This is a genomic window from Halopseudomonas sp. 4NH20-0008, from assembly GCF_057548395.1.
The window spans coordinates 1-57,671 of record NZ_BAAJMD010000017.1 but is presented as its reverse complement, the minus strand read 5'-3'; the positions used below and the strand labels follow the sequence as shown (position 1 = coordinate 57,671).

Annotated in this window: 36 protein-coding genes; 23 read left to right on the top strand and 13 right to left on the bottom strand. The window is 57.3% G+C overall.

Features of this window, described 5'->3' with window-relative positions; all coding sequences use genetic code 11:
* Positions 1-76 precede the first annotated feature (76 nt).
* The 8 genes from AC27HQ_RS15155 to selB all read left to right on the top strand — a co-directional run bounded on the left by AC27HQ_RS15155 (position 77) and on the right by selB (position 10,890).
* On the top strand, positions 77-1,642 hold the full coding sequence (locus tag AC27HQ_RS15155; RefSeq protein WP_487157040.1) for a class I adenylate-forming enzyme family protein: 1,566 nt from the start codon (positions 77-79) through the stop codon (positions 1,640-1,642).
* A 220-nt stretch (positions 1,643-1,862) separates the two neighbouring features.
* Positions 1,863-2,378 (top strand): 3-hydroxyacyl-[acyl-carrier-protein] dehydratase FabA, encoded by a 516-nt coding sequence (gene fabA / locus AC27HQ_RS15150; RefSeq protein ID WP_487157039.1) that lies wholly within the window; start codon positions 1,863-1,865, stop codon positions 2,376-2,378.
* An 11-nt stretch (positions 2,379-2,389) separates the two neighbouring features.
* The gene (gene fabB / locus AC27HQ_RS15145) at positions 2,390-3,607 is read left to right on the top strand and encodes a beta-ketoacyl-ACP synthase I (RefSeq protein WP_487157038.1); all 1,218 of its coding nucleotides are present in this window, start codon (positions 2,390-2,392) and stop codon (positions 3,605-3,607) included.
* Positions 3,608-3,829: 222 nt separating this feature from the next.
* A complete protein-coding gene (locus AC27HQ_RS15140; protein WP_487157037.1) occupies positions 3,830-5,290 on the top strand; it encodes a methyl-accepting chemotaxis protein in 1,461 nt (486 codons plus the stop codon).
* A 93-nt stretch (positions 5,291-5,383) separates the two neighbouring features.
* Complete coding sequence (locus AC27HQ_RS15135; RefSeq protein WP_487157036.1) at positions 5,384-6,820, top strand: hypothetical protein; 1,437 nt, start codon at positions 5,384-5,386, stop codon at positions 6,818-6,820.
* Positions 6,817-7,347, top strand: coding sequence for a UGSC family (seleno)protein (locus tag AC27HQ_RS15130; RefSeq protein WP_487157035.1), 531 nt, complete (start codon positions 6,817-6,819; stop codon positions 7,345-7,347). The genes AC27HQ_RS15135 and AC27HQ_RS15130 overlap by 4 nt, the downstream gene beginning before the upstream one ends.
* Before the next feature lie 226 nt (positions 7,348-7,573).
* Positions 7,574-8,980, top strand: coding sequence for an L-seryl-tRNA(Sec) selenium transferase (selA, locus tag AC27HQ_RS15125; protein ID WP_487157056.1), 1,407 nt, complete (start codon positions 7,574-7,576; stop codon positions 8,978-8,980).
* Positions 8,977-10,890 (top strand): selenocysteine-specific translation elongation factor, encoded by a 1,914-nt coding sequence (gene selB, locus AC27HQ_RS15120; RefSeq protein WP_487157034.1) that lies wholly within the window; start codon positions 8,977-8,979, stop codon positions 10,888-10,890. Before selA ends, selB begins: the two co-directional genes overlap by 4 nt.
* Here selB and AC27HQ_RS15115 read toward each other — a convergent pair.
* Entirely contained in the window at positions 10,817-11,995 is a 1,179-nt protein-coding gene (locus tag AC27HQ_RS15115) for a multidrug effflux MFS transporter (RefSeq protein ID WP_487157033.1), read from the bottom strand. The genes selB and AC27HQ_RS15115 overlap by 74 nt on opposite strands.
* Before the next feature lie 192 nt (positions 11,996-12,187).
* Positions 12,188-13,621 carry a sodium-dependent transporter gene (locus AC27HQ_RS15110; protein ID WP_487157032.1) on the bottom strand — a complete coding sequence of 478 codons (1,434 nt, stop codon included), beginning with the start codon at positions 13,619-13,621 and terminating at the stop codon, positions 12,188-12,190.
* An 86-nt stretch (positions 13,622-13,707) separates the two neighbouring features.
* Between AC27HQ_RS15110 and AC27HQ_RS15105 the strand changes: the two genes are divergently transcribed.
* Complete coding sequence (locus AC27HQ_RS15105) at positions 13,708-15,477, top strand: ABC transporter transmembrane domain-containing protein (RefSeq protein WP_487157030.1); 1,770 nt, start codon at positions 13,708-13,710, stop codon at positions 15,475-15,477.
* A 5-nt stretch (positions 15,478-15,482) separates the two neighbouring features.
* Here AC27HQ_RS15105 and AC27HQ_RS15100 read toward each other — a convergent pair whose 3' ends face one another.
* From AC27HQ_RS15100 to ovoA, 3 genes are all read right to left on the bottom strand, one after another.
* A complete protein-coding gene (locus AC27HQ_RS15100; RefSeq protein ID WP_487157029.1) occupies positions 15,483-18,143 on the bottom strand; it encodes a hemopexin repeat-containing protein in 2,661 nt (886 codons plus the stop codon).
* A gap of 283 nt (positions 18,144-18,426) precedes the next feature.
* Complete coding sequence (locus AC27HQ_RS15095) at positions 18,427-19,602, bottom strand: MalY/PatB family protein (RefSeq protein ID WP_487157028.1); 1,176 nt, start codon at positions 19,600-19,602, stop codon at positions 18,427-18,429.
* A gap of 2 nt (positions 19,603-19,604) precedes the next feature.
* Positions 19,605-21,740, bottom strand: a complete 2,136-nt coding sequence (gene ovoA / locus AC27HQ_RS15090) for a 5-histidylcysteine sulfoxide synthase (protein WP_487157027.1) — start codon at positions 21,738-21,740, stop codon at positions 19,605-19,607.
* Positions 21,741-21,942: 202 nt separating this feature from the next.
* Here ovoA and AC27HQ_RS15085 point away from each other — a divergent pair, with 202 nt between their 5' ends.
* Together AC27HQ_RS15085 and AC27HQ_RS15080 are read left to right on the top strand one after the other, a co-directional pair.
* The gene (locus tag AC27HQ_RS15085; RefSeq protein ID WP_487157026.1) at positions 21,943-22,974 is read left to right on the top strand and encodes a hypothetical protein; all 1,032 of its coding nucleotides are present in this window, start codon (positions 21,943-21,945) and stop codon (positions 22,972-22,974) included.
* Positions 22,946-23,443, top strand: coding sequence for a nucleoside deaminase (locus tag AC27HQ_RS15080; RefSeq protein ID WP_487157024.1), 498 nt, complete (start codon positions 22,946-22,948; stop codon positions 23,441-23,443). Before AC27HQ_RS15085 ends, AC27HQ_RS15080 begins: the two co-directional genes overlap by 29 nt.
* 52 nt (positions 23,444-23,495) lie before the next feature.
* Here the strand turns inward: AC27HQ_RS15080 and AC27HQ_RS15075 are convergent, their stop codons facing one another.
* Positions 23,496-23,834 (bottom strand): hypothetical protein, encoded by a 339-nt coding sequence (locus AC27HQ_RS15075; RefSeq protein ID WP_487157023.1) that lies wholly within the window; start codon positions 23,832-23,834, stop codon positions 23,496-23,498.
* Between the two features lie 351 nt (positions 23,835-24,185).
* On the opposite strand from AC27HQ_RS15075, the gene AC27HQ_RS15070 reads away from it, so the two are divergent.
* Positions 24,186-24,677 carry an RcnB family protein gene (locus tag AC27HQ_RS15070; protein ID WP_487157022.1) on the top strand — a complete coding sequence of 164 codons (492 nt, stop codon included), beginning with the start codon at positions 24,186-24,188 and terminating at the stop codon, positions 24,675-24,677.
* An 85-nt stretch (positions 24,678-24,762) separates the two neighbouring features.
* On the opposite strand, the gene AC27HQ_RS15065 is transcribed toward AC27HQ_RS15070, so the two are convergent.
* From AC27HQ_RS15065 to AC27HQ_RS15055, 3 genes are all read right to left on the bottom strand, one after another.
* The gene (locus AC27HQ_RS15065; RefSeq protein ID WP_487157021.1) at positions 24,763-25,089 is read right to left on the bottom strand and encodes a glutaredoxin family protein; all 327 of its coding nucleotides are present in this window, start codon (positions 25,087-25,089) and stop codon (positions 24,763-24,765) included.
* 58 nt (positions 25,090-25,147) lie between these two features.
* Positions 25,148-25,996, bottom strand: coding sequence for an NYN domain-containing protein (locus tag AC27HQ_RS15060; protein ID WP_487157020.1), 849 nt, complete (start codon positions 25,994-25,996; stop codon positions 25,148-25,150).
* Positions 25,997-26,062: 66 nt separating this feature from the next.
* Positions 26,063-26,797, bottom strand: a complete 735-nt coding sequence (locus tag AC27HQ_RS15055; protein WP_487157018.1) for a DsbA family protein — start codon at positions 26,795-26,797, stop codon at positions 26,063-26,065.
* A gap of 244 nt (positions 26,798-27,041) precedes the next feature.
* Between AC27HQ_RS15055 and AC27HQ_RS15050 the strand changes: the two genes are divergently transcribed.
* The 10 genes from AC27HQ_RS15050 (at position 27,042) to AC27HQ_RS15005 (ending at position 36,145) form a co-directional block, all read left to right on the top strand.
* On the top strand, positions 27,042-27,572 hold the full coding sequence (locus AC27HQ_RS15050; RefSeq protein ID WP_487157017.1) for a DUF4124 domain-containing protein: 531 nt from the start codon (positions 27,042-27,044) through the stop codon (positions 27,570-27,572).
* Positions 27,573-27,683: 111 nt separating this feature from the next.
* Complete coding sequence (locus AC27HQ_RS15045; RefSeq protein ID WP_487157016.1) at positions 27,684-28,421, top strand: substrate-binding periplasmic protein; 738 nt, start codon at positions 27,684-27,686, stop codon at positions 28,419-28,421.
* A gap of 212 nt (positions 28,422-28,633) precedes the next feature.
* Positions 28,634-29,611: an NAD(P)H-dependent flavin oxidoreductase gene (locus AC27HQ_RS15040; RefSeq protein WP_487157015.1), complete on the top strand. Its 978-nt coding sequence runs from the start codon at positions 28,634-28,636 to the stop codon at positions 29,609-29,611.
* Between the two features lie 24 nt (positions 29,612-29,635).
* The gene (locus AC27HQ_RS15035) at positions 29,636-30,556 is read left to right on the top strand and encodes a hypothetical protein (protein ID WP_487157014.1); all 921 of its coding nucleotides are present in this window, start codon (positions 29,636-29,638) and stop codon (positions 30,554-30,556) included.
* A gap of 288 nt (positions 30,557-30,844) precedes the next feature.
* On the top strand, positions 30,845-31,258 hold the full coding sequence (locus tag AC27HQ_RS15030) for an HPF/RaiA family ribosome-associated protein (RefSeq protein WP_487157013.1): 414 nt from the start codon (positions 30,845-30,847) through the stop codon (positions 31,256-31,258).
* A 102-nt stretch (positions 31,259-31,360) separates the two neighbouring features.
* Positions 31,361-32,611 carry a DEAD/DEAH box helicase gene (locus tag AC27HQ_RS15025; protein WP_487157055.1) on the top strand — a complete coding sequence of 417 codons (1,251 nt, stop codon included), beginning with the start codon at positions 31,361-31,363 and terminating at the stop codon, positions 32,609-32,611.
* Positions 32,612-32,659: 48 nt separating this feature from the next.
* Positions 32,660-33,817: an AI-2E family transporter gene (locus tag AC27HQ_RS15020; protein ID WP_487157012.1), complete on the top strand. Its 1,158-nt coding sequence runs from the start codon at positions 32,660-32,662 to the stop codon at positions 33,815-33,817.
* Positions 33,801-34,610: a pseudouridine synthase gene (locus AC27HQ_RS15015; RefSeq protein WP_487157011.1), complete on the top strand. Its 810-nt coding sequence runs from the start codon at positions 33,801-33,803 to the stop codon at positions 34,608-34,610. Before AC27HQ_RS15020 ends, AC27HQ_RS15015 begins: the two co-directional genes overlap by 17 nt.
* A 163-nt stretch (positions 34,611-34,773) precedes the next feature.
* Entirely contained in the window at positions 34,774-35,619 is an 846-nt protein-coding gene (locus tag AC27HQ_RS15010; RefSeq protein ID WP_487157010.1) for a hypothetical protein, read from the top strand.
* A gap of 151 nt (positions 35,620-35,770) precedes the next feature.
* Positions 35,771-36,145 (top strand): hypothetical protein, encoded by a 375-nt coding sequence (locus tag AC27HQ_RS15005; RefSeq protein ID WP_487157009.1) that lies wholly within the window; start codon positions 35,771-35,773, stop codon positions 36,143-36,145.
* Positions 36,146-36,321: 176 nt separating this feature from the next.
* On the opposite strand, the gene AC27HQ_RS15000 is transcribed toward AC27HQ_RS15005, so the two are convergent.
* The 4 genes from AC27HQ_RS15000 to AC27HQ_RS14985 form a co-directional block, all read right to left on the bottom strand.
* A complete protein-coding gene (locus tag AC27HQ_RS15000) occupies positions 36,322-36,747 on the bottom strand; it encodes a hypothetical protein (RefSeq protein WP_487157008.1) in 426 nt (141 codons plus the stop codon).
* A gap of 374 nt (positions 36,748-37,121) precedes the next feature.
* On the bottom strand, positions 37,122-37,859 hold the full coding sequence (locus AC27HQ_RS14995; protein ID WP_487157007.1) for a SapC family protein: 738 nt from the start codon (positions 37,857-37,859) through the stop codon (positions 37,122-37,124).
* A 30-nt stretch (positions 37,860-37,889) separates the two neighbouring features.
* Positions 37,890-39,554 (bottom strand): ShlB/FhaC/HecB family hemolysin secretion/activation protein, encoded by a 1,665-nt coding sequence (locus AC27HQ_RS14990; protein WP_487157006.1) that lies wholly within the window; start codon positions 39,552-39,554, stop codon positions 37,890-37,892.
* Positions 39,535-56,340 carry a leukotoxin LktA family filamentous adhesin gene (locus AC27HQ_RS14985; protein ID WP_487157005.1) on the bottom strand — a complete coding sequence of 5,602 codons (16,806 nt, stop codon included), beginning with the start codon at positions 56,338-56,340 and terminating at the stop codon, positions 39,535-39,537. The genes AC27HQ_RS14990 and AC27HQ_RS14985 overlap by 20 nt, the downstream gene beginning before the upstream one ends.
* Positions 56,341-56,586: 246 nt before the next feature.
* Here AC27HQ_RS14985 and AC27HQ_RS14980 point away from each other — a divergent pair, with 246 nt between their 5' ends.
* Positions 56,587-57,471: a LytTR family transcriptional regulator DNA-binding domain-containing protein gene (locus AC27HQ_RS14980; protein WP_487157004.1), complete on the top strand. Its 885-nt coding sequence runs from the start codon at positions 56,587-56,589 to the stop codon at positions 57,469-57,471.
* Positions 57,472-57,671: the final 200 nt, after the last annotated feature.

Sequence of the window (57,671 nt, the reverse complement as noted above, 5' to 3'; positions counted from 1 at the left end):
TGTGCAAGCGGCACGCCGCAGCGGATACTAGACGCTCAATAACCTTTTCGCCTACAGCACAGGGTCCAGACCTGATATGAGCGCCGATTTCACGCCTATTACCCTTGATACACCTTTCAGTCTGCTGCCAGAGTTGGTCGCGCGGCATGCCATTGAACGTGCCGAGCACCCTGCACTGGTTCAAGATGGCATTCAGATCACCTATGCAGAACTAAACCAGCAGGTTGATCGGGTTGCCGCCGCGCTGCAGCGCGACGGACTCAAGCCCGGGGACAGCATTGCCATCTGCGGCAGTAACAGCATTACCTATGCCATCCTCTATCTAGGGGCACTGCGAGCTGCGGTCGTTGTGGCCCCTCTGGCACCCTCCTCCACCGCCGACAGCCTGATGGTCATGATCAGGGATGCCGGGGCAAAACGGGTATTTGTAGATCAACCGGTTTATCAGGCCCTTGCTGCAGTGGCAAGCCAGGCCGGCCTATCCCTGCTGAGCATGGACGACAGCCGCCCAGAAGCCGGTTTCAGCCAATGGTTGAGCGACCAGCAACCCCGTGCAGTCAGCATCAGCGCCGAAATGCCGTTCAACATCATCTATTCCTCAGGCACCACCGGCGAGCCGAAGGGGATTGTGCAATCGCACGGCATGCGCTGGTCGCATATTCAGCGGGGTATCGTTTTCGGATATGGCCCCGAGTGTGTAACCCTTATCTCGACACCCCTGTATTCGAATACCACCCTGGTGTCCTTCCTGCCCACCATCGGCCTGGGTGGCACGGTCGTGTTGATGGCGAAATTTGATGCAGCCAAGTACCTGCAACTGGCTCAGGCGCTCAAGGTTACCCATACCATGCTGGTGCCGGTGCAGTACCAACGCATCATGGCCCGCGACGATTTCGATCAGTACGACCTGTCGAAATTCAAAATGAAGTTCAGCACGAGTGCACCTTTCCATGCCGAACTCAAGGCTGACATTCTGGCGCGCTGGCCAGGTGGCTTGATCGAGTTTTACGGCATGACCGAAGGCGGCGGCTCTTGCATGCTGGCCGCGCACCAGTTCCCGGACAAACTGGCTACCGTCGGCAAGCCATTGGAAAATCACGACATGCGCGTGATTGACGAGGACGGCCTGGAGTTGCCCTACGGCGAAATCGGTGAAGTTGTTGGTCACTCCCCCGCCATGATGACCGGCTATCTGAACAAACCGGAAAAAACCGCTGAAGCCGAATGGTATGACAGCACCGGCAAACGTTTCATTCGTACCGGGGATGTCGGCCGTTTCGATGCTGAGGGTTTCCTCACCCTGATGGACAGACGCAAGGACATGATCATCAGTGGCGGCTTCAATATTTATCCCAGTGACCTGGAACTGGAGTTGCGCAAGCATCCTGACCTGCTCGAAGTGACCGTAATTGGCGTGCAATCACGCAGCTGGGGTGAAACGCCGGTGGGCTATGCCGTTCTTAAACCCGGTAGCTCTCCCTCTGCCGATGACATCTGCCAATGGTTCAACGGTCGCGTAGGCAAGACCCAACGCCTGAATCGCCTGGTTCTGGTCAATGAGCTGCCGCGCAGCGCCATTGGCAAGGTTCTCAAGCGCGAGTTGCGTGATCAATTCCAGGCTGAATTTGGCGAACTGGATTGATTCAGGGCAATGCTTGCATAGTTTCAAGCCTGCTACTGGCACAGAAACTTTGTTCTTGAGCCGCATCGCAGGTATCCTCGACGCCTGATCAGCCGATGTCCGGGCCAGTGTGACTTTCACATTGGCTCGGCAGTCTGAGCTTACGCTGGCGGAAATAATCCAACCCCCCGCCAAGCCGAAACAATAGCGCCCCACCGAACGGGGAAGAGCAGGAGTCTCTATGTCAAATCAGAATGCGTACACCCGGGAAGAGCTGCTGAAGTGTAGCCGCGGCGAGATGTTCGGACCCGGAAACGCACAATTACCCGCCCCCAACATGCTGATGATCGACCGTATCGTCCATATCAGCGATACCGGTGGCAAGTTCGGCAAGGGCGAAATCGTTGCCGAACTGGATATCAACCCTGACCTGTGGTTTTTTGCCTGTCACTTCGAGGGCGACCCGGTCATGCCCGGCTGCCTGGGGCTTGATGCCATGTGGCAACTGGTTGGGTTTCACCTTGGCTGGCTGGGCTACGAAGGCCGCGGTCGCGCCCTCGGCTCCGGTGAGGTCAAGTTCTTTGGCCAGGTCCTGCCGACCGCCAAAAAGGTGACCTACACCATCCATATCAAACGCACCATCAATCGCTCACTGACCCTTGGCATTGCCGATGGCAGCATGGCCGTGGATGGTCGCGAAATCTACACCGCCGAAGGGCTGCGTGTGGGCTTGTTCACTTCTACTGACAGCTTCTGAGGATTATCGCCATGCGTCGCGTCGTGATTACCGGCATGGGCATCGTATCGTGCCTGGGCCAGGACCTGGAAACCGTTGCCGCCAGTCTCAAGGCAGGCAAATCCGGTATTCGCTTTAAACCCGATTATGCTGAGATGGGCTTGCGCAGCCAGGTTGCTGGCAGCGTGGAGATTGACCTTGAAGCGGCTATCGACCGCAAGATCAAGCGTTTCATGGGCGATGCTGCGGCCTTTGCTTACCTATCCATGGAGCAGGCCATTGCCAATGCCGGCCTGACCGAGGAACAGGTCAGCAACGTACGTACCGGCCTGGTCGCTGGCAGCGGTGGCGCCTCAACCCTGAACCAGATGGAAGCCGTTGATATTCTGCGCGAAAAAGGTGTCAAGAAGATCGGGCCATACCGCGTACCTCGGACCATGGGCAGCACTGTTTCTGCTTGTCTTGCTACCCCGTTCAAAATCAAAGGTGTGAATTACTCGATCTCCTCGGCCTGCGCCACCAGCGCCCACTGTATCGGCCATGCCGCTGAACTGATCCAGCTCGGCAAACAGGACATCGTATTTGCCGGTGGTGGTGAAGAGGAGCACTGGTCACAGTCCATGCTGTTCGACGCTATGGGCGCCTTGTCCACTCAGTACAACGACACCCCGGAAAAGGCCTCGCGCGCCTATGACGCCAAGCGTGACGGTTTCGTCATTGCCGGTGGTGGTGGCATGGTCGTGGTTGAAGAGCTCGAACATGCTCTGGCGCGCGGTGCAACCATTTATGCCGAGCTGGTCGGTTATGGTGCTACCTCCGATGGCTATGACATGGTCGCCCCCAGTGGCGAAGGCGCTGTGCGTTGCATGCAGCAAGCGCTTGCCACGGTTGACGGCACCATTGAATACCTGAATACCCATGGCACCTCCACTCCGGTCGGTGATGTCGCCGAGCTCAAGGCCATTCGCGAGGTCTTTGGTGACAAGGCTCCGAAAATCAGCTCGACCAAGAGTCTATCCGGTCATTCCTTGGGCGCCGCAGGCGTGCAGGAAGCCATCTACTGCCTGCTGATGATGCGTGATAAGTTCCTCGCTGCATCAGCCAACATCGATGAGCTGGATGAGAACGTCGGCAACTTGCCGATTCTTCGCGAGCGTCTTGACCAGGCTGTAGATCTGATGATGTCCAACAGCTTCGGCTTTGGGGGCACCAATGCAACACTGATCCTCAAGCGCTGGAATGGCGTCTGACAGAACATTGCTGCATTGTCCCAAACGGGCGGCCTTGAGCCGCCCGTTTGCATTTCAGAACAGATAAAAACGCCCTGCCCCAGCACAAGTCAGCCGGTTGCGCACCGATACTGACCATATTCCATGGCAGACGAACACAAAGCCGCAGGCTACAGAACAGTGTAGCCATGGCACCTTACTTGCTAGGGCAAAAGAGCCAACCACCTGATTCAGGAGCTGCCCTTGAGCCTCTTCGACCTTATCCGCAGCAAGTCAACCCAGGATGACCAGCTTGATCGACTCTTCAATCAGCTTGATCTGAGCATCACAACGGCACAACAACCTACTTTGATCGGGCGCATCGGTCAGTTTGCCGGGCGCCTGCACAACCGCATCAGCACCAGCCTGAATGCCGCCGTCGGCATTGCTGCCCATGCCCCGCAACTGGCCAGCATTGCCCGACGTAACGAGCAGCAAGGTGAACAGTTGGCGCAATCCTCGGAAATGATCGCCAGCGCCGTGGAAGAAATCAGTGCCAGTCTAGAGGCCGAACTGGTTCCCGGGGCTGCCTGTGTTGCCGAACTGGCCAGCGATGTCAGTCAACAGCTGCGCGCCTGCGAAGCCGACAGCCAACTGGTACTGAGTCAGGTGGATACCATTCGCTCCACCGAGCAGCAATTGGCCGAGGAAATACAGACCCTGGCGCGGCAGATTGACGAAGTCAATCAGGTGATCGGCATGATCGCCAACATCTCCCAACAGACCAATCTGCTGGCCCTGAATGCGGCCATTGAAGCCGCCCGTGCCGGTGAACAGGGCCGAGGCTTTGCTGTGGTGGCCGAGGAAGTCAGACGCCTGGCCGGCCATACTACCCAGGCCACCGAACAGGTCAGTCAGATCATTGAAGGCTTTCGCAGCGGTATGGGCCGCCTCAATCTTGCAGGAGACAGCATGCATAAGGCTGTAGCTCAGGGCCGCGAGGGCATTCAGCGCATGGATATGAGTCTGACCCAGGCCAGCAGCGCCATGTTGCAACTGGATCAGCGCGTGGCCGGTATGGCCAGCGGCACCGAACAGATTGGTGCAGCCGTGCGTTCGGTCAGTCAGGACGTCCAGCAGGTCGCTGATGTAGCCACCGAACTCAAGGACAGCGCTACCCGGGTGCGCCAGCACAGTGATGCGGTACGCGAGGCCAGCGATCAACTGCTCGAAGGTCTGGGGCAGTTCCAGCTCGGCATCCACCAGCAGATGCGTGATCGGGTCATCAGCATGGTCTCTGAGCCGGGACTGGTTCGCAGCCTGGGTGAAGCAGAACAGCTGATGCAGCAATGGGTTCGTCAGGATAGCCGCTTTGAACTGCTGTATCTGGTCAACGCCGAGGGTATTCAAGTCAGCGAAAATATCCCCGCGCCAGACCTCGCTAGCGCCTCGGCTAACAGCGTGCGAGGCAGTAACTGGTCCGGGCGCGCCTGGTTTCGCTCGGCCCGTGACCAACTCAGCGCGCAGATCAGTCCGGTGTATCGCTCATCGGCGACTGACGCCTTTTGCTTTACTCTCTCCGCGCCGGTATTCAACAGTCAGGGGCAGTTGACCCATGTGCTCGGTGCGGACGTTCGACTGTCGGCCCTGTTGGGGCAAACAAGCGCGCCCGAGCAACACCTCGCACAACAACGCCAACAACAATGGCAAGCAGCCATCGCCTGAGAAGGACAGTGTCTCGATTTGCGACAACGGGCAGGCCTTATCAAACCGACTGATAATGCTTGCCTCCTGACCTGAAGCTGCTACAAATCAAGTATGCAAATACTTCCTGATGGCTTGATTGTAATCCTCAAGCGCGCCTGCCCGACCTGCGCCCTGATCGAACCTGTGCTGGCCCAACTGGCGCGCGGCCCATTGCCCTTGACCGTTGTGGTGCAGGACACCGCCGACTTTGATGTGGGCAAGGGCAGACAAATTGCCGACGACACCCTTGAGTGGTCCTGGCAGCTTGATTGCGAGATTGTGCCGACCCTGATCCGCCGTGAACAGGGCCAGGAGCAGTCACGCACCTACGGCTGGTTCCGGGAAGACTGGGAACAGATCAGCGGCCTGTCACGCCTTGGCCCCGATTTACCCGCCTCGCGCCCCGGCTGCGGTTCCAAGACTCAGGACCCGGGCATGGCCGAGAAACTTGCGATACGCTTCGGGGCCGTGACCTTTCAATCCCGCGAAGTGGAAATCGGCGATAGCGAAGACCCTATCGAGGCCTGCCACGAGCGTGGTTGGAGTGACGGCCTGCCGGTGGTACCGCCCACGCCCGAACGGGTATATCGCATGCTCCTGGGTACCCGTCGCAAGGCCGATGAAGTACTGGGCCTGATGCCACCCGATCTGGTGCCCTGCACCGTCGAGAAGGTCGCCATCAATGCCGTCATGGCCGGCTGCAAGCCCGAATACATGCCGGTGGTACTTGCTGCTGTGGAGGCAGCCCTGGTCGACGAGTTCGGCATGCACGGCATTCTCTGTACAACCATGTTTGCTGGCCCTCTGGTGCTGGTCAATGGGCCGGTGGCCAAGCGCATCGGCATGAACGCCGGCGTCAACTGCCTGGGCCAGGGCAACCGCGCCAATGCCAGCATCGGCCGCGCCCTGCAGCTGGTCGTGCGCAACGTAGGTGGTGGGCGCCCCGGCGAGATAGATCGAGCTACCATGGGCACCCCCGGCAAATTTACATTCTGCTTTGCCGAGGCCGAGGACAGCGAATGGAATTCCCTGGCCGTGGAACGCGGGTTCAGCCCGGACCAGTCGGTGGTTACCCTGTTTGCTGCTGAAGGCGTACAGGCCATTGTCGATCAGAAGTCCCGCACCCCCGAATCCCTGGCACGCAGTTTTGCCCTGTCGCTGCGTGCCGTCGATCACTACAAGCTGGTCATGCACGGTGATGCCATTCTGGTGGTATCACCCGAGCATTGTCGGGTCTTCACAGATGCCGGCTGGAGCAAGGCCCGCCTGCACCAGGAACTGGCTCGCCTGCTGACCTTGCCAGGCAAGGAGCTGGTCATGGGTGCGCAAGATATTACCGAAGGCATGCCGGAGCAGTTTGCCGGCGCAGATCTACCCAAGTTTCGACCTGGTGGATTACTGATCGTCAGGGCCGGTGGCCCGGCTGGTCTGTTTTCCGCTGTTATTGCTGGTTGGGCCGCTTCCGGCCCGACGGGCTCCACCCCGGTTAGCAAGGAGGTAACGGCATGACATCGCCAACCATTCTGCTCGACCCGACCGCTGAGCGCACGGCTACCAGCCGCGCATTGACGGCCAGACCTGCGTCACTCGAAGGCCTGACTGTCGGTTTGCTGGACATTTCCAAGTCACGCGGCAACGTATTGCTGGATCGTCTGGACGAACTGCTCAGCGAGCGCGGTATCGAGGTAAAACGCTATCGCAAACCTACCTTTGCACGCATCGCCCCCACCGATCTGAAACAACAGATCGCCAGTGAGGTAGACGTGCTGGTGGAAGGCTTGGCCGACTGAGGCTCCTGTACCTCGTGCTGTATGCATGATATAGGCGACCTCGAAGGCCGACAGATTCCCGGTGTAGGTATTGCTTCCAGCGAATTCGTTGAGGCGGCAGCGTTGCAGTCCAAGGCATTGGGCATGGACCCGAAGATGGTGTTTGTACCCCACCCGATTCAGGACCGTACCGATGACGAACTGCGTACACTCGCCGATAACGCCTTCGACAGCATAGTGAAGGCACTAACGCTGCAGGACTCGTGATAATGGCGGGCCTTGCGGCCCGTGCATAAGAGTTGATTGGCAAGATGGGGGTTCTGGGCAAATGGGGCACCCCGGTACAAGACACGCGGCAAGTACGTCCTTGTAGCTCAGCAATGCCATCCCTGGCATTGATGGTCTTGTACCGGGGTGCCCCATCCGCCCATTTCAGCTTTGGCGTCCATCAACTCTTATGCTTCGCATTACTTCTCGAGGCTAGTGTTCCGTGCTGAATACCGACCTGACCACATCCAGCGATGTGCGCCGCACCCTGCCCTCCATTGACCACATACTCAACTGGCCCCTCATACGCCAACTGACCGAAGACTTCGGCCGCGAGCTGACCAAACAGAGCATCAACGGTGAGCTGCAGCGGCTCAGAGCGGCCTGCCAGCCCTGTGAGCCAGATCAGCTTGTTGAAAGGGTGCAGCAGCAACTGCAGCAACTACTGGCCCCGTCCCTGCGCAAGGTGTTCAACCTGACCGGTACCGTACTGCACACCAACCTTGGCCGCGCGCCGCTGCCGGAAGAGGCCATAGTGGCAATGTGTGACGTCGCACGTGGCGCCAGCAACCTGGAATTCGATCTGGCTACGGGCAAACGCGGTGACCGTGACAGCCATGTCGAAGCCTGGCTGTGCCGACTGACCGGCGCCGAAGCGGCCACCGTGGTCAACAACAATGCCGCAGCCGTCCTGCTGACACTGAACACCCTGGCAAAGGGTAAAGAGGTGCTGGTTTCACGCGGCGAGCTGGTGGAGATCGGCGGCGCCTTCCGTGTGCCGGATATCATGCGTCGCGCCCAGGCCAAACTGGTCGAAGTCGGCACGACCAACCGCACCCACCGGCGTGACTATGTCGACGCCATCAACCCGAAGACGGGCCTGCTGATGACGGTTCACGCCAGCAATTACACCATTCAGGGGTTCACCGCCAGCGTACCGGAGCAACAGATAGCGCAGGCCGCCCACGACCAGGGCCTGCCCTACGCGATAGATCTGGGCAGCGGCAGTCTGATCGATATGCGCCAGTGGGGTTTGCCCTACGAGCCTACACCGATGGACAGCATTGCCAGTGGCGCGGACCTGGTCACCTTCAGCGGCGACAAGCTATTGGGTGGCCCGCAAGCCGGGATCATTGTCGGCAAGCGGAGCCTGATCGACAAGCTGAAGACCAATCCGCTCAAGCGCGCACTACGCTGCGACAAGGTCACCCTCGCGGCTCTGGAGGCAGTACTCACGCTTTACGCGCAGCCGGAAAAACTCGCCGAACGCCTGCCCAGCCTGCGCTGGTTAAGCCGCACGCAGGAGGAGATTCGGCAGCAGGCTGAACGCTTGCTTTCGGCATTTCAGTCCTGGACGGGCGAGCAGACGGCGGTCACGATAATGAATGTCATGGGCCAGATTGGCAGCGGCTCGCTACCCATAGAGCGCTTGCCCAGCTGCGCCATCGCCCTGCGCCCCGCCTCAAGCAAGCGCGGCAGCAATAGGCAACTGCAGGCTCTGCAGGCTGCGCTCAGGACCCTGCCGGTGCCGATCATCGGCCGCATCCACGACGGCCAGCTACTGCTCGATATACGCTGTTTGGACGAAGAAGCGCAATTGCTCAGCCAACTGCAGGCGCAGCCCTACCGATGATTATCGCCACCGCCGGGCATGTGGACCACGGCAAGACCGCATTGATACGCGCGCTCACCGGTCAGGAAACCGATCGCAGTGCCGAAGAACAGGCGCGCGGCATGAGCATCAATCTGGGTTTTGCCTACCTCGACACGCCCTGCGGCAGCGCATTGGACTTTGTCGATGTGCCCGGCCATGAGAAGTTTATGCGCACCTTGCTGGCGGGTATGGGCTGTGTAGAGGCAGCGTTGTTGCTGGTTGCGGCAGACGACGGCCTGATGCCGCAGACCCTTGAACACATCGAACTACTGAGTCTGCTGTGCTTGCATCCGATCACTCTGGTGCTGACCAAGACTGACCGGGTTGATCAAGCACGAGTGGCACAGGTGCAGGAGGATGCCTGCGCGGCCTTGCAGCAGGCAGGAATACAAGCGGCTGCCTGCTTCAACGTGAATAATCTGGATGGCCAGGGCGTACCGGCCCTGCGTGCGTATTTGCTTGAACTGGCCAGAAATCAGCCACTGGTCGACGCTTCAGGTTCACCCCGATTTCATATCGATCGTCACTTCAGTCGCGCCGGCACCGGGCAGATTGTCACAGGTACCCTGGTATCGGGGCAGATTTCTCCGGGTGACCAGCTTTGCCTATCGGTGAATGGCAGCCTGGTGCGCGTCCGTGCGCTGCATATCCACGGTCAAGCGGTCGAACGCGCCCTTGCCGGTCAGCGTTGCGCGTTGCAGATTGCCACACAGGCGCCGGCACAAGCACTGCAACGTGGCAGCCAGTTGCTGATCGCTGAAACCCGCATGCCTTCCCGCCGCTTTGATAGCCTTCTTCATTTACACCGGCCCATGCCCACACGGGGCAGCCTGCAACTGCATCTGGCCAACAGCACAGTCAATGCACGCTGTGTGGTACTAGGAGAGCGTGATTCCAGCCCCTATTGGCAGTGGATCACTGACGAGCCGCTGTGCCTGCGTCAAGGCGACAGATTCATTATCCGCGATCCGGCGTCCAGACACTTTATCGGCAGCGGACGGATAGTCGATCCCTTTGCCCCGGAGCGTGGCCGTCAGCGTTCTGAACGCCTGAACTGCCTCAAGGCAATGGACCAGACGTCTCCCGAAGCAGCCCTGCGTGCATTACTGCACTGCCTTGCACAGGGCGTAGATCTGCAGCGCTTCGCCCTGACCTGGCAGCTCCAGGCCGACCAACTTGAGGCGCTGATCACGCAGGTGGCGCATGAGGGCTCGCTGTTCCGTCGCGGTCAGTGGTTGACTCTCCATGCTCGGCTGCAAGATCAGATTCACACCCTGCTCGCGTTACTGCAGGACTATCATCAGCGTTATCCGGAGCGCTTGGGACCGGGCAAAGTCGAGCTGGCTGGCGAACTCGGGTTACCCCTGCACAGTCCTTTTCTGCATTGGACATTGCGCCTTGCGCAGGATCAGAAACAGCTGCAACAGTCCGGCCCTACCCTGTTTCTGAGCAGCCACCAACCCAAGGCTGATCCACAACTGCACAGTCTGTTAAGCGATCTGCTGCCGCTGTTTACGGCCTGCAGCCCGCGTCCGCCCGATATGGGTGAGTTGATGGCCAGGCTGCAGATCGAGCGTGAGGTCTTGCTCACGCACATGCAACAACTCTGCCGCCAGGGTTCTGTGGTCTTTATCGGGCGCAACCGCTACCTGTTGCCCGAAGCCACGCAACAGCTTTACGGGGTTCTGCGGCAATGCGCAGAACAGGATACCCAAGGGCATATTCAGACACCGCTGTTTCGGGACCGCTCGGGCATTGGTCGCAACCACAGTGTTGCCGTACTGGAATACTTCGACCGCGAGGGTGTAACGCGCTTCAGACAGGGTGTGCGGCGGCTCGTCGAGCCATGGCCGCCATCAACACACACAGTAGACCACAGCCAAACATGACCAGCGCCAAGGGCATGGCACTGCCGTCATGCAACACACCGACCAGAGCGGTGGTGCCACCGGCAATCACGAACTGCATGGTTCCCATCAATGCCGAGGCTACTCCGGCCTGATGTCCCTGCCCGGCCAAGGCGCAGGCTGAGGAATTAGGCAGCACCAAGGCCACGACCGAGACACAGCCAAACAGTGGAATCATGATCACCCAGAGTGACTCAGGCTCCGCCAGCGCCGCCAACAGCAACAGCAGTGTGCAAAACAGATAGAACAGGCTGGTGCCCTTGAGCAGTGCCATGGGCGGGCGGCGGCGCAGCAAACGGCTGTTGAACTGGGCAAAAAGCACAAATCCGGCGGCGTTGGCCCCGAAGAACCAGCCAAAATGCGCCGGCGACACGCCGTACAGCTCAATGATGATAAACGGCGATCCCGCAATATAGGCAAACATACCGGCCATGGCCACGCCACCGGTCAGCGCATGGGCCATAAAAACCGGTTCACGTAACAAACCGGCATAGCGCGAAAAGGCCCCCAACAGCCTCGGTCGTGGTTCCTGTTGAACCAGGGTTTCTGGCAAACCAAAGAACACGGCGAGTCCCATCAAACTGGCAAACACCGCCAACAGGATGAACATCACCGACCAATGCCCAACACTCAGCAGCCAACCACCAATCAGCGGCGCAAGAATCGGAGCCAGACCCATGACTAACATCAATTGGGAAAACGCTTTGGCAGCCTGAATCGGCGTACACAGATCCCGCACCACCGCCCGGTTAACCACCATACCGGCACAGCCACCCAGGGCCTGGGCAAAACGCGCCAGCAGTAACCATTCAAGGCTGGGAGCCAGGGCGCAGCCGAGCGAAGCCAGGGCAAACAGACTGATACCAAAGAGCAACGGCTTACGCCGTCCGTAACGGTCCGCAACCGGACCATAGAACACCTGACCCAGCGCCAGACCAATAAAGTAGGCCGTCAGGCTCAACTGAACTGCCTTGCTGTCGGTAGCAAAGTCAGCGGCAATACTTGGGAAGGCAGGCAAGTACAGATCGATCGCCAACGGACCAAAGGCACTCAAACCACCGAGAATGAGCAGCAACTTCAAAGGCATGGTGTTTCAATCTCGTATGCGGCGCGGACCGGAGAAATAAGGGCTGTCTAGTGTGCCAGAGTCACCAGCAAAACCGCAGGCAACACTGTGTTTCGCCAAATGACTCATCACGACTCGATTGCAACACATGGCTAAAAAGCACAATAAAAAAACGGGCCGCAGCCCGTTTTTTACATGCGTCCTAAAGCAGGTTCAGCGCCGGACCAGAAAGGTTCTACCAGCACTGAAGGCACCAATCATCAGTAACGCAAGCACCGCTGGCACCACGTTGCCTTCGATCTGCGGAATGGTCCGCAGGAACACAAAGGCCACCGCCGTTGGCGCAACAAAGCGCACCAGAAATTGCCACAGTTGAAACCAGGTCTCATTGGTCGCCATTTCCCGCAGTACTTCTTCACGGCTCAATGCCCAACCAGCAAAGAGTGCAATCAGCAGACCACCCAAAGGCATAAGGATATTGGTAATGAGCTCCAGCACATCAAAGGGTGAGCGGCCAAAGAGTCCATGGGTGAAGGAGTCTTCTGACCAGACATTGAAGCTGAACACCGTGAGCAAACCGAGCAGCCAGCAACCGGCCACCATGGTTGCAACGGCTGCCGGGCGACTAAAGCCATAACGCTCGACCAGGAAGGCAGCAACGGGCTCGACCAGCGAAATCGCCGAAGTCAGTGCCGCACCAATAACCAGAATAAAGAACGCGCCACCCAAGATGGCCCCGCCTGGCAACTCGGCGAAAGCAATCGGCAGACTGACGAACATAAGACCCGGCCCCTGTGCGGCTTCCAGCCCACTGCCAAAGACCAGCGAAAAGATAGCCACACCCGCCATCAGTGCGATCAGCGTATCAACAAAGGCAATCCAGATCGCCGTACGGGTAAGTGACACTTCATCAGACATGTAGGCGCCATAGGCCATGATAGCGCCCATACCAAGGCTCAAGGTAAAGAACGATTGCCCCATCGCCTGCAGCCAGCCTTCCAGGCTCAAGTCAGCCAGATTGAACGTAAACAGGAAGCGCAGCGCAGCGCTAGCATCCCCGACCATGACACCGTAGATCAGCACCACCAGCAGGATCAGAAACAGCGCAGGCATCATGAAACGCAAACCACCTTCAATGCCCTTGTGAATACCCATAGCCACGATCAAGCCGGATACGCCGATAAACAGCGTGTGATAAAGCAGCAGTTTATCGGGCGACGCCAGCAAGGTGTTGAACGCCTCACCAATCACCTCGGCGTTGGCGCCGGCCAACTCGCCACTGAACATGATCCATGTGTAATGAATGGCCCAGCCGGCAATAACCGAATAAAAGCTCAGAATAATGAAAGCAGCCGCCGCACCCATCCAGCCGATGGTTTGCCAGCCACGACTGGTGCCGTGACTCTCTGTCAGGTATTTGATACCCAATATCGGACTTCTGCGGCTGGCGCGGCCCAGCAAGGTTTCCGCTATCAGTATCGGGATACCGACCATTGCAATGGTCAGGGCATAGACCAGAATGAACGCACCACCACCGTTTTCACCAGTCAGGTATGGGAAGCGCCACAGGTTGCCAAGTCCAACTGCCGAACCAACCGCTGCCAGCAAGAAAGTGCCCTTGTGCGTCCAGATATTTCGTGAGCTCATCTGAGGGGTTTCCAGGAATCAATTAATCGGGAAAAGATCAAAAATAAGCGTAGCATAAAGTCCCTTGAATCACGACGAGAAAGCCCATGAACGCTGGCTCAGCCACGCACAAGAAAGCCTTGCAATTGACACTGCATTACCTGCGCCCCTATCGCGCCAGGGTCCTTGGCGCCATGCTGGCACTGGTTTTTACAGCGGCCATAACCCTGTCTATGGGGCAAGGGCTGCGCCTGCTTATCGACCTGGGATTCAGTACCGGATCACAGACCTTGCTGAACCAGTCGGTGGCACTTTTTGCCGTGCTGGTACTGGCGCTAGCCGCAGGAACCTTTGCACGCTTTTATCTGGTGTCGTGGATTGGTGAGCGGGTGATAGCCGATATGCGTTGCGAGGTGTTCGATCACTTGATCGAGCTGCATCCTGGCTTCTACGAGTCCAATCGCGGGCTGGAGATACAATCGCGACTGACCGCTGATACCACCGTGTTGCAATCGGTCATTGGCTCTTCTGTGTCGATCGCCCTGCGCAACCTGCTGATGCTGATCGGCGGCATCATTCTGTTGTTCATTACCAACCCCAAGCTGACCAGTATCGTCATGCTAGCTATCCCCCTGGTCGTCGCGCCCATTATCTTTTTTGGTCGCAAGGTCCGCAGCCTGTCGCGCAAGAGTCAGGATCGGGTAGCCGATGTCGGTAGCTACGTCGGCGAGATTCTGGGGCAGATCAAGACCGTCCAGGCTTACAACCACCAGAACCAAGACAAGCGCCGTTTTGCTGGCGTGGTTGAAGAGGCGTTTGATGTGGCGCGCATGCGCATTCGCCAACGGGCCTGGCTGACCTTCGCCGTTATTCTGCTGGTGCTGGGCGCGATTGGCGTAATGCTCTGGGTCGGCGGCATGGATGTGATTGCCGGGCGCATCAGCCCAGGAGAGCTCGCCGCCTTTGTATTCTACAGCCTGATCGTTGGCGTTTCGGCCGGGGCCTTGAGTGAGGTCATAGGCGAGTTGCAGCGTGCCGCAGGCGCGGGCGCGCGGATCATGGAGCTACTGCGTAGCGAACAGCAAATTGCCTCACCCAGCGAAGGCTTATGTCATTTACCTGAGGAGATAACCGGCGATATTCGTTTTGACGCCGTGAGCTTTAGCTATCCATCACGACCCGAAGTGAAGGCACTGGACCAACTAAGCCTTGAAGTGCATAACGGTGAAACCCTGGCACTGGTGGGTCCATCAGGCGCGGGTAAGTCAACGCTGTTGGACCTGGTCCTGCGCTTCTTTGATCCAACCGAAGGCCGAATACTGTTAAACGGATGCGATATCCGACAGCTCGACCCGAAGGATCTTCGCCGCGGTTTTGCCCTCGTCTCTCAAAACCCTGCTTTATTTTACGGCAGTGTCGCCGACAATATTCGTTATGGACGCCCCGATGCCACGCTCGAGCAAGTCGTTGCAGCAGCCAGAGCGGCTCATGCCGAGGAGTTCATTATGAGGATGCCACAGGGTTACGACACAGCCCTGGGCGATGCCGGACTGGGGCTGTCCGGTGGACAGAAACAGCGGCTCGCGATAGCCCGAGCGCTGCTGACTGATGCACCGATTCTGCTACTCGACGAGGCCACCAGCGCCCTGGATGCGCAAAGTGAACACCTGATCCAACAGGCCCTGCCAACATTGACCGGGGGGCGCACTACCTTGGTCATCGCCCATCGACTGGCCACTGTGCTCCAAGCAGACCGCATCGCAGTGATTGATCAAGGCAAATTGTTGGCGATCGGCACACACAGCGAACTGATAGAAAGCAACTCGCTGTATGCCCGGCTGGCCGAATTGCAGTTCGGCCTTGGAAGGAATAGTTGATCTGTCTAGAGATGCCAGTCAGCTGGGGGCTTGGCAGGTAGCATCGGTATCAGGAACATGCCGTAGACTGGCCTTGGAGCAGTCCCAGCAAGCGTGCTCTGGGTGAGCTCGTAGCCATAGATTTTCGTGCTACGACGCGAACCGGTATCTATCCAGGTTTCTTCCTTGCGCCTGGCGCGGATTACCAGGCTATCAAGTCCAGGGTGATTGGCGTCATAAATAGTCAGGGACGCCATCTCATTATCTGTCCCCGCTACGGTCTGGTATCCCGTTACCAGCACCTGATGATTATCATGGATCTTTCCACCCCGCGCCCGGGTCGCATAACACAGCCCGAGCTGAGCGAAGCCGTAATGATCCACCATTGCCTTGATTGCTGGCCACTCCCTGAAACTGGTTTGCTCTCGCCAACTAGCCGTGCGGTTTCGGCCCTTCTCCCAAGACCACATGGCTATAAAGTTCGCTACTGTGGGCGCGATTGGCTGAACTTGGGTATAAGCTGCAGAGAAGGGATCGTTATCTGCCAGACTCAAAAAACTCGACAGTTGTACATTCAGTAAATCGAGCGTCGTAGGAGCTCCCTTTGCACCGGCAGTGAACGAGGCCTTTTGACGCTCAATAATGTAGTTGAGCATCACCCCACCTGTGGGCGGAGCCGCAACAAAATCCGGCACAGGCATGCCATGGTGAAAATAGTCGGCCGCTGCCTGAGCCATCCCGCCACATAGCGACCACTCACTCGAAGCGCCCACTTTCAGGAGCTCGCTTTGGGCATTGAATTCCAACAGGCTCATGAATACACCGGGGAACATGCGATTAACAAACCGGAAGCCATGCAAGCTCGGCAAAAAGTCAGGCCGTGCAGTCAGCCCTGACACGCCCCCGGTACGAATATCAGCCTCGCCTGCAACAATTAGCTGATCAACTTTCCTGCTGGTAGCAGACAGGTTGAAGCGGTGACTTTCCTGCTCGCCGATAAAGTTCTGAAATGATGAGCTTTGGCGCGAATCAACACGATTCACACCCAGGTTACTACCCAAGTAAACCCAGGCTGGAGGGAAGCCGAAACTGAGCTCGGCAATCTGTGGCCGGATAGACATATCTCGACCCTCATAATCAAAACACAAGCATTGCTCGTAGCCATTGCCCGTCTGATAATAAATAGCACCATGGATTTGAGAGAACTCGAAGCGAATAGCGCCATGCTGTGTCAGCGCGTTATCCGGCATGGCCAGTTCACGATGCGGAAAAAAAGTGTCGCGTTGCCCTTTATCTGTCAGCCGCCAGAGGTGAATCTGCTTTTTGTCAGACCAGACAACAGCGACATACACCCGGCCAAGCACGTCCTTGCCCAGCACCACCTTGCGACCCGACTGCGCAGTAATATCAATCAGCGTATCGTTCCCGATAAAGCCTGCATTTACCGGCCAATCACCCAGGTCATATTGTGCGCCATCTTCATAGCAGGTTATAAACTCGTCGACCGCTCCAGTCAGGCCCTTATTGCGCAATCCCGCAACGAAAACGCGATTGAGGGGGGTTACCTTGATATCGGTTAAGGTCTCGTTACCCTCAATAGTGGTCGGCCAAAAAGACCTGAGTACCTTTCCTGCGCTTTTCATTCGGACATGCATATGAGAAAAGACACCGTGCGCAGTACCACGGCGAATATCATGTTCGATATTTATCCCTACCACCGGGTCGTCATCCAAACCACAGTCTATCGCCACCGGAAAAGCACGGCGCAACGGAGCGCGTGACTCAATCGGGGCCACAGTCACGTCAGCGATGCCCTGAGCACCGAAAGCGAAATCCCGTTGCCCGCTCGGCAACAGGCGCACTACCTGACAGTGCAGGGGGCGGCCCGCATCAATCAATAACAAAATCCGGTCTTTACTATCCTGACAGATATCCCTTACCACACCCGCTACGAAAGGTAGATAGGTCCTGCCCGCTCCACTCCAATCAAGGTTTGCACTTGGCCTTTCCAAACCCCAGGTGCGATCAAGGCCCATGGCACCAATACGCAGAACAAAGGGCATTTTGGTCTGACGTGGAATATCCAGATGGGTCAGCAAGCCCGGCCACATTGGTCGAGTGGCCTGCGGGTAGCCCGAATCAACACTGCTGCTGTTCAGATCGAATCGGTAGTATTGCGAACCCTTGAAAAAGTAAGCCTTGTGCGCACGATCAGCAAATCCAAGAATGACCGCATCAATATTGTCCGGTATACCCGGCCAGTGGTCGCGAATTTTCTTTGGGTAGGCTGGGTCTGCGCCATTGATAAAATCGTAGCGGATGTATTCATCCCCAGAGAAAAAATACATCTTTCGGTTATTACTGGTAAATGCAGCATCAATCTGAGTAAAAGTCATACCGCGCCAGTGATCACGAGTAGAAGCAGGGTAACCCTGATCTACGCGCGATTGCTTCAGGTCAAAACGGTAATACTGCTGACCAAAAAAGAAATATAACTTGTCCTGCCTGTCGCCCTGCCCCTGAACCACAGCAGAAGGATGCGCGGGCACACCGACAAAGGCGCTCATCACGGATTTTGCTGAACCGACTACCGCTCCTTTAATAAAATCGTAGTGATAAACGTCACCGCGCTTGAAGAACAGCACAACATTCTGACTCTGGTACAACGATATTGCGGGCTTGATCATAAGATGTCTCCAACAGACTGATTATCCTGAATATTCCGTTTCAGATAAGTCATGCCAGATACAACGGTCAGTACGACTAAGAGCTGACACATCTGTCATTTTCCGGAACAGTGAACGTGCTCCGGTGCTGCCTTTAAAACAACTGGATGCGGTCAACCCTTGATGTGATTCGAGATTGGGGGGGGGTATCGGACATCCATGCCGATAGATAGCCCTGATGAGTCAGGGCTTGACGATAATTTGAATAATGCACTGCGTAGAAAAAACCGCCAATGGGTAAGGATCAGTTTTTTACAGTTAAAGCCTCTACCGCTTGGCGCAACTTGCCCATCGCGTCGGCAAGCACCGCGCGTTGGGTCGCAATATTCAGGCGCATATAACCGCTACCCTGTTGGCCAAAGCTGACGCCTGGGTTGAGCCCAAGACCCGCCTCGCGGACAAAAAAGCGCTTAAGCTCGACATCCGACATCCCCAGCCCACGACAATCCAACCACAACAGGTAGGTACCCTCGGGCTCGGTGCAGCGTATTTGTGGCAGATGCTCAGCGAGATACCCCCGCACAAAGCGGATATTCTCAATCAGGTAGCCCAGTAAAGCATCCAGCCAGGCCTCACCGTGTCGGTAAGCAGCCTCAAAGGCGACGATGCTGAAAGGGTTGGCCTGTTCCATATGCAGACGATCAAAAACGGCGCGCAGGCTGCTGCGCAGTTGCGGATCGGGGATGACCATCGCCGATAGACCCAGCCCCGGGATATTGAAGGTCTTGCTTGGCGCCACCGCCGTGATGATGCGGTCACCCGGTTCAGCCAGACGCGCCAGCATAGTATGGCGTTGTCCGGGGTAGAGCAGATCGCAGTGAATGTCATCCGACAGCACCAGCAAGTCATGTTTACGCACGACCGCCAATAATGCCCTCAGCTCATCTTCCTGCCAGACCCTGCCCACCGGGTTGTGCGGGCTACACAGCATCAGCATGCGCGCACCCTGCGCAGCGCAGCTATCCAACTGTTCGAGGTCCATGCTGTAACGACCGTTGTCACAGCGCAACGGATTGACCAAGACCTTGCGCCCGGTCTTTTCAACTGAACTGAAGAACGGCGGGTAGACCGGCGGCTGGATGATAACGCCCTCACCTTCCGCGGCAAACGCCAGCGCCGCAGCATGCATTGAGGGCACCACGCCCGGCGCCATGACGATCCAGTCACGCTCGATCTGCCAGTCATGACGCCGGGCAAACCAGTCGATCATCGATTGATACAATGACTCGGGAAACAGGCTGTAGCCCAACACCGGGTGGGCCGCCCGGGCGAGCAATGCCTCTGTTACCGCAGGCGGAGTAGCAAAGTCCATATCCGCAACCCAAAGCGGGATAACATCATCTCGCCCAAACACCGCCTGACGGGCATCGAACTTGACCGACTGGGTTGCAGAACGGTCAAGCGGTTGGTCAAAATCCATTATCAATCACGCTTTTCCCATACAGTGACTTCCGACAGGCTGTGCTGGAATTTGTGTTGCGTTTCTCGTATCACAAATTCAACTTTCTGCGGCTCAGTCGCCAGGGTGAAATGCTGCTCCATTAGGGCTTTCAGCCCTTCCAGGGTAGTCAGGTTTTCACCGTCCTTCTTGAAGCCGCCTATCCATTGTTCACGCGGCGTATGCTCTTCAAGCCAGGTGTAGGGCGAGGCCAGGACCAGCGTACCCCCTGACGCAAGGCGTTCATGCACCGCGGCCAGAAAGGCGCTTGGATTGTACAAGCGGTCAATCAAATTGACCGCCAGAATCAGGTCGTAGCCGCTGAACTGCGGCTTGAGATTACAGGCATCACCCTGATAAAAGGCTACCTTGCCGGCGGTCTGCTCAAGATCAAGATCGGCCAATGTAGCCGTCTTGTAGGAAACCAGCTCGCCTTCCTCGGTCAGGGTATAACGCAGGACGCTCTGCTCCGCCATCTCGACACCCTGTCCGATAAAGCGGGCTGAGAAATCAATACCGGTGACCTGGTCAAAATGCCTGGCCAGTTCGAAGGTGGAGCGTCCCGATGCGCAGCCCAGATCCAGCGCAGTGCGCGCAGGCTTGTCACCACGCACTCGAATGGCCAGATCAGCCAGCGCCTTGGGGAAGTTGGCTACATTGAAATAACTGTCGCCATAATGAAATTCGGCGTACTCGGACAACTGCCTGTCCGTTTCGTAATAGGCATTGGGCGCCTGAACCTGCTGAGTGGATGACACGTAACGGAACCCCGCATGTTGAAAGAAATGCCGACGAAAGGCGTAACGGGCGCTACGCAATGTTTCATTGCCGCAGGACGCCCATGACCCACCCTTGATCAGATTGTGCTGGCCATCAAAGGTCGGCGTGGTGAAGTCATCATACAGTGGGTGAACCTCAAAGCCGTCAAAGGGATAGATCGGCGTCTCGGTCCATTGCCAGACATTACCCACCACGTCGAAAAAATCGCCGTGACGAAAACGGGTGACAGAGCAGGATGAGGCAAAATGATCCAGGTGCAGATTGGCATTGGCAGTCTCGTCAGCCAGCTCTTCGAGCCCGGCCAGATCATAGAGTCGATACCACTCATCCTCACTCGGCAGACGAATAGGCTCTCCGGTTTCGCGTGCTTTCCAGCGGCAGAAGGCGCGCGCCTCCAGGCAGTTGACTTCAACCGGCCAGTCCCAGGGCATGGGTACCACCTCGGTCATCAGCCGCAAATGCCAGCTGGTATCCTTGACCCAGAAGGTCGGATATTCAGCCTGGGTAAAGGCTCGCCACTTCAGCCCCTCTTCGCACCACAAACTGGCCTCTCGATAGCCACCGGCCTCCACAAACGCCAGGAATTCAGCATTGCTGACAAGATATCGACTAGCCTTGAAGGCCTCCAATTCAGCAATGTGCAAGCCATATTCGTTATCCCAACCATAACGCTCAGCCTGATGAGGCTTGCCCAACTGTACCTGCCCGGCGGGGACAGCCACCAGCTCATTGACAGGTGCCTTGCCATGCTGGCGGCAAGGCTGCCAATCACGATGCGGTTGCACGTAGGCCAGTTTGTGCTGACGAATCAACACCGTACTGGTCTCCAGGTGAATCAGCTCATGCTCAATGCCCATGATGATCGGCCACCAGGCGCTGGCCCAGTCAATCGGCAAGCTCAAAGGAAGAGTGTCGATCAGATTCAGTACGGCCGCCCTGACGCTGGCGCGGTAATCACGCACCTCTGCCACAGTGGGCCAATCGTAGTTGGCCTCATCCAGATCGTCCCAGCTCATTTCGTCAACACCCACCGCAAAGATCGACTCAAGCCGGGGATCGATGCGCGCTGGCAGCAACTTGGCAAGCACCAGCTTATTGGCAAAGAAGGTGGCAGTATGACCAAAGTAGAAAATAAGCGGGTGACGCAGGGAAATGGGCTTCTGATAGAAGGCCTCATCGCAGCTCAGGGTGTCGAACAAACCGGTATAACGGTCAAACACCTGGACAAAGTAGTCTGCGAGCTCGGCTCGCTTCAACTCGGGATGCTTGCCTGTCAGTAAAGGCGTTCTATGGCTGCTGGTACGGCGTTGCAACGGATGTGGTTTTTGCAGTGCTGTCATTGTTCTGTTTCCCAGGCGGTTATCCGCAAATGCAGGTCAAATTGAATTATGGACAGTGCACAACAATCTTGCCCTTTTTTAATCGTGAATAATCATGTCTGCATCACTTTCATGCACGTATTCAGCTGTGCATTGACCTGCAGCAGGCTCAAGTTTCAGAGAACAGCTATAGTCAGAATAGGTAACAAACAAAAGGCATTCAATGCGCACAGCCCCCCTCCTTGTCATGCTGTTGATCTTCGCCGGCAGCCTGATGGCAGACGATTCGGACCTGCCCGACTGGACAGTGGAACGCATCGGTCCCATGCACGAGGGGGTGTCGCGCTGGGTGGACTCAAGCTCGCGCAATCTGGATGGTTTTTTTGGCAGTGATGATGAAAGTCGTGCAGTAAGAAATAAATCCTACCTGCGCATCGGCACCGATTTTGAATGGGAAGAATCAGAAGGCTTCAATACCGACCCAAGCATTCGCTTCAAGCTCGATCTGCCAACAACCAAGGAGCGCTTGCGGCTGATCATTGAAAGCGAACCTGAGGAGTCACGCGGTACGCTCAGCGAACAGGGGTCAAACCGCTTGCGCAATGATCAGACCAGCACCGATAGCACCGTCATCGGCTTGAGCCGTCTCAGTGACAAGGACAAGACCCGTCATTGGGATACCCGGGTGGGCGCCGGGGTCAAGTTCCGGCTACCACTGGACCCTTACCTGCGCCTGAGCACCGAGCGCCTGTGGAATCTGGGTCAGGGCCCCTGGCAACTCGAGTCCTACAATCGCTTGTCCTGGTTTAACAGTGATGGCTACTCAGCTCGCAGCCGCTGGGATATTGGCAAGACATTGGATGACACTCGCCACTTGCGCTTTCTGACCAATATTCAATGGCAGGAAGATGAAGACACGCTGGAGTTCTCGGAGTCAGCTGAAATCAACCAACGCCTTAGCCGGCGCAGTGCGATGCGCTACGCGGCCGTTATGGTCGGCAACAGCGCCTCGAACCCACGCATCAATGATTACTTCCTTCTGACTCAATACCGGCGCAATCTGCACAAAGACATTTTGTTCGCAGACATCATCCCGGAGTTGCACTTTCCCCGCGAGGCCAATTTTGCGCCGCGCTGGGCGCTGAGTCTGCGACTGGAGATGTATTTCAGTGGCAATGTCATAGACCAGCAGCGTGAACAACACGACAACGAGGAGTTGCAACAGCGTGAATCAGCCCCCACCCAGCGACGCTGATAAAGCGTACCTGCTTGAAGCCGTTCAACTCGCCCTTGAGTCAGTCGAGATCGGCGGCGGCCCCTTCGGTGCCTTGGTGGTTCAGGACGACGAGGTAATTGCCAGAGCGGCAAATCGCGTCACGTTGAATTGCGACCCGACCGCCCATGCCGAAGTTGAAGCTATACGCCAGGCTGCCTTGTTGCAGGCTAGCCCGCATATACCCGGCAGTACTCTGTATGCCAGTTGCGAACCTTGCCCCATGTGCCTGGCCGCCGCGCAATGGGCGCACATTCCTCGTATTATCTACGCCGCCTCGCAACTGACGGCCGATCGCGCGGGCTTTTCAGATGGCGCCATGGCTGAACAGCTCTATGGGCAGGCAAAACCGGTCTGGGCGGATAAACTGGGGCTGTATCACATGGAGATTGAACAAGCAGAGGCACCCTTCAGGGCATGGCAGGCAAAACAGGATCGTCAAAACTACTGAGCATTAGCCTGAGGGACAGTACCCTGCCCCATCAGGCTTGAGGGTGGTGGAGTCAGTCGAGGTCGTCGAGGGTGATAGTCAGGTCGCGACGCGCCACATTCACATCCCAGAAGGTGTAGCTATCACCGTCTTCATCTACCGCCTTGATATCAAATACCGGGCTGGAATAACCACGCAGGTTGACCCGTTTGGTGTCACCAGTATGCATGACTTTCTTACCCAGCACATCCTCCTCCCAGTCATCGGCCTCGGCAGGACTGACGTACAAATTCATGATGGTGAAACCGGTATTGTTCGTCACATCCACATAATAGTCTTCAGCCATTGAAGACAGGGAAAACAACGAAAAGAACATCGCGCACAACAGAAGAATCCCTTTTTGAATTCGCACGATTCAACTCCTTATTCAAAATAAAAAATAACGGCAGCTAGGTTTGCAGACCGCACTTCATGGACGAATAAAAGGATAAAAGCGCCGCATCCTTTCACACATTTCTTGTTACATCTCAACGAGCCCAACTCAACTATAGCATTCTGCCATCGAATGCCAAGCGTCTTTGTCTCACGCTTTTGAGTCTAAACCGTCATGGCCATAAGTCATTACAGCCTAGTGTAAAGATAGGTAAATATGCCTTTACAGCCAGCGTTTTAGCCGATTTTCACGGTCACAGGGACATACCGGCAAGACACTGTTCATGCAGTCCTCGCCGGTGCACCCCGGAAACCACGAAGGAACGACACCATGAAATCACATTACCTATTGGCTACCGCCTGCGTTGCCGCATTGCTTTTCAGCTCACCGACCTTTGCCTCTCCCGACCGCCATCGAGATTACCGACAGCATGAGAGCAGACACCACCATCAACAATGGGAATCACGGCATCACAGACATGAGCCCCGTGCACATCAACGTGGCCATGAACAACACCGAGGCCATGGCGGGCGCTCCCATAATCAAAGGCAGGGTTACCGTAGTCCTCCGCCTGTACATGTGATTCGTCAGCACCTCTACCCGCATCGTCACCACGTAAGCCGTGGTCATGCACGGGCTCCCCACGTGATTATTGTGCAAGGGCGACCACTGCCGAGAGGCTACGGTCACCGATTGGGACATGCCCATGCGCGCCATTTGCCTCAGTATGCTGGCTATGAGTGGCACAGCAGTGGACGCGATCTGATCCTGGTCGCGGTGACGACAGGTATTGTCTACGCCATTCTCGACAATGTGCTGTGAAGCCTGTCAGGCAAAGGTCGTGCAATTGCGACCTTTGCCTTTGGCAATCTCCAGCACACTAGCCCTGAGCAAAGCAGCAAAGCCTTCAGGGTGCCAATGCGCTGATTTCACTGGCGCTGTAGCCATGAATAAGCCTGCTGCCCACCTTCAACAATGGGATACCTCGACCACCCAGGGCGTCATACTGACGCCGCCCCTCTGCGGACAACTCAATATCCATCTCCTGAAAAGGCGTACCCTGGCGGGTTAATTGCTCTCGAGCCTTGTCGCAGTAGCCGCACCAGGCAGCCGAATAAAGAACCACCTCCTGTGATCCAGCAACGATCTCGGGTGCAGGGTGAAACCAGCGCTCAATTGTGCCCCACTGCTGGTAAACCGCGAGTGCGCACAACACCAGCATTATTTTCTTCATGGTCCTGTTCCATGCGGCTTTTGCGCTGCCCGACTGACTAGCGCTTTTGACGAATAACTCAACGATTTTTAACGCGCAGGCCCTTGCCGCCGGTTTTATTAAGATCCTCGAGTTGAAACTTTTTCGGAAAGGCTCTGACCAGATCGCTGAGCTTCTTATGTCCGTATAGTCGGGGATCAAATTCCGGCCGCAGCTTACTGATATTGCTACCTACTGGCCCCAGATTGGCCCAGCCCTCATCATCGGAAATATCATCAATTACCTTGGCGATAAAACCCACCGGTGCCTTGTTTTTGGTTTCGACCGACGCAACAGGCTTCTTTTGCTCATTACTTTTGCTACTGACAGGCGGTGGCTCAGGTGTATCCGCACTTGCCGACTGCCCTTGGCGTCCGGCAACTTCAAGGTTGTCTTCGGTCGCCTCGCGAAGAATCTCTGTGTAAATGAACTTGTCACAGGCAGACACGAAGGGCGACGGTGTTTTCTTCTCGCCAAAGCCGTAAACCGTCAGCCCTTCCTCGCGCAGGCGAGCCGCCAGACGGGTAAAGTCGCTGTCGCTGGATACCAGGCAAAAGCCGTCGAAGCGGCCGGTATAGAGCAGATCCATGGCATCAATAATGAGCGAACTGTCGGTCGCGTTTTTACCCTTGGTATAGGCAAACTGCTGAATGGGCTGGATCGAATAATCCAGCAGGACCTTCTTCCAGCTGCCCAACTGTGGCCCGGTCCAGTCGCCATAAATGCGCTTTACGCTGGCGATGCCGTACTTGGCCACCTCCTCGAATATCGCATCGATGATCGAGGCTCTGGCGTTATCCGCATCAATCAACACGGCAAGGCGCTTCTGTGAATCGTCACCATCAGCCGTCCTGCTGCTGTAACGGCTCGCGGTTGCTTTGTAATCCATGGGTCATCCCTGTGCAGTGTGAGAATCAGGCCATTCTGACTGTCATGATCAAAACAAAGCAGCCTCTCAAGGCTGCCCCTGCAACTGTTGCTCTATGACGCCGGACAATTGCTCCCAGCCCGGACGCGTCAGCGGTACATTATTGACTATGACAGTTGGCGTACTGGCAATGCGCAACTGTCGGGCAACGCCCAGGCTGTTCTGAACGGCCTCAAGCTGGTGTTCACGAGTCAGGCAGCGCTCAAAGCGAATCTCATGCAGTCCCTGCTCGGCGGCAAAGTCAAGCAGCATAGGGGTTGGGTCACTGGCGTTGCTCCAGGCGGACTGCTGCTCGAACAGGCGATCATGCATGCCCCAATAATCTCCCTGGTCACCAGCACAACGTGCCGCCTGAGCAGCTACCAGGGCATGACGATGCTGCGCCAGCGGCAGTTCAAAAAATACCAGCCGTACCTTGCCGCTATCAATGTACTCGGACTTCAAACGTGGGTGTACTGTGGCGAATGCGGCACAGGCCGGGCACTGGTAATCGGCAAACTCACGCACCACAACGGGCGCATCGGGACTGCCCAGTTGCGTGGCAAAACGATCGAATTCCGACGGGAAGGGGCCCGCTCCCTCCGCCGCTTGTGGCAAGGCAACAGACGGGCCCAAATCAGGACTGGACAACCAGAGTGCACCGCCCACCAGAATCGCCAGCACCAGCACGGCACCACCCCAGACCAGCCCTTGACGCTGACGCTGGCGGTGCTGCAACGGACTTGGCTCACCCGCCGATTGACGCCTTTTTGCTTCTCCCATAAAGCTTTAATCTCCAGTTTTATAGTCTTGATTTTATTGAAATAGATAAATAAAAAGTTAAGCACCTATAGTGCAAGGTCCGCTGCCTGAGTAACACTATACGACTGAATCCCGACAAGACACAGCCTGATCAGGTTTCATGCCAAAAGGGCCAAATTCAAGCTTGGCCACCATTCCAAGATTGACAGTCCAGACGCAAAAAACGACATTACCCGGGCCAGATCATTACAAGGAAATTGATCCGTTGAAAACATGTTCGATTGCGCTACTGATCAGCGCACTGTTAGCCAGCCCTCTGACCCTTGCCCAAGTCTACAAATGGACTGATGAAAACGGACAGCTGCACTTCAGCTCTACCCCGCCCCCTCAACAAGCGATAGAACCGGTTGACGTGCGCCTGAACTACGACGCCCCAGCGCCTGCTCCCAGAACAGAGACTGATACAGCGTCGTCCTCTTCGGTCAGTAATGACAGCAGAAATGGCTCGGATCAGCCCAGTGCCACAGCATCCAGCAACAGCAGTCGCAGCGATGATTGTCGCAAGGTCATGGAGTACGCCGACTATGATGTACCCAACCTGAAGAGCATCTTGCGCAAGAACCATACCGACGGATACATCAGCCGTTCCCAATATGACACCCAGCTCAGAAGCCTGGAGCAGGCCGGACGATCCCTGAGCCACAGTGCCTGCATGCGCAGTTCAGGTCGTGAACGTGAGCTGTATGATTGTCTGGCGCAGGGCGGCGGTCTGGCCATGTGCTACGACTGGCAGTAAGTAGCCGAGAGCATCTGAAAAAATGCGCTATAGTGTCTAAGGACATCAGATAGCGCCTAGAATCGGCTGTTGGCACGGGCTTTAGCCACCCCGATTAAGATAATAATAATCATGATGCGACACCTGTGCGCCCACATTGGCCTGAGCCTGGCTCTGGCTACGAGTTGTCTGTCCGCCATGGCCGATACAGCTGCGCGCGTTCTGAATGCGGCCTATATCAATTTCCCACCATTGGCCTATACCGATCTGGAGGGTAATCCCGCTGGCGAGATTATAGAGCTGAGCAACCAAATTGCCGCCGAGGCGGGTATCAGTCTGGTCTGGAAGGAATACCCGATCAACCGTATCTACCGTAATTTGGGTACGGGTGAAATCGACTTCTGGCCGGGCTCGCAGGCCGTTCCGGTGCTGAGTGACACGACACTCGAAACCGCGCCACTGGATGTCACCTTGAAGCTCTGCGCCTTCGCCCGCGAGGGCACCCCAAGGATCTCCACCACCCTTGAGCTGGGGGATGCCAGACTAATCCTCATACGCGGCTATACCTATCGCGATCAGCTTGATTATCTATTTGAAAACGGCAGCCGCATGCCCATTGTGGCGCCGAATCACATCGCCGCCTTGCAATTGCTGGAAAAGGATCGAGGTGATTACCTGATCCATTTTGCGCAACCCATTGAAGAAGCACTGAAGGTCTATCCAGTGGCCAACCTGGACTGCAATCTACTGAATGAATGGCCGCTCGCCATGATCATTTCCCGGCAAACACCCCAGGCACGTGAGCTGGTCGAATCGCTGCAAGGCGCTTATGAACGCATTCGCTCACATGACTTGGCCGAGGTTGAATGAGTCAGCCTGCAGCATCTGTCAACGCCAACCCCCGTACAAGCAGAAACAACTGCGCTAGCTTCACGTGCTGTCGAGCTATCAAGCTGCTGAATACCCGGGCAACAACGAGTCAAAGCCATTTGCCTGTTTAACCCCGGCCCGCCTAAACTCGGTAGTCATTTTTAGACCCAGCACCCTGCTGGGCCACTGTTCAACAGCAACAGCGAGGCGCCATGAAAACCCGAATTACTGAACTCTTTGGTATCCAGCATCCGATTATTCAAGGTGGTATGCACCACGTCGGTTATGCCGAGCTGGCCTCGGCGGTTGCCAATGCGGGTGGTCTGGGCATGATCACCGCCCTGACTCAGCCCAACCCACAGGCGCTTGCCGAGGAAATCCGCCGTTGCCGCGAGATGACCGACAAACCCTTTGGCGTCAATCTGACCTTCCTGCCCTCGGTGAAGCAACCCGATTATCCGGGCTATATCGACGCCATCATCAAGGGCGGTGTCAAAGCGGTGGAAACCGCCGGTAACAATCCACAGAAATGGCTGCCTATCCTCAAGGAGCACGGCATCAAGGTCATTCACAAGTGCACCGCGGTGCGGCATGCCTTGAAGGCAGAAGCCATTGGCTGCGATGCAGTCAGCGTCGACGGCTTCGAGTGCGGTGGTCACCCCGGTGAAGACGACGTCCCCAACTTCATTCTGCTGCCCCGCGCGGCTGAAGAGCTGAGCATTCCCTTTGTCGCCTCCGGTGGCATGGCCGATGGTCGCTCCCTTGCCGCTGCCCTGGCCTTGGGTGCGGAAGGTATGAACATGGGTACGCGCTTTATTGCCACCCAGGAAGCGCCCGTCCACGAGAACGTCAAAAAGGCGATTGTCGCCGCCAGTGAACTGGACACCCGTCTGGTCATGCGCCCCCTGCGTAATACCGAGCGCGTCATGGTCAATGGAGCGGTCGAGCGCCTACTGGAAAAAGAGCGTCGCCTGGGCGCTGATCTGAAATTTGAAGATATCGTTGATGAAGTCGCCGGCGTCTATCCGCGCATCATGAAAACCGGTGATATGGATGCTGGCGCCTGGTCCTGTGGCATGGTGGCTGGCCTGATACATGACGTGCCGACAGTTCAGCAACTGGTTGAGCGCATCATGACCGAAGCTGAAGGCATCATTCGCCAACGCCTGGCCGGCATGCTGAACGGCTAAGACAACGACTTCAAGGACAGCCCAATGAGCTTCGATACGCCCCTTTTCATCTGCGGTCCGCTGCGCGAACCGAAACAAATGCTGGCCGACCAGGAATACAGCGGTCATACCTCGATTCACGACGACAGCATGGCCGAAAAGCTTGGCTTCCGTGCCGGTCCAATTGAGGGGCCCACCCACTTCAGTCAGTTTGTACCGCTGCTGGCCCATATCTGGGGCAAGGACTGGTTCGAGCGCGGCTGTTTCTCGTCTCACTTCCAGAACATGGTGGTGGAAGGTGAAACCGTTCGCGCCTTTGTCGAACTGCCCAAGCCCGGCGCCACCAAAGTGCGGGCCTGGGCCGAGAAAGCCGACGGCACGCCGGTACTGGAAGCCTCTGCCAGTCTGGGTCCGAATGACGGGCCAAGCCTGCTGGACGAGCGTATGGCCAAACTGCGCGCACCGGAAAAACTGGTGATCATGGCCGATCTGCATGTCGGTATGCAGGGTGCCGAGGGCGAACAAGTTCGCATGGACGCCGACCAGCACATGGGCAACCTGTACCCCTTTTCACTGACGCAGAAACTGGATGGCATCACCGAAAATTCGCCCTGGTATTCAGACGCTGCCAGTTCACCCTGGGGCCGCGCCATAATCCCCCTGGAAATGGTCAGCGTGCTGGCTGAATACACCAGCAAGCAGGCGGCCTTCCCGGTCAAGCAACCGGTAATCGGTCTGTTTGCCGACCAGGAAATCCGCATGATCGACGGGCCTTTGTTTGTCGGCGAAGACTACCTGATTCGCCGTGAAGTCGTGGCCCTGTCCGAGAGCAAACGCACCGAGTCCTACTGGGTTCGCTCACGGATCTTTGATGCCAGCGGGACCAAACTGAAAGCCGAAATGCTGCTTAACCATGCCACCCTGAAACACTCCTACGCCAACTATGAGGCTGAAGCCTCGGCCTGACAGTGCCTGCGGCGGCCCCCGGGCCGCCCATGCCCCAGCCCACATTCTCGTCAGCATCATGCCGGCGCCCCATGAAAAAGGCGCTCTGTATTGCCTCGCAGTGCACTGGCCCTGCGCTGTCCCCCGCGTTTGCTGTCAGTTGCAGATTATCCATCGATCAACCTGACCCGCGCCGCTAATCCAGCTATGCTCATTACAGTACCAAGCAAAAAATGCTGAGCCGGTGACTGAACTTTGTTTCAGCACTGCTCTCAGATCTAGTAGGTACATCAAAGCAAGGAATCGACTATGCAAGTACAGGTAAACAGCAAGCATATTCAAGGCAGCACCAGGCTTCATGAATGGGTCACCGCAGCCGTCACAGATCAACTCGATCACTACGATGACTACCTCACACGCATTGAAATCCATATCAGTGATGACAACGCACACAAAGGCGGTGCCGACGACAAGCGCTGCCAGATTGAACTGCGCCCCAAGGGTCACCAGGCTCTGTCAGTCAAACACAAGGCCGAATCCCTTGAGCAGGCAGTCAACGGCGCGGCCAGCAAAGCGCGTCACGCACTTGAACATCTGATGGGCCGGCTTGAAACCCGTCCTACCTCAACGCCCCTGCCCCTCGATGAAGCGCCTGTAGCAGAAGCCGATGCACTGCTACAGGAAGACTTTCTCGCACGCCAGGCGGCGCTTGGTAAAAGTTAGATAATGACCTCGACGGAGCCGCTTCGGCGTGCTCCGTCTCCTTTACCCTCTCGTGAGACAAACAGGTACACTGTGTACCCGTTTCCGACCTCATCCAACACCATGCCCTTTGCCCAACTCGGTCTGATCCAACCCCTGTTGCAGTCACTGGACTACAGCAGCCCTACTGCAATCCAGACACAAGCTATTCCGCTTATTCTGCAGGGCCGCGATCTCATTGCCGCCGCCCAGACCGGTACCGGAAAAACCGCCGCCTTTGCCTTGCCACTCTTACAAAACGTGAGCCAACAAGGCCCTCGCGTCGCCAGCAACGCTGTCCGCGCACTGATCCTGGTGCCTACCCGCGAACTCGCCGTGCAGCTGCAGCAGCGCATCAGCCAATACGCACAGGGCCTGCCACTGCGCAGCCTGGCCGTATACGGTGGCGTGTCCATCAACCCGCAGATGCAGGCCCTGCGCAAGGGCGTTGACCTGCTGGTTGCCACGCCCGGCCGCCTGCTCGACCTGCAGCGCAGCAACGCCGTGCATTTCAGGCAGCTACAGATACTGGTCGTGGATGAGGCCGATCGCTTACTCGATATGGGCTTTGCCGACGAGCTGCACGCCCTTCAGCGGCTGCTGCCGGCCCAGCGTCAGACGCTGCTGTTTTCCGCCACCCTCAGCCCCGCTGTGCGCGACTTGGCTGGCCACCTGACACGGGAAGCAGTCAGCCTGGATATCAGCCCGCAGCAACTGGATGCCAGCACCCTGAGCCAGTGGATCATACCCGTTGATCGTAAGCGCAAGGGCGAGCTCTTATTACACCTGCTGCGACAGCACAAAGGGTCGCGCGTGCTGGCCTTCGGTAAAAATCGCCAGACACTTGAACAACTTCTGCCCGCTATACAGGCGTTAGGTATCAACGTTGACCTGATCCATGGCGACCGCCCACAGCCCGCTCGACTGCGCGCTTTAAATCGCTTTCAGTCAGGCGAGATTGATCTGCTTCTGGCCACCGATGTCGCCGCACGGGGGTTGGATATAGAACAACTGCCGATGGTCATCAATATCGATTTGCCGCTCAAGGCTGAAGACTATGTTCACCGCATTGGTCGTAGTGGGAGAGCTGGCAGTGACGGTACCGCCATTTCCCTGGTCAGCGCAGATGAAGCACGACAGCTAGCCAACATAGAACACTTGCTCCAGCGCCTGCTGGATCGACGGGATGAAGCCGGCTTTACCCCGGAGCACCGCCTGCCGCAGACGTCACTGGATGGCCAACTAATCAAGAAACCGAAAAAACCGAAAAAGCCAAAGCAAGCCGCACCCGCAAACAGCCCAGCCAGCCGCATTCATTTAGGTGACTGGAGCTGAGCAATACCCTATCGTTAGCCCCTTGAACAAACTGCAAATGGACGCGCCATGATGAACGTTCGAACGGAAGAAAAAACCTTTATCCTGCTGCTGACGCTGGTGTCCATCGCCTTCGTCTGGCTGTTACTGCCTTTCTACGGTGCCGTTTTCTGGGGCACCATCCTGGCGATCATCTTTCAACCGGTACAGCGCTGGGTAGAAGCCAGACTTCAGGGACGCAAAGGTCTGTCAGCCTTTATCACCCTGATGCTGATTCTGATGATGGTTATCCTGCCCGTTACCCTGCTGGCCGGCGCGCTGGTCAACGAAGGTGCCGCACTCTATGAGCGCATCGAATCAGGCAACGTCAACTTTGGCGAATACTTCCAGCAAATCATGCAGGCCTTGCCCCAGCCTGCACTGGATATTCTGGCCAGTTTTGGCATGACCGACATATCCAGTGTGCAGGAACAGTTGGCCAGTGGCGCCCAGCAGATCAGCCAGTTTCTCGCCACTAAAGCCTTCAGCGTGGGTCAGGATACCTTCCGCTTTGTCGTCAGCTTCGCCATCATGCTGTACCTACTCTTCTTCCTGCTGCGCGATGGCACCACCGTGTCACAGCATATCAAGCGCGCCATTCCCCTCAGTGAAGTCTACAAGCAGCACCTGCTGACCAAGTTCACCATGGTGGTTAAAGCCACGGTCAAAGGCAATATTGCGGTGGCCGCAGTGCAGGGCCTGCTCGGTGGCTTTATTTTCTGGGTGCTGGGCCTTCAAGGTGCACTGCTTTGGGGTGTGATGATGGCCATTCTGTCGCTGCTGCCTGCGGTGGGTGCCAGCCTGATCTGGGGGCCAGTCGCCATCTACTTTCTGGCCACCGGCGCCATCTGGCAAGCCGCGGTACTCACTGCCTTCGGCGCCATTGTCATTGGTCTGGCAGATAACGTGTTACGTCCCACGCTGGTCGGCAAGGACATCAAGCTGCCTGATTATGTGATTCTGATTTCCACCCTGGGTGGCCTGGCGCTCTTCGGTCTGAACGGCTTTGTCATTGGGCCGCTGATTGCTGCGCTGTTTATTGCTGCCTGGAGCCTCTCTGCTGACGCACGAAATGGTCAGCCGCTGACCGACAGCGTGATTGTCCTCCCAGGAGAGCACGAACAGGTTCAAGCCGAATCGGCTCAGACAGACCAGGTGCCCGAGCCCACGCATGACAAAACCGAGTAACTCGGACGCAACCGCCGCCAGTAATCCACTGACCGAAGTTTATCGTGATCAGTGGCTGCTGGCGGTCCACAAGCCCACCGGGTTATTGCTGCATCGAAGCCCGATCGACCGACACGAAACCGAATTCGCCCTGCAATATGCCCGCGCACTGAACGGCGGAGACCATGTCTACCCGGTGCACCGGCTGGACCGCCCCACCTCGGGTCTGCTGTTGTTTGCCCGTGATGCACACACCGCCAGCCTGATCGGCAAAGCCTTGATGGCTGGCGAGGTAACCAAGGAATACCTGGCCATGGTGCGCGGCTGGACGCCGGACAGCGGCCTTATAGACCACCCCCTGCGTGAGCACGCCACGGATCGCCGACAAAACGACACTGCATTACCGATCCGCGAAGCCCGCAGCCGCTTTCACAGATTGGCGAAAGCCGAGATCCCCGTCTGCATCGAAGGTTACCCCTGCAGCCGCTACAGTCTGGTCGTGCTGAAGCCGGAAACCGGACGCAAGCATCAGCTCAGACGACATATGCAGCACATCAGCCATCCCATCATTGGCGATACCAATTACGGCCGCACCAAGCACAACCACTATTTTGCCGAACGTTTCGGCTACGCTCGGCTGATGCTGGCCGCCACTGGCATGACCCTCACCCACCCCATAACAGGCCAGCCGCTCACCCTGCATGCACCGGTCGATGACAGCTTTATGCTTAGGCTGTCGATCTTTGGTGAGGAGGTACAGCGCTCAGTGGCTGGCATGTCCGTGATCCAGAGCGTGCATGGTTCACAAATGTAACAAGGGTTCAGAAAACCGCCGGGCAATCTGATAATCTCGCAGCCCATGAAACCATGTCACTTTGCCTCCATATCACTGGAGAGCGGCACATGGCTGGCATCTGATTTTACTATCAGCCGCTGGAGCAAGCTGACTTCAGGGGCACTGCATAAGGACGTGTACAGTGGATTCAACCAAGGACTTTGTAGCTGACTTTTGGGCCAACCTTGATGGTTGGCTGGTGTTTTTCAATGTCTCCAGCGGCATTCTGCTGGGCACAGTGGGTGGCCTTGTTCTGGTCATTTGGCTACAGAAAGGCGGCTTTCTGGGACGCAATAACCGCTGGCACCATCTATTGCTGAAACTCTACTTTCTTGCCCTGCCCTGCCTGGGTGGCTTCCTCGGCTTTCAGGCCGGCATGCTCTATGCCACAGAAAAGCAGATCCACCGCGAAATAGATCGCCAGCACGATGCGGTGCAAGTACACACCCTGTCGATGATGCATAGCTTCTACACCCACATGAGCCAAACAGCACCCGAGCGTGACCCGACCGAGCTGGCCTCAATGTCCATGCGCGACATGCTGATTCTGATGGCCCATGACTTTATTGACGCCAACCCCATCGCTATCTACGACAACCCCGATGACCTGAACTGGCGTCAACGCCTGGCACAAACATCCGTGGAAATCGTACGTGAACGGATACTGATCTGGGCCGTCGATGAGATCATCGTGCCCCGCGTTGTCGCTACCAGCGCAAACAAGTACACCTACCTGAGCCCGGACGTCATCAACGAGATAGTCCATGAACCCCTGGACACCCTGTTCAATGCCCAGGCCCTGCTGGATTTCGTCAAAAAGCAGGTATCGCGCATCTGGTCCAGCTATTACATGGCGGTCGGCATCCAGCTGCTCGTGCTGCTGCTGTTGATCGGCGGCGAATATGGTCTGTCCCGGTACTTCAAACAGCTCAAACTCAGACATCCTGCGGTATCACCTGCACCTGCAGCGCGGCATGAAGCAGCCTAAGCCAGCGTAAATAGTCAGCGACAGAGTCCGGTGCCCATGGTCCAGATCCTGTGCCAATGGCCTGTATTGTCCCTATGGCAAAAGCAATTAATGGCAAAGTCACCCGTGGGCTTATCAATCGGTTAAAGAGAATCTATTAAAGAGACTGACCATGCATATCAAGGCTTTTATAGTGGTAGTACTCTGTGGCTGCATGATGTTGGCCGTCAATGCCACGGCCCGTGCCACCGGACACTTTCTGCGCGCTCAAGCTGCACTCGCCATCAGCGAACGTGCCTTGGGCGACTATGCCGAAGCAGCCAAACTATCCTTATCCGAATTGCTGGAGGACTCCCGCTTTTCAGCCCCTCTGGCTGCCGCCAACCGCGCTGTCAGCACCGAATATCGCTGGTATTTTCACGCTGTTTTCGCAGCACAAACCCTGCTCCTGTTAATGATCGCCCTGCTCTGCAGCCGCTGGGTCGTATCCATTGCCCGTCGTCAGATGCCTCAACCCAAGACCTCTGCTCTACAGGAACGCGATTGAGTGTGAACCTTGCCGATCAGCATCAGGTCTCCGCCAACCACACACTCAAGTCAGAAAACACTCTAAACAAACGATATTTGAGAGCATTAAAACTCAATTGACAGTGAGTGTAGTGGTCTACTAATCCCGGACGCTTACGGGTCAGTTTTACTCCAATTTACAGCATTAGACTTGACCTAGGGTTGGCTAAGGGCGGGGCCATTGTCTCCTGGGGCTATTTGGATTGGTTCTGGGCCTTCTGGAGGACGAGGAAGAGCAGGATTGTCTTCATCCGTATTCGTAATACCAACACCTATACCGAAATTAAAGTTATTAGATGAATAGTTATATCCAACATTGGCATTACCAAATACGTTGTCTTTTTGATAACCAATTCCAACATTTGGGCGCCATGTACCCTGATTGAGCATATAATCCACACCCAATGAACCGACAAACTTATCCTCTTTGTCGTCAGAGAAAAGCTTTGGCCCAACTGCCCAGCCACCTCCAGGTCCATAAATATAACTTAAACTTAACCCATATCCTACGTCTGCAATAGCAAATGGAGAGCCAATGAATCCAGCAAGAGCAAGAGCTAATGGAAGTTTCTTAAGTGTCATATCGTTACCTTTTATACAGTATGCTGCTATCAAGTTAATTCTTTAATCTTTATCAATACTTTCGTACAACAAAGCCTTGGGCCAACTGTGAACAGCTGTCTCACAGCTGGAAAATTTAGTAATTTGGGGGGCAAAGCCCTGAACAATAAGTTTGGACTTAGCATTAAATCCATCAGTAATCTTCCATTAGGCTCTACTGAGAATCCATGCATGTCATCGACCTATCGCCGTCCAAGGATTCGAGATTAGAAGCCAACATTAAATGACTTTATTATCAAATTCGGTGACCGCCTGGGCGGCCACCTAAGATGGGATGGGCAGTTAAGTATATTTAGCTGCCGGCTCCGCTGTGGTAACCGAGAGGCCCACAAGTATCAAGCAATCTCCGCTTCGCCCACATTTTGAGGCATATACTGCGGAAACCGGCTGGCGTTGCCAATTGACATGAGATGAGCGTAAATCCAACCCAAGTATCCATCTCGGCTCAACTGCCCGAGAGTACTATCGTCTAGTTCACGTAACTTGGACTCATCTACAATCTTTAAGTCCCGCAGCAGGTAATGTTTCTGTTCCCGGTTCGAAACACGAATTTCGCGCATTACCAGCAGATCCAATTCGTTCAATTTCTGGGTAAATTGCCTTGTGCGATCAATTTCCGCGCGATAGCCATTCAGGAAATTGATAACGCCTTTAAGGTACTCAGTATCCTTACCCTCGTCGTCAAAAAGTGGTTCACCTTCCTCCTCTGAGAAGGCCTGGAAGCTATCATCCAGGCACACGGTGTAATCGCCATCTTTGCCACCCTGGGCGAGCACAAAAGGGTAACGACGAACAAATGCAGGCACATAACAGCCCTCGCGCCAGGCATCCTTGTCATCCAGAAACAGGTTCTCATTCTGACGCAAACCCAGCAGTGCCACTGCACCCAGCTCATCGGATTTCTCACCGGCGAAGACAATCGGGTAGTCACGTGCGGCCTGGAAAAACTCGCTGCCGGCCAGCGGCACATAGTGGGTATCGCGGGCAAATGCCGCGGTACCCAGTCCAGTCTGGATTTTCAGATTGCGGTGATTATCCCGGTTCAGGGGTACGATGTGATTGTAAAGCAGCATGCAAACGTCCTTCATTTTGGTTGCTATGGTTCAGAACTGGTAACTCATGCGGGCCTGCAGTTTCCCGCTATCCTGGTCGGGCACCACCTCGCGCAAGGTTTGGCCCCAATACAGCTCTCCATTCAGGTGATCACCGTATTGCCAGCGCAGACCGGCGCCCAGGCTATATAACTGTGCAGTCGAGGGGCTGACGTCTTTGATCTGGCCGTAATCGGTGAAAGCAAAGGGCTCCAGGCCTGGCCTCCAGCGATAACGCAACTCTGCACTGGCGAACAGCCCGTCAGCACCAGCCACGGCCCCGGACGGATAGCCGCGAACACTGCCAGCACCACCGGACTGAAACAGCAGGGTTGGCGGCACGGTGTCTTCGTCAGCGAACTGCCAACCGCCACGAAACAGCCCGAGAAATCCGCCGTCAAACGCCTGCACCCAGGTAGCGTCACCCTCGAAAAGCTGGTAGTTGTCGGTGACACCGAACACATTTTCGACCTCAGCCTGAACTACGCCTTGCCGGAAGCTCCAGTTGGCTCTGGTCAGGTAACCGTTGATCTGAATCCCTGCTGACCAGCGGTCAACAGTGAATTCACTGATCGCTTGTCCCTCAAGTTCCGTGGTGGATTCAATAGCAGCGCTCTCCAGATAAGACTGTACCAGCACGGTATCGCCGGAATACCAAGGCTGATCCCACCGCAGGGCGAACTCTTGAGAATCACCGGTAACATTCAGGGCTTCAAATGGACCATTAACAATCTCGATGTCACCCTGACTGAAGCGCACACCCACGCGACCGCCCCACGGGTTGACCAGAGCATCGTAGCTAAACAGGCCGTTCAGGGAACCGTCCGAACCCACCACAAACAGCGTCATGCGGTCATCAATGCGCAGCGGCCCATTGATAACAAGCGACACGCCCAGCCGCTCCTCACCAGTAGATTCAGAACCGGCATTATCAAAAAAAGCCTGACCTCTCAGTCTTGGCTGCTCATCAACATTTAAGCGAATGTCGGTTTCCCCGGGCTTTTCACCCGCAGCCAGCGCAGCCCTAAGCTGAAAGTTCGAGGTTCGGTTAATTCGCGTAAACGCCGAGCGCAGCTCACGGATATCCACTACTGCACCGGGGTCAGCCGGTAAACCCCAACGAACCACACTCCCTAGGTTATAAATATCGTTGGCGATAATTACCTTGCCCAGTCGTCCTTCCACCAGTTTCAGTGTCAAAACGCCGTTCTCAATCCGCTGGGGTGGCACGATAACCCGGGCATTGACCAGACCTTCCTCGGCGTACAGGTTGTTGAGGGCATCCACCAACGCATTGATGTCAGCGAAACTGACTGCGCGGCCCTCGAAGGGTGCTATTTGCTCACGGATAATATCCATAGGCAAAAGCTCAGATTCGTTGACTCGGATTTCCTGAAGCTCGAAGGTGACATCAGACTCTGGCAATCCCTGGCGGTTAATGCCCGAAGGTAACTCCAGCGGGTCCTGCTCCTGCTCCCGAGGCTGCTCTTGAAAGTACTCCTCGCTCTCAAACGCACGCTCCTGTTGCAGGCTTGGGTCCAGCGTTCTGAGTCTGAGGTCCAGCGCTGGCGCCTGCTGGGCAGACACCAAGCTGCTGCCCACTACCAACCCGACCCCTATTACAACTATCCAACCCTGACGGCCAATCTTCAGGCAATCAGACATCTTTTTCGTCATCCGTGCTCTCCGTTGTGTTAGCGGCTTCAATGTCGTCCAGATTGACCGCGCTGCCATCGATACTATCGGTTTCAAAGATCACTGCTGGCGCACTTTGCAATGGCAAACCCAACGTCTGCATCAGGTCACGGGTAACCGCGTCAAGACCGCCCTGCATGAAACGGTCGTTATCACGGGCAACGCTTGCGCCGCTATACACAATGCCCGTGTAATCGCGTTCAGCATTGTAGTTCGGGCTTTGCACATCATGCCCCGGCCGATAGTGGCTGACGTAAGCATCGGTCCAGGTCCAACCATCGCGCATCTGCAGGCTGAAGCGGGTATCCGGCTCAAACAGCTGAACGTCCACATCCCGAATCGAAGCGTCCCGGTTATTCATGTACAGGGTATTGGTACCAGTCAGAACTGACAGTTCTGTGCCAATCCAGCCTGAATCGATGGCAAATGCACTGGTATTGGTGGTCACGGAGGCCTGCTCGGCATGCATCTGGGTCAGGCCAATGCTTCCCGCACTGTCGATATCAAGCGCCACAAGACCGGCCAGCCCACCATCGTAGCCCGTCACCCTACCAGTGAGGTTCTGGCCTGTGTGACTAATGACAGTGTCAATTACACTTCCCGCCAGGTTAACTTCTCCGGGAACAAAAATCGTTCCACCAGTGAGGCGATTACCAGCCGCGACCGAAACCGCGCCACCTGCTCGCAGCTGACTGAAATCGACGTCCTCACCGGCTGACAGTGTCTGGTCTCCCATTGACTCGATGACATCAACAAGGATGGTGTCGACAGCCCGCAGGCTGACATCCGCTCCCGAAGAAACCACATTCAGCATGGAGATACTGTCTCCCGCCTCCGCCATCAGGTCGCCAGCAACGTCAACCGTCTCTGCGAGCAACAGGTTCCCGCCCGCAGAGGCATTCATCTGCCCGCCGACGGTTACGCCGCCTGCCACCTCCAGGGATTCACCGGCAGTTAAGGTAGCGGATCCGCCTACAACCATACTGTCGGCTATTGAAAGGCCTCTACCGGCGGCAGCATCAAGGTCATTCCCGGCCTGGATAGCGCCGCTGATGTCCAGTTCATCCGCAGCATCCAGAACAATATCAGCACCGGCACTCAGGCCATTGCCGAGCATGATACTGCCACCCGCTTTGGCAATGATGTCCTGACCTGCATCAATGCGTCCTGAGGTTACTCCGGACTCGCCGTCGAATGCCTCAACACGGATATCGCCCGCGGCATCCAGGTTGACTGCTCCCTCTCTCGCAAGCAGACCACCTAGCAGGATATCACCGGCTGAACCATCGACCCCGAGGGTTGCCAGGGTAATATTCCTACCTGCCTCGATAGAGCCTTGGCGGGAATCAAAACTGCCTCCAAGGGCGACATTGATATCTCGGCCCGCGCTGATTGTGTAGCCCCGGCCGGCATCAATACGCTCCAGGAACAATTCACCGCGAGGAGCTCGGGTAATCACATCCCGGCTGGCACGAACCAGATTGCCGGTGATATTACCGTTGGCGGACTCAAGGAATATATCGCCACCCAGATCAGCAGTGTCGATGTCCTTTCCGGCTAGGGCCTGCCGGAAACGGATATCACCGTCGGAGACAAGCTCCACCCGGCCGTCCGCGCTCAGGTACCCCTCGGCCGCAGGATCCTTCTGGCCATGGGTCTGGGTACCGCTGGTGTGGATGCGAATCTCGGCGTCAGCGCTATCAGCATTGGCAAATTCAACAGTCGCATCGGCGGCATCAATAATGATGTTGCCACTGACGGATTCAACCCGATGCAATTCAGCTGTCTGGCCGGCATTCACCACAAGATCGTTTTCGGAGGTAGCCTGCCCCAACGTGACATTGCCAACGGCAACCAAGGTGATAGCAGTACCGGCGTTCGCATTGCTCACGGCCAGGTGCCCGTCACTAGCCAGATCCAGGAAGCTCCCGGTCTCGACCGTGCCCAGGGCCCCATTGCCGCCGAAGGTGCCGGCGATATCACCGTCGGTGGCCAGCACACTGTCAAGCGTAACGTCCGCCAGACTGTCGAAACGGATTATGCCCTCCAGCGAGGCTATTCCACCGCCGATCACCGTGTTCAGGAAAGATAAATACAGCGAGCCAGTCTTGCTGAGCACTGACGGCTCAGCGGATGCAATATTCAGGCGCTCATCAACACTGCCGATATCACCAACAGCGGTTAGACTCAGCGGGCCACCACTGGTAAACCGATGGTCCGGTCCGTCACCCTGTATGGTGGTGGCGGTTAATGTCATAGCTCCAACCGATTCCGCCTGCCCAATCAACAGGTCGTTGGCCTCGACTCCCAGCCAAACGACGCCACCAGCCTGCAGGTTCAGAGCCTCACCAGCGCCGGTCAGAACATTCAGGCTGCGTGTGTCGGAACCAATGTTGCCATCCACGTTCAGGTTCACTGCGCCGCCCTGAATCACATTGATACCCGTGTCATCGTAGGCACCGACCAGGTTGCCGCCAGCAACGGACAACCAGATGCTGTCTCCGGCAAAGGCTCGACCCAGGCTCAGGTTGCCCTGTTGGTCCAGGTGCAGAGCATTCGCCGCCCGGGCACTGAGGTCACCGGTGATTGCGGTCTGGATGGGTGCGGCCGCCGATCCAATATTACCGGTGGCGGACTCCAGAACGACATCGCTGCCGCTGACCACGGTCTGGCCCGGCCGAGCGGTGGCAATGGCGCCATCGGTGGCAATCCGGACGGAGCCGCCATCAACGTTATACAGGTTAAAGTCGGTTTCGCCGCCGAGGAAGATGTCCTCATCCGCCGTGGCAGTGATGGTGCCGCTGGCCTGGATATCCAGGTCTTCGCGCTGAATCACACGAATCAGCTTGGGGTTGTCCACATCAAAGATGACATCATCGAACTCCGCCGACGCCAGCGCCAGCAGATCGTCTTCGCTGATACCGTCGAGACCATCGGTCACATCAATGACGACATCCTCCGCCAGGGTCCGGCCAATGTTCTTGGCACTTAGGGTCACGTTCCGGCCGATGATATTGGCGTCTTCGTTGACCACCGAGCCACCGGCGTCTTTTTCAATCAGGGCCCGGGACACGCTGTTGCGAAGCTGACTTTCGGTCCAGATGGCGCCATCGGCAACCTCCGTCAACACATCGGCATCGACTTCGTAAACAAAGGCCTCATCGTAGGCCGCGCTACCGAACTCTTCATGGAGGTCGTGGTAGGCCTGGCTCTGGCTCGCCTGGTAATCGGCCAGCTGAGTGTCTGTCCAGCCACTTTCATTGACCAGAAAGTCACGCTCAGAGCTGTCCAGGGTGTACTGATAGTCCGGATCATAATCCGCGACCACCAGATTGCCCGACTCATCCCGGCTCAGGCGCAACTGCCAGTAGCGCTCATAGCGTGCCTGCCCGGCGTTCTGCAGCGCTTCTTTTTGCTGCTCGAGCGAAGCCTCCGCGCCTTCACCCAGAAGGTTGGCGTTGTTCCAGAGGTCGAGCAATTCATCGGCCCGGCGCTCGTCGCGAACATCATTGGTGTTGGCGTCAACCAGATCACCGTCGGCAAGAGAGATGCTGATATCTCCACCCGCTGCAATCTCAACCACGCGGAGATCGCCAATCGTCTCGTTCAGCGTAATGTCACCCTGTGCCGCAGCCGTCACAGTGCCGTCGCGGAACCGGGTACGGTTACTGTTAATGTTAAACGCACTGCCGGCGGCACCGATCGAACCCGCCCGTGCGGTGAGCGTCAGGTTGTTGCCCCGCACCAGAGAGTCAGGCCCAAGACCGATCAGGTTGCCCTGAGCTGAGAGCAACACATCGTTATTGCTGTCGACCCTGTCCACCAGGAGGTCACCACGGATGGCATCCAGGTTGACATCCCCGATGGCGGTGATGGCGTTCAGGCCGCCTGCCCCGACATCAAGCGCCAGCGTGCCCTCGTTTCCAATCCCGCTGAACGCATCAAGCTCAAGACGGTCTGCATCGATCACCACATCCGAGCTGACCGCGTTGATGCTGCCATTGCTGGCAACCAGGCGAGTGACGCCGTCGGCATTGTTGAGCTCACCAGCCAGAGTCAGATCCGAATTGGTACTGACAGAAAGACTGCCGCTGTCGTAACCACTGAACGTGATGGCAATGTCATGGTCCGCATCAATCACATTCCTCGAAATACTGAACCCGCCCTTGGTTTCGGTGTACTCCTCGTAATAGCGTTCCGTGATGCAAATCAGAACCCGGGTAACACACTCTGTCCAGGTGCTGCGGTCGCCGGTGATCGGGTTATCGCCGGTTTCGAAGGGTTCACCGTCAAGCTCCGCCACATTGAAACCAACGTATTCGGCGCCATCCATCGGCGTGGCACTGCCCTGATCCACCCAATCCCCGATGGTGGTGCTGGTCGCCTCGCCACCATCAATGAATCCAATGATGGTGTCCCAGTACTTGGTTATGACCCGCTTCTGTGAGGTCTTCTGACCCTCAAGCCAAACGTAATCCAGGCCTTCCGTCGGCGAATAGCTTGCCTGCCGGGTATTGCTCAGCGTCTCATTGAGGAACGCCTCCGTCCGGGCTATCTGGTCATACTTGCCTTTGTAGATCTGAACATCGTCGCCCAGGCGGGTATAGATGGTGCTATTGACGACGGTCTCGCCGCCTTCTACGTCGGTGTCATTGATCCGCAGCACACCCTCGATGTCATTACCCAGGCTGATGTCGGCAAGGCGCAGATCCCGACCGGTGGTGTTCTGGACATTCACCCGGCCATAACCGTCGATCACCCGGATCTCACCGCCACCGGTACTCATGATCTCACCGGTGAGCTCCATGTAGCCGCCCGCCACATCGACTTCATCCAGCACGATGCGTTCGTTGGCGTAGTCGTAGCGGAAGCCGATGATGCCTTCGCTCGGGTCAGAATCGGTGATCCGCAGCCATTCACCCGCAACGGGGTTGGCCGGACGGTTGCTGTCGATCAGGTCCATCGCTGCCTCATCAATCACCACCGACCAGTCCGCGATGCCCGACTGGATGGTGCCGTTGATGTTCAGGTAACGGGCGCTGGCGACCAGGTTATTCCCCGCAATGAAGGTACCGGGGTCATAGCCCGCCGCATTGAAATCGGCACCGCGAGGGTCGTTGCCCACATGCCGGAAACTGTCCACATAGCTCAACAGAATGTTGGCGCCCGCGCCGATGTCGAGGGAATCACCCCGGATATCACCCTGGATATAGAGACTGCCCTGTGTGCTTTCCAACTCGATACTGCCGCCAAGGTTCAGAATGTCCCCTTGCACAAAAATATCGGTGGGAAGAAGGCCGCTGAACAGAGCATCCCCAGTTTCGTTGGTGTCTGGCAGATCCACATCTGACGGGTTGAAGGTGTTTTTTACGGTAATCGACGGCGCATCCGAATTCGCGCCACTGATGAACTGGCCAAACGCCGCACTGCCGTGGTCACCGGTATTAAGCGAAGCAAGGTCCGCGTTGTTTTCGACCAGCGAGTCGTTGAATGTGATGTCACCGGTGGCGTCGTTCGGGATTTCCAGACCGTTCAGGCGCAGGAAGGCCGGGCTGCTGTTCTGGATCTCAATCGTGGCATCGCCCGGGGCGTTCAGCGAGCCCGAACCAACCAGCGCGTCGCCCGTCACCTTGATATTGCCACCGCGGGCAATCACCGGGTCAACCTCGACAATCTGGATGGGCAGGTCTTGCGGTGCGATCAACCGGCCATTATTGAAAATGGTGTTCCGGTCGTACCCGAGCTCTTCCACATAGAAGTCCGCCAGGGCTTCCCGCAGCAGATTGATCTCAGACTGAAAGGCTGCCCTTTCTGTGGGTGAGGCTGCATACTCCGCCTGCATGGCGGCGAGTTCGTCAATCCGGTCCTGGATGGTCTGGTTGTAAGAGCCCTCTACGATGCGGTAATTGATGCCATTGGTACGCTCGTTTTCAACGATGACAATCTTGTCGTCTTCGATGGTGTAGCCCAGATCAAGGCGCTCGCGGTTGTGCACGCCCGCCCTAAGGGTACCGTTGACCGACACCACTTCATCCGAGGTGGATTCAGTCACCCCGGTTACCGTCTGGAGGGAAATCTGCTCACCGCCCACCAGATCACTGATGCCGTTGATGATACCCTCGACGGCCTGGGTTGCCAGATCGGTGCCGGTGCCCCGGCCAACCAGGTCCTGGCGGCCGGGGCGCGCGTTCAGAATGATGTCGCGAACACCCTCGACCACACTGCCGCTTTCAATGGTTACCCGGGAACGGTTTTCCAGGTCTGTCATCGCGACCGGAGGGTTATTCATCGCAATGGCGGTGTTATTCCACAGGTCGGTGCGCCCGGTGAGCTCAAAACGCCCGTCTGTGCCTCCGGAACTCATACCGGCGTTCAGGGTGACGTCGCCGTAGCCCTTCAGGAATGAACCCGAACCGATAGTGACCGTGTTATCCGCTGTCATCCCAAGATCAGTAAGGCCCGATGCAGCGCCGGAGAAGCCGTAAGTCTTGACGCTGACACCAATGTCGGCCCGCGCGTCGGTACGCGCACCCATGGCCAGCTCACCTACGGAGGTCAGATGGGCGCCTTCACCCACTGACACATCGGCCACAGCAATCAGCGTGGCATAGGCCTCACCACGGCCGTTGGGCAACACCCCACCCGCATCGATCAACAGCCGGTCATCAATGTCAAAGGCCGTTTCAGCATCAACCTGGAATTCACCGGGCGCGCGCCAGTCGCCTGTGACATCCAGGGCGGCGTTGCTGCCAATATTGACCAGACTGTTCAATGTTACGTTGGTGGTCACCGTCGCTGCGGCTGCGTTGGCGATACCGCCAGCCCCGGTTGTGAGGTTGTAGCCCTCACCGGTTTTCTTGGCCTCAGCCCGGCTGTCGATATCGATGTTCCGGGCGTCTACCCGGGCACCATCGGCAACCACGACTTCCGCTGTCGCGTCCACATCATGGAACGAGGTTCCGCCACTGGCGCCCAGGGCCGATGCCTGAACGGTGCTGACCTGGGCGTTAAAGTCAGACGTATGGCTGGCATTGATGGCCAACCGGTTCAGCGTGGCAAGCCCCTGGTTAGCCAACTCAGCCACCGTTGTGCTGGTGTCGCTGGTGTTGGCTGTGGTGGACGCACCCGCGATCAGGCCGCCGCTTCCGGCTTCGGCATCAATACGGTTGCGGGTTTCGCTATCCGCCAGGATTGTCAGGTTAGTACGTACGGGAAAATCAAGAGCACCGCCAAAACGCGCAGTGGTGGTGCCATCAGCCGTCGCACTGGCTTTGTTGGTGCCGATAGACCCGGCAAGCCCCACCGCGAAACCGTCGGCTTTGGCATACTGCCCACTGGTGTTTTCCGCGCTGACGTCAACATTGCCCAGCACCGACACCGTCGCATCCAGAACCGCCGCAACATCGGAAGAGCCGACAGCATTGGCTTCAGTGGCGCTGTTGCCAACACCAATACCACCGGCGGAACCCTCGGCAATGGCTTCTGCGCTGTTGGCGCCGCTACTGGTTTTATCAACACTGGCATTGACCGACACGCCGCCGATACCGCCAACAGCGCTGTTACCGTCTACGGTGGCACCGACATCGGCGCTGGTCTGCGCGTTGGCAATAGATGCACCGATAGCCAGGCCGCCGGCAAAGTTGACGCCTTGTGAATACGCGGTGGTATCGGTGGTGGCGCTGGCAATCACATCCAGCCCGGCACCCTGAACCTGCAGGTTGCTGTTGTAAACGCCGGCGTGAACGCTGGTGCTGTCCAGAGCGGTTGAAATCGCGCCAGAACCAGCAGCTGCAAGGCCGCCGGCCGCTGCCATGGCATGGACATCCACCGTCCCGGAAGACAGCGCTTCTACCCGGGTACCAAAGCGGTCATTAAATGTGCCGTTTTCAATTCTGGCGTCGACATCACTCTGCTTGCTGCCAGTCGCTACCACCACACCAACAGCCGCCGCGCCGGCTGTTGCGCCGATGGCATCGACCTCTACAGATGTGGCGTCTTCAGCTTCTACTGCCACGGTTGTATTGGCAGCGCCACCCGCACTGCGGGAAACCGTTCCGGAAACCCCTGCCTGGACAAGATTGTCGATACGACTGTCAACCACCGAGGCCCCAAGGCCCACCAGCCCCGCACCACCGGCGAACGCCGTGGACCACATTGCATGGTCGTAATCGTCACTGGTAAGCGCATGAGCCTCGACCGCAAGATTACCTCGCAGATCAAGAGTGGAAGCGCCGGTCACTTCGGCGATTACCGTGTTAAATGCCCGATCAATAACCACAGCACCGCCCACGCCGATCCCGCCGGCGCCGGCAGCTCCGGCCGTCGTCAGAATGCCGGTTTTATCCGTTGCAGTAACCGACACATCCCGAGCCCGAATGGTCGAATCATCAACCCTTGCTGTTGTGGTATCCGCCAGTGCGGCATCGGTGCCGGCATACACGTCATAGCTCGCATTGGCCGAGATCGCCTCAGACTCACCCGCCGCCAGGAACTCTGATGCCGCGCCATCGCGATCTGCATTGGCAAGCGCGTTCAGCTCATTCAGGGTACCCGCGTCGTCTTTGTTCAGCTCTTGGTTGGCGTCACCCCGGTCGCCATTACCAATAAAGGTAACCGAAAGCGCACCGGAAATACCGACGGTGCCTCCAGCACCCGCAGCCACACTGACGGAGTCAACGGTGGTGTTGCTCAGCGCATCGACTGCAACATCGCCCGTTGTTTCAAGACGGCTGTTCTCGACGGAAGCAGCTACGGTGGAGTGGACAACAGACACCGTACCACCGGCACCCACGCCAACCCCGGCGGCAGAGGCACCGATACCCAGAGCACCGGCCAGACTATTGACGTCGATATTGTCTTCGGCGGCGACACGAATTGCGCCGGTGGTGCCCGCATTGCCTACATCGGTATCCCTGACACGGGCAATGGTTCTGTTCTCTCCGACGGTGGCCGCCACACTGCCAGCCACACCCACGGCGCCAGCGCCTGAAGCGCCCACAGCCACCGTATCAATCTTGCTGTCAGTTCGGGCCTTGACCTGGGTTTCACCGCTAACGTCAATTTCGCTGCGCTCGCCGGCACCGCTGCCGTCCCTTGCGCCACCATCAATGGTCGCTTCGGTGGTCAGCGAGCTGACCGCCAGGTTCATAGCCCCCGCAACAGCAACCGTACCGGCACCGCTGACAGCACCGGCTGCCAGCAGCAGTTGGTTGTCAGACTCTGCGTTTACCCTCAGGCCGCCAGCGGTCACCGAGGTACCGCTATCCAGGTAGGCGAGCGTACTGGCATCGTGAAGTGCAAACGTACCGCTGCCGGCGGCAACCCCGCCCGCACCGCCAGCAGCGCCGGCAGACAGCACCGTTGAACCGATGCCGGTATAGGCGTCGACGGTGACATCACCGGCTGCGCTTGCCTCCACATCACTCAAGAACGCTTCGGTCTGGCGGTTCACGATATCCGTCACCAGCACGCCGGTACCGGCACCACCACCACTGCCGGCGATACCCAGGCCCATGTTGCTGGTGTAGGCATGGCTTGATGCGCGTACATCGAGTTCCTGGGCGGCATCGGCCCCGGTTTCGGCGTTGATTGCTGCACCAGAGACACCCGCTCGTGTGCTGCCACCGACGATATTAGTGGTCCCTGTGGCTGCACCGGCAGCGGTACCGGCACTGAACCCACCGGTTACCGCCAGCGTAGAGACGCTCTGTGACGACTGGGCATTGACCGCAACACCGCGAACCTCACGGGAGCTGCCATTGAGATCAGTGGCGGTCAGGTCGGCCAGCTCCTCCAGGGCCAGCAGCTCTGGCTGCTCGGCCAGGCGGCCGTCGGCCACCTCAAGACCACTCGGATTCCCCAGCGCCAGGGCGCTGACAGATGTGTCTGGCCCGGCAATCAACGCTTCCGTGTTGGCCAGCATATGATTCACAACCAGCGACGCGCCGCCGCCAAAGTTGCCAGAACTTACCCCGACGGCACCGGCAAATACTTCCAGAGTATCCTTGTTGCCCGCCAGCACACCCACATTATTCTGGGCCACCACCTGGGCGCCATCGGCAATCTCCGCCAGGGTATTGGTGTTGAGCAGGTTCACCGATACAGAGCCGCTCAAGCCATCGGTACTGCCTGCCGAGAGGCCCGCCGAAACCGTGCCAATCCGAGCATCGGATTGCGCCTGTACCTGCAGATCAGCTACGTTGAACTGCCCGCCGCGAACAGCCGCGTCAATGTCGTTACCAATCCGATTGACCGCCACCGATGCGCCAATGGCTGTGGCGCCACCCTGGATGCCGGCTGCGATGCTGTCGATCGAGCTGTTATCGGCCGCCGTGACAGCAACCTCTGCAGCGTCATTGCTCAGCCTGACGCCTTCAACTCGCGCACTGACCGAGTTATCGATAAAACTGTTGGCGTTTGAAATACCGAGCGACAGCCCGGCGGCACCACCGGCTGACGCACCCAGCGTCTTGATCTCCGAAAAACCACTGGTGTTAACCGCCAGCGTGTCCGTCTCCAGAAACTCTGTGCCCTCAACCCCGGCTTCGTAGGCGCCGGTGATGGTATTGGTGGCCGATGCCAACCCGACACCCGCAGCACCACTGGCTGTTACAGCACCGGCCAGCGACCAGATACTCGCTCGATTGTCTTCGGTACCCGTGCGCACCCTCGCTGCCACATCGCCAGCCGTCATCTGGCCGGCATTGATCAGGGCACTTGTGCCCAGGGTCATGATGTTGACACTGGAGGACCCGGCAAGCGCGACCCCTTCCTGGTTTGCCGCGACCGAACCCGCGACCGCGATGGAGGCAATATCGGCGTCCTGATCAGCCGTAACAGACACCGTGCCTTTATCACTGAGCGCGCCGCCATCCGTGATTACGGTGTTGCCACCCAGCTCGGCAGAAACCGTGCCGCCAATCTCGTTGTAACTGGCCGAGGCGCCAACCGCCGCCTGACCGCCCGCACTCACGGCCACGCTACCTGCGAGTGAGAAGAAATTACCATCTGCCGCCGCACTGACGGACAGGTTGTCGGCATCCAGAGTGCTTTGCCCCAGCACCCGTGCAGCCACCTCCGTGCTACTCAGGGTGATCGCGCCAGAGCCCAGGGCCGACACGCCGTTGCCGCCAGAGACGCTGGCACCGGCCGCCACACCAATGGCCTGCCGTGAATTGCGGGCCGACACGTCCACGTCGCCGTCGGTGGCGGTTACATCCGCATCACGGATTTCCGCCACGTAACTGCCGCGCAACTCAGTAAAGCCAATGGAAGCGCCGGCCGCTGCGTTACCGCCACTGACACCGAACGAGCCAGCAAAGCCGAGCACTACCTCGCCGGAGGCCAGGCCTTCGGCATCGAGCCCCAGATCCGGCTGTTCTTCACCAACACCCAGCAACGCACTGCCGTTGAAGTCATCCGCCGCGCCGGCGGTGTCCATGCGGAACAGATCTTCCGGCACCGTGGTACCGGCATCGCTGCGGGCAGTGACCCTGACATCACCAGCCGCCTCCACTGCCGACGCCGCCAGCAGGTTGTCATAATCCGGCAACTCTGGCGTTTCAGCATCGCCGTCATGGTCTTGCGTGCCATACAGACCGGTGATACCGGCTTGCAGATCGCTGTCGACGGTCAGAATATAGACCGAACCCGCACCAGCAAAGGAATCGCCGGTCGCCACGCTGCCACCGAAGGCGCCACCAAGGATACGAGCCGCGCCAAGAGCGCTGACACCCACCTCATCAAAACCGGTGAGATTGCTGCCGCGAATCATGGCACTGACGTCGTTATCGATGCGGCCGTAGGTGGTGGCCAGGCCGACGCTGCCGCCGGATCCAGAACCCAGGTTCAGGGCCAACGAGCCGCCGCCGGTGAGGATGCGGGAACGATCATACCCGGTGATATTAACGCTGCTGCCATCACCCTGGCCCTGAAGATGACTGTCCTCCAGTTCCGCATCGAAATCGGATGCAATAGAAGCCACCGACAATGAACCCGCGCCACTGGCGCCGGAATTAGACGATGACGTCGCAGACATCGCCAGGCCAATGGACAAAATGTCCCCCGAACCCGCCGCGAGAATATCCAGAAGGTTAACTTGACCGTCGACGCCGTATAAACCAGCCCGGACTTCATTATCAATATCGTTAAACGCCGCAGACGCCGCCACAGCAGCCGCGCTGCCATTACCCCCAGCAATGGCAATAGCCGCCGCACCCGACGCGCTGATCTGATCCACATCACTGATCGCACGAACGCTGACATTACTGGCAGGGTTGTCCTGCCCACTGATCAGAGAGGTATCCCGCACCTCGGCGATGGTATCCATCTGTGCCATGTTCAGGGTGACGGACCCGGCCCCTGCTATGCTGCTGCCAGGCTGCCCGCTGGCGACCGCTCCGAACGCTGAACCAGCCGCCGAAAGTGCCGCTGTGAAGCTACCGTTCTGAGCCTGAGCCGCCGTAGGCGAAGGGGACGGCGTTGAGGGTGATGGGGTACCGCTGGCCGGAGTATTGACGGCGGCTGCGCCGGCGGCGGCGATAACGCCCACCGTGCCCCGACTGGTGGCATCCACGTTCAGGCCGTCAGCCACCAGGCCGGCAACTTCACCGCCTGCAACCGGTACATCTGCCGGGGTTGAGCCGGCTTCCTCACCTTCGTCCAGCGCCCGGTCGGCGCTGTTGTCACCGATATAAGCGCGAGTATCGCTGTGAACATCGTTGTAGGCGAAAGCGATGCCAACGGCCGTTTTCGACGAACTGGTGCCATCGGTGCTGGGCGGCGCAATGGCCACGGCTCCACCTATGGTCCACAGATTCACGTTGTAATCAGCACCCAGGTTGACCTCTCTCGCCTCAACTCGGGCGCCGTGATGGATGCTGGCACGGGTGCTGGCATTCACATTGGCATAGCTGACAATGCCGTTACCGGCAATGCTCTCGCCAGAGCCCGCCGAGGGCGCCACTACGTACATCAGTTCGGTGGTATTGGCGTTGACGTTCAGGTCCGTGGTGGTGATGTGCGCACCATCTCCGATACCCGCGATGGTGCTGCTATCAAATTCAGTCCAGCCAACCGAGCCACCCAACGAGTTTCCGGTGGGTGAGTTACGGGCAGTAATCCAGGTCAGGAAGGAGACATTACCCGTTACACCTGCCGTTTCAGAGAACGAGCGGGCGTCAATGTCCACGCCACCAGCCCAGTTCCAGTCGTCTACAAAACTCAGATCGTGGTCATCCTCGCCCTCGGGCGGGTCAAACGGCACCGCAAACTCGCTGGACCAGTCTTCATCGGCACCGGTGGTGGTCAGCTTCGCGCCCTCGCCCACCCAGGCTTTAGTGTCGTGGCTGGCGAAGGTGCCATTGAAGCTGCCATAAGCTGCAGTAGAGGTTTCGCCGGTTTGTGCGATGCTGTTGGCGTAAGCGTTGGCGTAGCTGGTCAGCAGGTTATCGGCCAGACCAAAGTTCTCGAGCGCCGCCACATCCGGGTCGAAGTAAAGCTGCGCGACCTCATTGATGGCAGCGAAGAAGTCCTGTGGGCCGTCCCAGTCTTCCGGGTTAAAGGTCGACAGAATCTCATCGTAGTCGTTATCTATAGGCAAGGCACTGCGAGCGCCTACGCCAATGTTACGGGCGGTGATATCCGCACCGTCGCCAATGATCGCCTGGCTGGAATGGAGGTAATCGCCATAGGTAAACGCAACGCTTCCGGTGAACTGGGCACCGTCTTTCTCGGACAGCGAGTTGGCGCGGCTATCAGCGATGCTGCGAACACCCTGGTTGACCACCCGGGAACGCACCGACACATTACCATCGGCGTTCAAAGACACGCCCTCGCCAATCTCTGCGCGGGCACTCTGCTGACTGAATGTCAGGCTGGTGGCGGCGGCAACTCTCAGATCAGCCGGCTGGCCAGTCCTGCTGACCTGGCCCTGCACAAAGGCATTAATGCCCTGGCTCCGCTGGCGCCTACTGCCGACCAGGTAGTCGATGGCGTTGAAACCATTCTGGACCTCAGCTTTGGTGACCCGGGCATCGCTTAGATTGTCTGCAACCACATCCAGCGAGTTCAGGCCGGCATCGTCTGCCATGCTGGCATTGAACGCAGCATGGGCATTAGTGTTCCAAGCGGAAATAGCCAGCGTAAGCGCACCCTGAGACGGCGCGTTCGTCGCCGTGCTGCCTGCGGAGCTGCTGGCTTCAGTGATAAAGGTGTCGAGATTGCTGGCGCGAACCTCCACGTTCTCTGCCGCCAGCTGCACGTCTTTGCCTACCGTTGCCTCGGTATCGGTGGCGGCGACACCAATGGCCAGAGAAAACGCACCCACAGTGTTGCCAGCATTGCCCCGCCTTGCCCGCTCAATCTCCGCCTCGGAAGCTAACTCAAGGGTATTACGGCTTTTGGCAACGACCGCAAGATCGGCTGCGTTCACCTCGGCGTTGCCCGAAATCCGCGCGGCACTCGTGCCAGAAACTTCCCCGTAAATTACACCAACCCCGAACGGAGGCAGCGAAGCGGTTGCCAGGCCACCGGTTCCGCCGATCGCCTTGCGTTGTGCGTCCGCCGTCACGTTCACATTGCCGCTGGCGTCTAGCAGCGCACCGTCTCCAATCTCGACCACAGCATTGCTGTTGACGATCGCCGTCGTAATCGGGAAACCCAGCGCCAGCAGGTTGGTTATGTCCAAGGGGTCATCAAAACTCTCGAGGGCATTGTCCTGAATATCTTCAGACTCAATGTCTGCTATTTCCTCGGCAACTGTCAGCGCACTGGTCGGGTCCGCAGGGTCCAGGGATGACAACCAGCCGAAATCCACTTCACCGATGGCAATGGCAGACACATCAATATCAGCGCCGAGCAGCGCACCGTTCACTTTAACATCGGCGTTGGCGGTAGAAACTCCGGCAAACTTCACATCCGAAGCCCGGGCTTCGAGTTTGATATTACCCGCTTCACCAGCAGCGCCTGTGTAACCGACGCGCTCCACGTAGCGAGCATCCAATAAGGCGCCGTTTTCAACGTTGATCGACACATCGGCGGTTTGAGCAAAGCGTACGCTGTTGGTTACGTTGCCCACGCTGGTGAAGTACTCACCAGGGTTCTGAGATTCACAGATGTTGCAGGTGAAGTTATCGCCAGACACCAGGTTGATGTCACCTGCATTAAAGCCGTCCGTGGCGAAGGTCAGGATCTTCGCGCCGTCCTTGACCGTGATATGCGGGGCCTGCAAGGTCACGTTGCCCGAATCGCCCTCGGAGGCCGTGGTGTAAAGGTCTGCGGCCGAGGCATCCGCCAGGCCGGCAGGATTCTCCGCCAGGGAACTGGCCGGATTGATACCCACGGCCTCTTTGGAGTTATCGATACGGCGGGTGTTGATGGTTGCGCCGGCTTCGATCGTTACCTGATCACCGGCATTGATCAGTACGTCGCCGCCGTTGGTGTAGTAGGCGGTGGATTCCATGGTGACGTTGGCGTTGCCCACCACGAATTGGCCGTCCTCCCCTCCGGTTCCGCCAGACAGATCGGCATTCAGGCCTGCCAGGGTGAGATTCTTGCCGGAGGTTTCCAGACTACCACCATTACCCGTCACGCCGGCAGAGGCATCCAGCAAAGCACTGCCGTCAACGGTGTTGGTGCCCAGAGCTTCAAAGGTAATGGTGCCACCATCGCCGCCGCTTTCCGCACCCGCAGCACTCACCGATGCAGAGGCGCTAACCGCGATATCCTGTGAGGAAGCGAGATCGATCTTACCACCGTTGCCCGCACCACCCTTGCCAGAGGCCGATAGCGCGCCATCGAGATTCAGATTCGCGCCGGTGGCAACCTCAACAAACCCACCATCACCACCAGTCGACGCGCCATCGGCGCGCACGGCCCCGGTACTGACAACGGTCACATTACCTGCAGCGGCGATAGCAACCTGGCCACCCCGGCTCCGGTTTTCAGCCGCAGACGCATCCACAAGACCGTTTACAGTGACATCGCCGCTGCCAAGAATGGCAATACTGCCTGAACTGACATCAATATCGGTGCCAACCTGAAGCCCCTCGGTATTGACGGTGGCTTCAAACAACGCTTCCCGGGCCTCATCCGTGGCCGCGCGCAGGGAACCGTTCACCGCAACATCGGTGCCGTAAATGGCAATAGTAGACGCGCTGTTGATAGTACCTTCGATGGATATAATGCCTGTTGCAGACTGTGGCGCGTTACCACCCAACAGGTCGCTGACCGCCTCGTCACCAATCACTCCATCCGCGCTGATCAGCTCGTCCATAAAGTCACTGGTGGGCGTGGCAAACATGACACTGCCAACATTCAGAACACCCTGACCACCAACAACAATGCCGTGGGGATCGGCAAACACAATATGGCCGCCAATTTCCCCATCCATCAAACCATTTAGGGTGCCGTTGATCACCGCCTGGGTGTCATGAACGAGGTTAATCAGGTTGCGGGTTTCTGCGGGGAGGTGGAGGTTGACGGTATTGCCGGCTGCAACCTGGAAGTGGTTAAAGCTGTTGAAGCCGCTGTTGCCCCGGATCGTATTTGTGCGAATGTCCGTAAAGGACCCACTCACATCCACAGTCGTGTCCGTCCGGCCACTGATTTCAATGGTATTGGCCGCTGCCTTCATCCCGGGCGCAATGCCAAGCGCCGCCACAATAGCAGACGCCAGGGAGTGCTTGACCGAAGGAAGATCAAGCCTGCCAAACCGCCGGCCCTCCCGGTTTTTTTGACGAGTGGGAAAGTGCCTGGAGCGTTCATTCATGGCGCAAGTCCTTTAATGCGTTAACCCTGTCTGGCGTCCCGGCGGCAGGTTTGGATGCTGCGTGTTAGCACAACAAAATTACAGCCAGCGCCCCTGTCATCATCCAATAGATAACTGTTCACATGATTAAAATGATAAAACGACTGTTTAGTTTTTTTGAATTAAACCTTGGGAGATACCCTTCGACAATCTTAATTCGATGAACGACAATTCCGGCTCGATAAACAACATCATTTGGATGTGCGCATGCCCTCTACCTTTCATCATTCTGACTGGGCCGCGGTCACTGAAGCGCTGCTGAGCCAGCCTCTCCGGCAGGCCGTGGATCAGATCCTAGAGCGTTTGGGTCGAGCTTGTTGTGTGGATCGGGTCTGGATTATCCGCTATAACGACGCCTTCACACATTTCTGGAACGTCCAAGAATGGGTACGCCCCGGCGTGCCGCAATTTGTCCACGATCTGCAGGGCATACCAGTCAGTTTGGGCCACTGGATCCACCAGGATTTGCAGCAAGGGCGCACCTGCGCCATCAACGATCTACGGGAAATGCCTCGTTCAGCCAGTGTGCTGCGCAATGAGTGGGAGCGACAGGGTATTCGGAGCCTGCTGGCCGCGCCGGGGCTATGGGAGGGCAGACTAGTACTACAGGTCGGTTTCGATTGCGTACATGAGCAGCGCGCCTGGACACCAGCGGATATCGAGTTGCTGAACGCTGTCACGCAGGTTCTCACCATTGCTTTTTATGGAATTCAGGCACAGGCTGCTGAGGACTCGATGGACTTCCCGCCCTGCGCACCCACAGAGCCGCGAGCAGTTCTGCGCAGGTTCTTAGCCCATGAACCAAAAATGCTGGAGGATCTTATCGTCGTCCGTGTCTCCGGAGACTATTCTTATTTGAGGTTCCGCGATGGCCATGAGGTCGTGGAGCTCCGCAGCCTTAAGTACTGGGAGGCCAGTCTGCCTCGTGAGTTATTCTGCCGAGTGCATCGCGGGGTATTGGTGAACCTGCGTGAAATCGATCGCCTGAGTCGTTCGGGCGGACAGTGGGCGTTGTACCTGAAGGGCCTGCCCGAGCCGTTACCGGTGGGGCGACGTTATCGGGATGTCCTGAAGCATCATCTGGGTATTTAATAGAGGCTTGTTGCAGCCACTCTTTTACCGTTTTGCTTCCTTGCGGGCACAGACTAACCACAGCACAGAAATTGCCGCCACTGCGTACCAAACGGATCATGGCCCAGACATAACCCTGATTAGCCGAAGCCTCCAGCCATTGCTGTGACTCGGGGGTTATAAAACGATTGATTCGGCGCAAAGCTTCGCCAAGATAAAAC

Bases quoted from the DNA above. Each gene is read 5' to 3' on its own strand.
- AC27HQ_RS15155 (WP_487157040.1), top strand. From the start codon at position 77: ATGAGCGCCGATTTCACGCCTATTACCCTTGATACACCTTTCAGTCTG.
- fabA (WP_487157039.1), top strand. From the start codon at position 1,863: ATGTCAAATCAGAATGCGTACACCCGGGAAGAGCTGCTGAAGTGTAGC.
- fabB (WP_487157038.1), top strand. From the start codon at position 2,390: ATGCGTCGCGTCGTGATTACCGGCATGGGCATCGTATCGTGCCTGGGC.
- AC27HQ_RS15135 (WP_487157036.1), top strand. From the start codon at position 5,384: ATGCAAATACTTCCTGATGGCTTGATTGTAATCCTCAAGCGCGCCTGC.
- selB (WP_487157034.1), top strand. From the start codon at position 8,977: ATGATTATCGCCACCGCCGGGCATGTGGACCACGGCAAGACCGCATTG.
- AC27HQ_RS15115 (WP_487157033.1), bottom strand. From the start codon at position 11,995: ATGCCTTTGAAGTTGCTGCTCATTCTCGGTGGTTTGAGTGCCTTTGGT.
- AC27HQ_RS15110 (WP_487157032.1), bottom strand. From the start codon at position 13,621: ATGAGCTCACGAAATATCTGGACGCACAAGGGCACTTTCTTGCTGGCA.
- AC27HQ_RS15105 (WP_487157030.1), top strand. From the start codon at position 13,708: ATGAACGCTGGCTCAGCCACGCACAAGAAAGCCTTGCAATTGACACTG.
- AC27HQ_RS15100 (WP_487157029.1), bottom strand. From the start codon at position 18,143: ATGATCAAGCCCGCAATATCGTTGTACCAGAGTCAGAATGTTGTGCTG.
- AC27HQ_RS15095 (WP_487157028.1), bottom strand. From the start codon at position 19,602: ATGGATTTTGACCAACCGCTTGACCGTTCTGCAACCCAGTCGGTCAAG.
- ovoA (WP_487157027.1), bottom strand. From the start codon at position 21,740: ATGACAGCACTGCAAAAACCACATCCGTTGCAACGCCGTACCAGCAGC.
- AC27HQ_RS15085 (WP_487157026.1), top strand. From the start codon at position 21,943: ATGCGCACAGCCCCCCTCCTTGTCATGCTGTTGATCTTCGCCGGCAGC.
- AC27HQ_RS15070 (WP_487157022.1), top strand. From the start codon at position 24,186: ATGAAATCACATTACCTATTGGCTACCGCCTGCGTTGCCGCATTGCTT.
- AC27HQ_RS15065 (WP_487157021.1), bottom strand. From the start codon at position 25,089: ATGAAGAAAATAATGCTGGTGTTGTGCGCACTCGCGGTTTACCAGCAG.
- AC27HQ_RS15060 (WP_487157020.1), bottom strand. From the start codon at position 25,996: ATGGATTACAAAGCAACCGCGAGCCGTTACAGCAGCAGGACGGCTGAT.
- AC27HQ_RS15055 (WP_487157018.1), bottom strand. From the start codon at position 26,797: ATGGGAGAAGCAAAAAGGCGTCAATCGGCGGGTGAGCCAAGTCCGTTG.
- AC27HQ_RS15045 (WP_487157016.1), top strand. From the start codon at position 27,684: ATGATGCGACACCTGTGCGCCCACATTGGCCTGAGCCTGGCTCTGGCT.
- AC27HQ_RS15040 (WP_487157015.1), top strand. From the start codon at position 28,634: ATGAAAACCCGAATTACTGAACTCTTTGGTATCCAGCATCCGATTATT.
- AC27HQ_RS15035 (WP_487157014.1), top strand. From the start codon at position 29,636: ATGAGCTTCGATACGCCCCTTTTCATCTGCGGTCCGCTGCGCGAACCG.
- AC27HQ_RS15030 (WP_487157013.1), top strand. From the start codon at position 30,845: ATGCAAGTACAGGTAAACAGCAAGCATATTCAAGGCAGCACCAGGCTT.
- AC27HQ_RS15025 (WP_487157055.1), top strand. From the start codon at position 31,361: ATGCCCTTTGCCCAACTCGGTCTGATCCAACCCCTGTTGCAGTCACTG.
- AC27HQ_RS15020 (WP_487157012.1), top strand. From the start codon at position 32,660: ATGATGAACGTTCGAACGGAAGAAAAAACCTTTATCCTGCTGCTGACG.
- AC27HQ_RS15015 (WP_487157011.1), top strand. From the start codon at position 33,801: ATGACAAAACCGAGTAACTCGGACGCAACCGCCGCCAGTAATCCACTG.
- AC27HQ_RS15005 (WP_487157009.1), top strand. From the start codon at position 35,771: ATGCATATCAAGGCTTTTATAGTGGTAGTACTCTGTGGCTGCATGATG.
- AC27HQ_RS15000 (WP_487157008.1), bottom strand. From the start codon at position 36,747: ATGACACTTAAGAAACTTCCATTAGCTCTTGCTCTTGCTGGATTCATT.
- AC27HQ_RS14995 (WP_487157007.1), bottom strand. From the start codon at position 37,859: ATGCTGCTTTACAATCACATCGTACCCCTGAACCGGGATAATCACCGC.
- AC27HQ_RS14990 (WP_487157006.1), bottom strand. From the start codon at position 39,554: ATGACGAAAAAGATGTCTGATTGCCTGAAGATTGGCCGTCAGGGTTGG.
- AC27HQ_RS14985 (WP_487157005.1), bottom strand. From the start codon at position 56,340: ATGAATGAACGCTCCAGGCACTTTCCCACTCGTCAAAAAAACCGGGAG.
- AC27HQ_RS14980 (WP_487157004.1), top strand. From the start codon at position 56,587: ATGCCCTCTACCTTTCATCATTCTGACTGGGCCGCGGTCACTGAAGCG.